Source organism: Streptomyces sp. NPDC057565, assembly GCF_042801455.1.
Lineage (GTDB): Bacteria > Actinomycetota > Actinomycetes > Streptomycetales > Streptomycetaceae > Streptomyces > Streptomyces yanii.
Window position 1 is genome coordinate 55,166 of the sequence record NZ_JBHVFU010000013.1, and the last position, 55,606, is coordinate 110,771.

The 55,606-nt window shown below is 70.6% G+C and carries 50 protein-coding genes and 3 pseudogenes (1 of these 53 only partly in view); 16 read left to right on the forward strand and 37 right to left on the reverse strand.

Annotation, left to right across the window (positions count from 1 at the left end; all coding sequences use genetic code 11):
- From ACFU8W_RS23510 to ACFU8W_RS23575, 14 genes are all read right to left on the reverse strand, one after another.
- Nucleotides 1–201, reverse strand: partial view of a 2-keto-4-pentenoate hydratase gene (locus ACFU8W_RS23510; RefSeq protein ID WP_384040416.1) — the 5' end (the start) only. 615 nt of this gene lie to the left of the window's left edge; the window shows 201 of its 816 coding nt (coding positions 1–201); the start codon lies at nucleotides 199–201; the stop codon falls past the left edge of the window.
- Complete coding sequence (locus ACFU8W_RS23515; protein WP_384040419.1) at nucleotides 194–1,048, reverse strand: MaoC/PaaZ C-terminal domain-containing protein; 855 nt, start codon at nucleotides 1,046–1,048, stop codon at nucleotides 194–196. The genes ACFU8W_RS23510 and ACFU8W_RS23515 overlap by 8 nt, the downstream gene beginning before the upstream one ends.
- Entirely contained in the window at nucleotides 1,045–2,226 is a 1,182-nt protein-coding gene (locus tag ACFU8W_RS23520) for a lipid-transfer protein (protein ID WP_384040422.1), read from the reverse strand. The genes ACFU8W_RS23515 and ACFU8W_RS23520 overlap by 4 nt, the downstream gene beginning before the upstream one ends.
- The gene (locus ACFU8W_RS23525; RefSeq protein WP_384040424.1) at nucleotides 2,223–2,669 is read right to left on the reverse strand and encodes a MaoC family dehydratase; all 447 of its coding nucleotides are present in this window, start codon (nucleotides 2,667–2,669) and stop codon (nucleotides 2,223–2,225) included. The genes ACFU8W_RS23520 and ACFU8W_RS23525 overlap by 4 nt, the downstream gene beginning before the upstream one ends.
- Nucleotides 2,666–3,784 carry an acyl-CoA dehydrogenase family protein gene (locus tag ACFU8W_RS23530; RefSeq protein WP_384040427.1) on the reverse strand — a complete coding sequence of 373 codons (1,119 nt, stop codon included), beginning with the start codon at nucleotides 3,782–3,784 and terminating at the stop codon, nucleotides 2,666–2,668. Before ACFU8W_RS23530 ends, ACFU8W_RS23525 begins: the two co-directional genes overlap by 4 nt.
- Nucleotides 3,784–4,794, reverse strand: coding sequence for a bifunctional MaoC family dehydratase N-terminal/OB-fold nucleic acid binding domain-containing protein (locus ACFU8W_RS23535; protein ID WP_384040430.1), 1,011 nt, complete (start codon nucleotides 4,792–4,794; stop codon nucleotides 3,784–3,786). Before ACFU8W_RS23535 ends, ACFU8W_RS23530 begins: the two co-directional genes overlap by 1 nt.
- Nucleotides 4,791–5,957, reverse strand: coding sequence for an acyl-CoA dehydrogenase family protein (locus ACFU8W_RS23540; RefSeq protein WP_384040433.1), 1,167 nt, complete (start codon nucleotides 5,955–5,957; stop codon nucleotides 4,791–4,793). The genes ACFU8W_RS23535 and ACFU8W_RS23540 overlap by 4 nt, the downstream gene beginning before the upstream one ends.
- Nucleotides 5,958–6,018: 61 nt before the next feature.
- Nucleotides 6,019–7,674, reverse strand: coding sequence for an AMP-binding protein (locus ACFU8W_RS23545; protein WP_384040435.1), 1,656 nt, complete (start codon nucleotides 7,672–7,674; stop codon nucleotides 6,019–6,021).
- Between the two features lie 271 nt (nucleotides 7,675–7,945).
- Entirely contained in the window at nucleotides 7,946–8,707 is a 762-nt protein-coding gene (locus ACFU8W_RS23550; RefSeq protein ID WP_384040438.1) for an SDR family NAD(P)-dependent oxidoreductase, read from the reverse strand.
- A 14-nt stretch (nucleotides 8,708–8,721) separates the two neighbouring features.
- A complete protein-coding gene (locus tag ACFU8W_RS23555) occupies nucleotides 8,722–9,369 on the reverse strand; it encodes a PaaI family thioesterase (protein ID WP_384040441.1) in 648 nt (215 codons plus the stop codon).
- The gene (locus ACFU8W_RS23560) at nucleotides 9,366–10,256 is read right to left on the reverse strand and encodes a MaoC/PaaZ C-terminal domain-containing protein (RefSeq protein WP_384040444.1); all 891 of its coding nucleotides are present in this window, start codon (nucleotides 10,254–10,256) and stop codon (nucleotides 9,366–9,368) included. The genes ACFU8W_RS23555 and ACFU8W_RS23560 overlap by 4 nt, the downstream gene beginning before the upstream one ends.
- A gap of 2 nt (nucleotides 10,257–10,258) precedes the next feature.
- Nucleotides 10,259–12,445, reverse strand: a complete 2,187-nt coding sequence (locus ACFU8W_RS23565; protein ID WP_384040447.1) for an acyl-CoA dehydrogenase — start codon at nucleotides 12,443–12,445, stop codon at nucleotides 10,259–10,261.
- 10 nt (nucleotides 12,446–12,455) lie between these two features.
- Nucleotides 12,456–13,616, reverse strand: coding sequence for a steroid 3-ketoacyl-CoA thiolase (locus ACFU8W_RS23570; protein ID WP_384040450.1), 1,161 nt, complete (start codon nucleotides 13,614–13,616; stop codon nucleotides 12,456–12,458).
- 188 nt (nucleotides 13,617–13,804) lie between these two features.
- Nucleotides 13,805–14,551: an SDR family NAD(P)-dependent oxidoreductase gene (locus ACFU8W_RS23575; RefSeq protein ID WP_384040453.1), complete on the reverse strand. Its 747-nt coding sequence runs from the start codon at nucleotides 14,549–14,551 to the stop codon at nucleotides 13,805–13,807.
- Nucleotides 14,552–14,767: 216 nt separating this feature from the next.
- On the opposite strand from ACFU8W_RS23575, the gene ACFU8W_RS23580 reads away from it, so the two are divergent.
- Together ACFU8W_RS23580 and ACFU8W_RS23585 are read left to right on the forward strand one after the other, a co-directional pair.
- On the forward strand, nucleotides 14,768–15,928 hold the full coding sequence (locus ACFU8W_RS23580; protein ID WP_384040456.1) for a Rieske 2Fe-2S domain-containing protein: 1,161 nt from the start codon (nucleotides 14,768–14,770) through the stop codon (nucleotides 15,926–15,928).
- Nucleotides 15,928–16,200, forward strand: coding sequence for a ferredoxin (locus ACFU8W_RS23585; protein ID WP_384040459.1), 273 nt, complete (start codon nucleotides 15,928–15,930; stop codon nucleotides 16,198–16,200). Before ACFU8W_RS23580 ends, ACFU8W_RS23585 begins: the two co-directional genes overlap by 1 nt.
- Nucleotides 16,201–16,365: 165 nt before the next feature.
- Here ACFU8W_RS23585 and ACFU8W_RS23590 read toward each other — a convergent pair whose 3' ends face one another.
- The 7 genes from ACFU8W_RS23590 to ACFU8W_RS23620 are packed head-to-tail and all read right to left on the reverse strand — an operon-like array spanning nucleotide 16,366 to nucleotide 24,175.
- Nucleotides 16,366–17,295: a VOC family protein gene (locus tag ACFU8W_RS23590; RefSeq protein ID WP_384040461.1), complete on the reverse strand. Its 930-nt coding sequence runs from the start codon at nucleotides 17,293–17,295 to the stop codon at nucleotides 16,366–16,368.
- Between the two features lie 39 nt (nucleotides 17,296–17,334).
- Nucleotides 17,335–18,519 (reverse strand): acyl-CoA dehydrogenase family protein, encoded by a 1,185-nt coding sequence (locus ACFU8W_RS23595; RefSeq protein WP_384040464.1) that lies wholly within the window; start codon nucleotides 18,517–18,519, stop codon nucleotides 17,335–17,337.
- Between the two features lie 8 nt (nucleotides 18,520–18,527).
- A complete protein-coding gene (gene dmpG, locus ACFU8W_RS23600; protein ID WP_384040467.1) occupies nucleotides 18,528–19,583 on the reverse strand; it encodes a 4-hydroxy-2-oxovalerate aldolase in 1,056 nt (351 codons plus the stop codon).
- Nucleotides 19,584–19,611: 28 nt separating this feature from the next.
- The gene (locus ACFU8W_RS23605) at nucleotides 19,612–20,520 is read right to left on the reverse strand and encodes an acetaldehyde dehydrogenase (acetylating) (protein WP_384040470.1); all 909 of its coding nucleotides are present in this window, start codon (nucleotides 20,518–20,520) and stop codon (nucleotides 19,612–19,614) included.
- Between the two features lie 57 nt (nucleotides 20,521–20,577).
- Nucleotides 20,578–21,615: a 2Fe-2S iron-sulfur cluster-binding protein gene (locus ACFU8W_RS23610; RefSeq protein ID WP_384040473.1), complete on the reverse strand. Its 1,038-nt coding sequence runs from the start codon at nucleotides 21,613–21,615 to the stop codon at nucleotides 20,578–20,580.
- Nucleotides 21,612–23,309 (reverse strand): FAD-binding protein, encoded by a 1,698-nt coding sequence (locus ACFU8W_RS23615; protein WP_384040476.1) that lies wholly within the window; start codon nucleotides 23,307–23,309, stop codon nucleotides 21,612–21,614. The genes ACFU8W_RS23610 and ACFU8W_RS23615 overlap by 4 nt, the downstream gene beginning before the upstream one ends.
- Nucleotides 23,306–24,175 carry an alpha/beta fold hydrolase gene (locus ACFU8W_RS23620; protein WP_384040479.1) on the reverse strand — a complete coding sequence of 290 codons (870 nt, stop codon included), beginning with the start codon at nucleotides 24,173–24,175 and terminating at the stop codon, nucleotides 23,306–23,308. The genes ACFU8W_RS23615 and ACFU8W_RS23620 overlap by 4 nt, the downstream gene beginning before the upstream one ends.
- A gap of 286 nt (nucleotides 24,176–24,461) precedes the next feature.
- Between ACFU8W_RS23620 and ACFU8W_RS23625 the strand changes: the two genes are divergently transcribed.
- The gene (locus tag ACFU8W_RS23625) at nucleotides 24,462–25,028 is read left to right on the forward strand and encodes a flavin reductase family protein (protein WP_384040482.1); all 567 of its coding nucleotides are present in this window, start codon (nucleotides 24,462–24,464) and stop codon (nucleotides 25,026–25,028) included.
- A gap of 66 nt (nucleotides 25,029–25,094) precedes the next feature.
- On the opposite strand, the gene ACFU8W_RS23630 is transcribed toward ACFU8W_RS23625, so the two are convergent.
- Nucleotides 25,095–25,925 (reverse strand): IclR family transcriptional regulator, encoded by an 831-nt coding sequence (locus tag ACFU8W_RS23630; protein ID WP_384040750.1) that lies wholly within the window; start codon nucleotides 25,923–25,925, stop codon nucleotides 25,095–25,097.
- Between the two features lie 294 nt (nucleotides 25,926–26,219).
- On the opposite strand from ACFU8W_RS23630, the pseudogene ACFU8W_RS23635 reads away from it, so the two are divergent.
- Nucleotides 26,220–26,468 (forward strand): annotated as a pseudogene (locus tag ACFU8W_RS23635) (integrase); the annotation flags it as partial.
- Between the two features lie 186 nt (nucleotides 26,469–26,654).
- Here the strand turns inward: ACFU8W_RS23635 and ACFU8W_RS23640 are convergent.
- From ACFU8W_RS23640 to ACFU8W_RS23665, 6 genes and pseudogenes are all read right to left on the reverse strand, one after another.
- Entirely contained in the window at nucleotides 26,655–27,068 is a 414-nt protein-coding gene (locus tag ACFU8W_RS23640) for a hypothetical protein (protein WP_384040485.1), read from the reverse strand.
- A 118-nt stretch (nucleotides 27,069–27,186) separates the two neighbouring features.
- Complete coding sequence (locus tag ACFU8W_RS23645; protein ID WP_384040488.1) at nucleotides 27,187–27,327, reverse strand: hypothetical protein; 141 nt, start codon at nucleotides 27,325–27,327, stop codon at nucleotides 27,187–27,189.
- 10 nt (nucleotides 27,328–27,337) lie between these two features.
- A pseudogene (locus ACFU8W_RS23650) lies at nucleotides 27,338–28,967 on the reverse strand (IS200/IS605 family accessory protein TnpB-related protein).
- A 4-nt stretch (nucleotides 28,968–28,971) separates the two neighbouring features.
- On the reverse strand, nucleotides 28,972–29,448 hold the full coding sequence (locus ACFU8W_RS23655; protein ID WP_384040491.1) for a hypothetical protein: 477 nt from the start codon (nucleotides 29,446–29,448) through the stop codon (nucleotides 28,972–28,974).
- On the reverse strand, nucleotides 29,442–30,260 hold the full coding sequence (locus tag ACFU8W_RS23660) for a helix-turn-helix domain-containing protein (protein ID WP_384040493.1): 819 nt from the start codon (nucleotides 30,258–30,260) through the stop codon (nucleotides 29,442–29,444). The genes ACFU8W_RS23655 and ACFU8W_RS23660 overlap by 7 nt, the downstream gene beginning before the upstream one ends.
- 235 nt (nucleotides 30,261–30,495) lie before the next feature.
- The gene (locus ACFU8W_RS23665; protein WP_384040496.1) at nucleotides 30,496–30,972 is read right to left on the reverse strand and encodes a hypothetical protein; all 477 of its coding nucleotides are present in this window, start codon (nucleotides 30,970–30,972) and stop codon (nucleotides 30,496–30,498) included.
- A gap of 372 nt (nucleotides 30,973–31,344) precedes the next feature.
- Between ACFU8W_RS23665 and ACFU8W_RS23670 the strand changes: the two genes are divergently transcribed.
- Nucleotides 31,345–31,983 (forward strand): MarC family protein, encoded by a 639-nt coding sequence (locus tag ACFU8W_RS23670; protein ID WP_384040499.1) that lies wholly within the window; start codon nucleotides 31,345–31,347, stop codon nucleotides 31,981–31,983.
- Between the two features lie 438 nt (nucleotides 31,984–32,421).
- Here ACFU8W_RS23670 and ACFU8W_RS23675 read toward each other — a convergent pair whose 3' ends face one another.
- The gene (locus ACFU8W_RS23675; protein WP_384040502.1) at nucleotides 32,422–32,934 is read right to left on the reverse strand and encodes a hypothetical protein; all 513 of its coding nucleotides are present in this window, start codon (nucleotides 32,932–32,934) and stop codon (nucleotides 32,422–32,424) included.
- A 425-nt stretch (nucleotides 32,935–33,359) separates the two neighbouring features.
- On the reverse strand, nucleotides 33,360–33,632 hold the full coding sequence (locus tag ACFU8W_RS23680; RefSeq protein WP_384040504.1) for a YrhB domain-containing protein: 273 nt from the start codon (nucleotides 33,630–33,632) through the stop codon (nucleotides 33,360–33,362).
- 58 nt (nucleotides 33,633–33,690) lie between these two features.
- Here ACFU8W_RS23680 and ACFU8W_RS23685 point away from each other — a divergent pair.
- A pseudogene (locus ACFU8W_RS23685) lies at nucleotides 33,691–34,263 on the forward strand (transposase family protein); the annotation flags it as partial.
- Nucleotides 34,264–34,365: 102 nt separating this feature from the next.
- Here ACFU8W_RS23685 and ACFU8W_RS23690 read toward each other — a convergent pair.
- From ACFU8W_RS23690 to ACFU8W_RS23700, 3 genes are all read right to left on the reverse strand, one after another.
- On the reverse strand, nucleotides 34,366–34,878 hold the full coding sequence (locus tag ACFU8W_RS23690; protein ID WP_384040753.1) for an SMI1/KNR4 family protein: 513 nt from the start codon (nucleotides 34,876–34,878) through the stop codon (nucleotides 34,366–34,368).
- 627 nt (nucleotides 34,879–35,505) lie between these two features.
- Entirely contained in the window at nucleotides 35,506–37,395 is a 1,890-nt protein-coding gene (locus ACFU8W_RS23695; protein WP_384040507.1) for a hypothetical protein, read from the reverse strand.
- Nucleotides 37,380–38,159 (reverse strand): ABC transporter ATP-binding protein, encoded by a 780-nt coding sequence (locus ACFU8W_RS23700; RefSeq protein ID WP_384040510.1) that lies wholly within the window; start codon nucleotides 38,157–38,159, stop codon nucleotides 37,380–37,382. The genes ACFU8W_RS23695 and ACFU8W_RS23700 overlap by 16 nt, the downstream gene beginning before the upstream one ends.
- Nucleotides 38,160–38,277: 118 nt before the next feature.
- On the opposite strand from ACFU8W_RS23700, the gene ACFU8W_RS23705 reads away from it, so the two are divergent.
- Entirely contained in the window at nucleotides 38,278–38,856 is a 579-nt protein-coding gene (locus tag ACFU8W_RS23705) for a TetR/AcrR family transcriptional regulator (RefSeq protein WP_384040513.1), read from the forward strand.
- A gap of 22 nt (nucleotides 38,857–38,878) precedes the next feature.
- On the opposite strand, the gene ACFU8W_RS23710 is transcribed toward ACFU8W_RS23705, so the two are convergent.
- Nucleotides 38,879–39,862 (reverse strand): helix-turn-helix transcriptional regulator, encoded by a 984-nt coding sequence (locus tag ACFU8W_RS23710; RefSeq protein ID WP_384040516.1) that lies wholly within the window; start codon nucleotides 39,860–39,862, stop codon nucleotides 38,879–38,881.
- A gap of 113 nt (nucleotides 39,863–39,975) precedes the next feature.
- On the opposite strand from ACFU8W_RS23710, the gene ACFU8W_RS23715 reads away from it, so the two are divergent.
- The 4 genes from ACFU8W_RS23715 to ACFU8W_RS23730 all read left to right on the forward strand — a co-directional run bounded on the left by ACFU8W_RS23715 (nucleotide 39,976) and on the right by ACFU8W_RS23730 (nucleotide 45,159).
- The gene (locus tag ACFU8W_RS23715) at nucleotides 39,976–40,788 is read left to right on the forward strand and encodes an ABC transporter ATP-binding protein (protein WP_358856774.1); all 813 of its coding nucleotides are present in this window, start codon (nucleotides 39,976–39,978) and stop codon (nucleotides 40,786–40,788) included.
- The gene (locus ACFU8W_RS23720) at nucleotides 40,788–43,313 is read left to right on the forward strand and encodes an FtsX-like permease family protein (protein ID WP_384040521.1); all 2,526 of its coding nucleotides are present in this window, start codon (nucleotides 40,788–40,790) and stop codon (nucleotides 43,311–43,313) included. Before ACFU8W_RS23715 ends, ACFU8W_RS23720 begins: the two co-directional genes overlap by 1 nt.
- A 264-nt stretch (nucleotides 43,314–43,577) precedes the next feature.
- A complete protein-coding gene (locus ACFU8W_RS23725; protein WP_384040524.1) occupies nucleotides 43,578–44,678 on the forward strand; it encodes an NADH:flavin oxidoreductase/NADH oxidase in 1,101 nt (366 codons plus the stop codon).
- 271 nt (nucleotides 44,679–44,949) lie between these two features.
- Complete coding sequence (locus ACFU8W_RS23730) at nucleotides 44,950–45,159, forward strand: hypothetical protein (RefSeq protein ID WP_384040527.1); 210 nt, start codon at nucleotides 44,950–44,952, stop codon at nucleotides 45,157–45,159.
- Between the two features lie 50 nt (nucleotides 45,160–45,209).
- Here the strand turns inward: ACFU8W_RS23730 and ACFU8W_RS23735 are convergent, their stop codons facing one another.
- From ACFU8W_RS23735 to ACFU8W_RS23745, 3 genes are read right to left on the reverse strand one after another with little or no spacing between them, the layout of a single operon-like run.
- Nucleotides 45,210–46,127, reverse strand: coding sequence for a MaoC/PaaZ C-terminal domain-containing protein (locus ACFU8W_RS23735; protein WP_384040530.1), 918 nt, complete (start codon nucleotides 46,125–46,127; stop codon nucleotides 45,210–45,212).
- Nucleotides 46,124–47,464, reverse strand: a complete 1,341-nt coding sequence (gene hisD / locus ACFU8W_RS23740; RefSeq protein WP_384040533.1) for a histidinol dehydrogenase — start codon at nucleotides 47,462–47,464, stop codon at nucleotides 46,124–46,126. Before hisD ends, ACFU8W_RS23735 begins: the two co-directional genes overlap by 4 nt.
- Before the next feature lie 11 nt (nucleotides 47,465–47,475).
- Nucleotides 47,476–49,626, reverse strand: a complete 2,151-nt coding sequence (locus ACFU8W_RS23745) for an acetate--CoA ligase family protein (RefSeq protein WP_384040536.1) — start codon at nucleotides 49,624–49,626, stop codon at nucleotides 47,476–47,478.
- Between the two features lie 204 nt (nucleotides 49,627–49,830).
- Between ACFU8W_RS23745 and ACFU8W_RS23750 the strand changes: the two genes are divergently transcribed.
- The 5 genes from ACFU8W_RS23750 (at nucleotide 49,831) to ACFU8W_RS23770 (ending at nucleotide 55,549) form a co-directional block, all read left to right on the forward strand.
- Nucleotides 49,831–50,343, forward strand: a complete 513-nt coding sequence (locus ACFU8W_RS23750) for a hypothetical protein (protein WP_384040538.1) — start codon at nucleotides 49,831–49,833, stop codon at nucleotides 50,341–50,343.
- Between the two features lie 2 nt (nucleotides 50,344–50,345).
- The gene (locus ACFU8W_RS23755) at nucleotides 50,346–52,115 is read left to right on the forward strand and encodes an ABC transporter permease subunit (protein ID WP_384040541.1); all 1,770 of its coding nucleotides are present in this window, start codon (nucleotides 50,346–50,348) and stop codon (nucleotides 52,113–52,115) included.
- A 20-nt stretch (nucleotides 52,116–52,135) separates the two neighbouring features.
- Entirely contained in the window at nucleotides 52,136–53,317 is a 1,182-nt protein-coding gene (locus ACFU8W_RS23760) for an ABC transporter ATP-binding protein (protein WP_384040543.1), read from the forward strand.
- The gene (locus ACFU8W_RS23765) at nucleotides 53,314–54,441 is read left to right on the forward strand and encodes an extracellular solute-binding protein (RefSeq protein WP_384040546.1); all 1,128 of its coding nucleotides are present in this window, start codon (nucleotides 53,314–53,316) and stop codon (nucleotides 54,439–54,441) included. The genes ACFU8W_RS23760 and ACFU8W_RS23765 overlap by 4 nt, the downstream gene beginning before the upstream one ends.
- A 94-nt stretch (nucleotides 54,442–54,535) precedes the next feature.
- Nucleotides 54,536–55,549, forward strand: a complete 1,014-nt coding sequence (locus ACFU8W_RS23770) for a LacI family DNA-binding transcriptional regulator (protein WP_384040549.1) — start codon at nucleotides 54,536–54,538, stop codon at nucleotides 55,547–55,549.
- Nucleotides 55,550–55,606: the final 57 nt, after the last annotated feature.

Here is a 55,606-nt window from a genome sequence, read left to right on the forward strand (position 1 = left end):
CTTCGAGGACAGGCCGACCTTGTGCCCGCGAACGGTGCGGCCCTCGGCCAGTTGCCGGCGGATGTTGATCAGCTGGATCTCGTAGGCGTCGGCCGCGTCGATGCCCGGGCAGGTGGTGGTGGGCGGCTCCACGGGGCTGCGGTCGCACTGGGCGGCCCACAGCACCGCGGCGGCCTCGGCGCGCTGCGCGGGATCAAGCATCGGGGTTCTCCGTCCGGTCGGGGGTGGTGCGGAAGCGGGCCCGGCCACCGGTGAGCACCGCACGGCCGTCGCCGGCCGTGGCCTCGAAGCGCACGGCCCGGTCACCGGTCCCTTCCGGGCCCGGGGTGTCGGCCCAGCCGGTCAGGTCGAGCCGGTCGCCGGGGAACGCCGGGGCGGCGAACCGGGCGTCCAGTTCGGCCAGTTCGGCCGGGTGCACGGCCAGGGCGTCGGCCAGCGGAAGCAGGCTCGTGGCGAGCGTGCACAGCCCGTGCAGGAACGGCCGGTCCATCCCGGCCGCCTTCGCCGCCTCCGGGTCGATATGCATGGCGTGCCGGTCGCCGAGCAGCCTGTAGAAGGCCGCCTGCCGGGCGTGCGTGGCCACGGTCAGGGCGTGTTCGGCCGGCCGGTCCGGGCGGCGAGGGGCGGACGGGCCGCGTTCGCCTCCGAAGCCTCCGCAGCCAGGCGCGAAGATCGACCAGGTGGCTGTGAAGACGTCGCAGGACACCTCGACGTCGAATACGGCGGCGGTGCCCTTGTCCCGGACGGCGGAGACACGCGCCGTGGTGGTCAGCTCACCCGAGGGCGCCAACCCACCGTGCACAACGAGCTGTTGGCTGCCGTGCACGGCAGTGGTGATGTCGAAGGCGCCGAGTGCGCCGAGCGCGTCGGGCGCCCACTGAGCCAGGGTCAGCGCAAAGGTGGGCAGTACCCGCAGCCGCTCTTCGTACACGAGGTCGAGCCGGTCGGCCGGGGCGCCGACCGCGAGCGCGTACAGGATCGCGTCACGCGCGGTCCAGGAGACGGTACGGGTGCCGAGTTCGCGGCCCTGCCACGGGGATACGGTCATCGGTCGGCTCCCAGGATCAGACCGCTGGTGGGCACTCCGGTGCCGGCGGTGACCATGACGTGGTCGGCCTTCTCCGGCTGGTTCACCGAGGTGCCGCGGACCAGCCGGACACCCTCGGCGATGCCGTTCATGCCGTGGAGATACGCTTCGCCGAGCTGCCCGCCGTGCGTGTTGAAGGGCAGCCGGCCGCCGAGCTCCAGGTGGCCGTCGGCGATGAAGTCCTTCGCCTCGCCGGGCTTGCAGAAGCCCAGTTCCTCCAGCTGCGGAAGGACCAGCGGGGTGAAGTGGTCGTAGAGGACGGCCGCGTCGATGTCGTCGGGGCCGAGGCCGCTCTGTCCGTACAACTGCCTTCCGACCAGGCCCATTTCGGGAATTCCGGTGATCGTCGGCCGGTAGTAGCTGGTCATCATGTGCTGGTCGGCTCCGAGCCCCTGGGCCGCCGAGCGGATCACCGCCGGCGGGTGCGACAGATCGCGTGCGCGTTCGGCGGACACGATCACCAGGGCCTGGCCGCCGTCGGTCTCCTGGCAGCAGTCCAGCAGGCGCAGCGGTTCGGCGATCCAGCGGGATTCGCGGTGGTCCTGGAGGGTGATGGGGCGGCCGTGGAACCATGCGGCCGGGTTGTTCGCGGCGTGCTTGCGGTCGACGACGGCGACCCGGCCGAAGTCGTCGGTGGTGGCGCCGTATTCGTGCAGGTAGCGGCGGGCGAACATGGCCACCCACTGGGCGGGTGTGCTCAGCCCGAAGGGGGTCATCCAGGCGTATGCCGCGCGGTCGGCGGTGGTGTCCATGGGGCGGGCGGCCTGCCCGAGCCCGTAGCGCTCGCCGGAGCGCTCGTTGAACGCCCGATAGCAGACGACCACGTCGGCGACCCCGGTGGCCACGGCCATGGCCGCCTGCTGCACGGTGGCACAGCCGGCTCCGCCGCCGTACCCGATACGGGAGAAGAACGTGAGGTCGCCCATTCCGGTGTTGCGTGCCACGTGGATCTCGGCGTTGGTCTCCGCGGTGAAGGTGACCAGCCCGTCGACGTCGCGGGGGGCCAGGCCCGCGTCCGCGAGCGCGGCGAGCACGGCCTCGCAGGCGAGCTGGAGTTCGCTGCGCCCGGAGTTCTTGGAGAACTCGGTGGCGCCGATACCGGCCACGGCCGCGGCCCCGGACAGCGGGACGGCGCTCATCGGTCCTCCCCCGGCAGCTGCACCGAGACTTTCCCGGTGACGTGGGCACCGAGGCTGTTGGTGCCCTTGACCGCGATCTCGACGTGGCGGTCCGCGTCGGACTTCCCCGTGACCGTGCCGGAGAGCACCATCGTGTCGCCCGGATGGTTGGGGGCGCCGAGCCGGATCCGGATGGCCTTGACGACGGACGCGGGCCCGGCCCAGCCGGTGACGTACCGGTCGACGAGCCCGTTGCTGGTCAGGATGTTCATGAAGATGTCCTTGGCGCCGCGTTCCCGGGCCAGTTCGGGGTCGTGGTGGACGTCCTGGTAGTCGCGGCTCGCAAGTGCGGTGGCGACGATCAGGGTGCGGGTGACCGGGATCGGCAGCTCGGGCAGTACGTCGCCCACGGCCACCGAGTCGTAGGTGCGGGACGGCGGGAGCATGCCCCGGTGCGGGGTCATGAGGTCACCGCCGCACCGGTCAGCAGGGCTCCGAGGCGTTCGAGGTCGGCGCCCGCGCCGCCCAGGGTGGTGGAGATCTGCTTGCCCCACAGGAAGTGCCGGTGCACGGGGTAGTCGGTGTCGACGCCGATGCCGCCGTGCACGTGCTGAACCCGGTGCACGGTGTTCAGGCCTCCTTCGGTGGCCCACCACTTGGCGACCAGCGCGGCCCGGTCGGCGTTCTCCTCGTCGAAGGGTTCCGCCAGTGCGTCCACGGCCTGCCAGAGGGTGACGCGCATCGCCTCGATGTCGATGTAGCAGTCGGCCAACTGGTGCTGGACGGCCTGGAACGTGGCGAGCGGGAGGCCGAACTGCTCCCGCTCGCGCAGATGTCCGGCCGCGTGGGCCAGCGCCCCGTCGGCCACCCCGGCCTGGACGGCGGCCAGAGCGACGAAGGCGTTCCGCACGAGGTGCGCGACGGCCCCGCCGCCCGGTGTGCCGACGGGCTCGGCCGGGGCGTCGTGAAGGGTGAGGTGGGCGCTCATGTCGTGGCTGGTGGTCTCGGCGTACTCCCAGCTCACCCCCGTGGCGTCCGGGGCGACGAGGAAGAGGCCCGGCCCGGTGCCGGTGGCGGCGGCCACCAGGACGTGGCGGGTACCGGCGGGCGCGGGCACCACGGCCTTGACCCCGTTGAGGCGCCATCCAGGTCCGTCGGCGACCGCGGTCGTGCGGGGCGCCAGAGGGCCGACGGGGCCGAACTCCTCCAGCGCGACGGTCAGTCGGCTCGTCCCGTCCATGAGATCCGGCAGCAGGTGTGCCCGCTGCGCTCCGGTGCCGTACGCCCCTACGGTGAGCGCACCGGCCAGCGCGGGCCACAGCGGCACCGGGGCCACGCACCGCCCCTGTTCCTCCAGGAGGACGCAGAGCCCGGCCATGCCGAGTCCCGCTCCGCCGTCCTGTTCGGGCAGGACGGCCGCGAGCAGCCCGGCCGTGGCGAGGTCCGCCCACAGCTGTTCGTCGACGCGGCCCGCCGAGGTCTCCACCTCACGCAGCCGCTCGGGCGTGACACGGTCGGTGAGGATCTCGCGCGCCAGGTCACGGACCGCTTCGAGCTCTTCTCCCAGGGAGAAATCCATCAGGGTGCCTCCGTCGGGGCGGGCCGGAACACCGGCAGGGTCGGATCGGGGTCGGCGTCGAGCCATTCGAGAACCACGGGCATGCCGATGGTGACCTCGTCGGGGGCGACGCCGGTCAGATTGGTGATGAGCCGGGTGCCTTCGGCGAGTTCGACGACGGCGACGAGGTAGGGCGAGTCGAAGGCCGGGTGCCGTGGATGGTGGTTCACGACGAAGCTGTAGACGTGGCCGTGGCCGGCGGCCTCGACGGTGTCCCACTCCAGTGAGCCGCACTCGGGGCAGCACGGGCCCGGGGGGTGGCGCAGTACGGAGCAGGCGGCACAGCGCTGGATGAGCAGCCGGTGTTGTTGCGCGCCCTCGAAGAAGAAGGCGTTGTCACGGTTGACCGCGGGGCGCGGTCGCAGGGCGGGGGCGGGAGCCGGGGCCTTTGCGGGAGCCGGTACCTCAGCGGGTGCCGGTGCCTCTTCGGGCGCGGGCCGGAACCTCAGTGTCCGCCACCGCTGGGTTGCGACCGTCTCACCGTCCCGGTCGGTGTACGTCTTGAGAGTGGTGACGAACCGTCCGGTGCCGAGTCCGGTCTTCTTCTCCGCCGAAATCGACTCGACAGTCTCGCGGACGGAGACGTGGTCCCCCGGCACCAGCTCCCGCAGGAAGGTGCAGTCGGAGTCGGTGGCCACCACGGAGGTGTAGCCGCCTTCGGCGAGCAGGACGACGAGTTCGTCGAAGCCGCTCGCCCCGTCGGCCGGCGGGGCGACAGTGGCCGCGTACCCGCGCATCGTCCACGCCTGGACCATCGACGCGGGCGCCACCACTCCCTCGCGGCCGGTGGCACGGGCCGCTTCGGTGTCGGTGTACACCGGGTTGGTGTCGCCCATCGCCTCGGCCCAGTGCCGGATCATCGGCTGGTTGACGGGGTCCTGCGCCGCTGTGGTGGCACGCAGTTCGCGCCCGGTGAAGGCCTGCAGCCGCTCCTCGTACCCCGGCTGCGGCTGCTCGCCGTGCCCGGTCATGCGCCACGCCCCTTGCGCGGCAGCCCGAGGCCCTGGGTGGCGACCATGTCGCGCAGGATCTCGTTGACGCCGCCGCCGAAGGTGTTCACGATGCCCTGCCGGGAGAGCTGTTCGACCTGTCCGGCGAGAGCGGCTCCCGGCGACTCGGGCCGGATGCGGCCTGCGGCACCGAGGATCTGGGTCAGCCCGCGCTGGACGGCGATGTGGGTCTCGGTTCCGTACGCCTTGGCGGCGCCCGCGTCGGCACCGGTCAGCGCGGACCGGGCGACGGCGGAGGTCATCTTCCAGTTCATCAGCCGCATCGCCTCCAGCCGGGCGTACGTACGCGCGAACTCCTGTCGGACCCAGGGGATGTCGGCCGTGCCGTTCTCCCGGGCCCAGTCCAGTACCCGTTCCCACAGCTGGATCATCCGGCCGCCGAGAGCGGCGAGGCCGATGCGTTCGTGGTTCAGCTGGGCGGTGATCAGCCGCCAGCCGCCGTCCACGTCGCCGACCACGTCGGCGGCGGGGACGCGCACCCCGCTGTAGTACGTCGCGGTGACGACCATGCCGCCGACAGTGCGGATGGGGCTCCAGGAGAAGCCGTCGTCGGCGGTGGGCACGATCAGGATGGAGATGCCCTTGTGCTTGGGGGCGTCCGGATCGGTGCGGGCGGCGAGCCATACGTAGTCGGCGGTGTTGGCGCCGCTGGTGAAGATCTTGCTGCCGTCGACGACGTACGAGTCGCCGTCCCGGACCGCGCGGGTGGTCAGCGAGGCGAGGTCGGTGCCGGCCCCGGGCTCGGTGTAGCCGATCGCGAACACGATGTCGCCGGAGAGGATGCCGGGCAGGAACCGCCTGCGGTGCTCCTGGGACCCGTGGGCCATGAGGGTCGGACCGACAGTGTTGACGGTGACGAACGGGAAGGGCAGACCCGCGCGTTGGACCTCGTCGAAGAAGACGTACTGGTCCTCCACCGAACGGCCCTGGCCGCCGTACTCGGTGGGCCAGCCAATGCCGAGCCAGCCGTCCGAGCCGAGCCGCTTGACGACCTCGCGGAAGCGGTCGCCGCCCACGCCCTCCTCGCCGACGCGACGGCGTTCATCCTCGGGCATCAGGCCCGCGAAGTAGGCCCGCAGTTCCCGCCGCAGCTCCTGGTGCGCGGCGCTCTCGCGCAGTTGCATGTGTGGTTCTCCTTGGATTTCGCCGCGGTGGCCCGTCACGGGCCGGAGCATTGATGAGCCGTCAGGGAAGGAAGCGCCCGCGCCCGTTGGCCAGGAACTCGCCGCGCAGGGCGGCCTTGTCCTCGTCGGTCATCGGCGTGTACGCGGGCCGGCCCCGCCCGGCCCAGCGGTACACCGGGTCGTCGGTGCGCCAGCCGTCGAGCTGCATCTCCTTCTTGCGCAGCTTGTTGGACCCGGTGGTCGGCAGCGCGTGCGAGACACGGACGAAGCGGGGGGCTCCCTTGGTGCCCAGGTCCTCCTGGCGGTCCAGGAAACCGGGCAGGTCCAGGTCCTCGAAGCGGGTGCCGTCGGCGATCTCGACGGCGGCCATGACCTGGTCGCCGGAGCGCGGGTCGGGTACCCCGAAGACTCCGGCGGCGACGATCCCGGGGTGCCTGCGCAGGATGCGTTCGGTGAGCAGGGCGGAGATGTTCTCGCCGTCGACGCGGATCCAGTCGCCGGAGCGGCCCGCGAAGTAGAAGTAGCCTGCCTCGTCGACGTATCCGAGGTCGCCGGTCCAGTACCAGCCGTGCCGGACCCGTTCGGCGTTCGCCGCCTCGTTGTTGTAATAGCCCTCGAAGCGGGCGGCGCCCTCGGTGTCGACGATCTCCCCGATGGCGTCCTCCGGGTTGCGCACCCGGCCGTAGGAGTCGAGCAGGGCGGGCGGGCAGGTGGTCCGGTTCGTGGGGTGCACGATGCGGACGCCGTCCCGGGCCGGCCTGCCGAGCGCGCCCGTGGGTGCGTCAGGGACGCGCTTGAGCATGCCGGCGCCCTCGCTGGAGCCGTAGCCCTCGACGAGGCGGCAGCCGAAGCGCTCCAGGAAGCGGGTGGCGTCCTCGGGCGATGCCTCGGTGCCGAAGGCGTGGGTGAGCCGGTTGTCGGAGTCGCCGGGGGTCTCGGGGCGGGCCAGGATGTAGCCGATCGCCTTGCCGACGTACGTGAAGTAGGTGGCGCCGAAGTGAGTCACGTCGGGGAGGAACCCTGAGGCGGAGAACTTACGGGTGAGGGCGATCGTGGCGCCCGCGGAGAGGGCGGGGGCCCAGAGCGCCATCAGTGCGTTGCCGTGGAACAGCGGCATCGGGCAGTAGCAGGTGTCCTCGCGGGTGATGTCGTACTTGGCGCTGTTGGAGGCACCCAGCGCGGCGAGTCGGCCCTGCGAGCAGATCGCCGCCTTCGACGTGCCGGTGGTGCCGGACGTCAGGAGCAGCAGCATCCGGGTAGTGGCCGTGACGTCGGGGTCGGGGACGGGCAGCCGGGCGTGCGGGGCGAGGCGGTCCTCGTACTCCGGTGCGTCGACGACGAGGAAGCGGTCCCGGTCCACGCCGATGTCCAGTCCGTCGAGCAGGGCGGCGCCCGCCCGGTCGGTGACGATCACCTGGCAGTCGGTGTGCCGTACCTCCCGCTCCAGTTCGGCGCCGCGGCGGGTGGGGTTGATGCCGACGACCGCCGCGCCCGCGAGGGCCGCGGCACCCAGCCAGAAGACGTACTCGGGTTCGTTGTCCAGGAGTACGCCGATGTGGAAGGGCCCGTCAGTCCGCAGTTTCCGGGCCCAGGCGGCGCGGGCCGCGCTCTCCTCGACCACCTCTTCCCAGGTCCAGGACCTCTCACGGGTCAGCAGGCCCGGGTGGTCGTCCCCGGCCCGGGCGAGCAGCTGGTCGGCAATCGTCTCGTGTGGCAACGTCGGTCCCTCTCACCCGGTGGCCGGGTCTGCCGGTGTCGGTACGGGGCGGATCGCGCTGCGCGTCCCGTGGTGGTCGCGGCGCGTCCTGCGGTGGTCGCGGCCGCGCTTCATGGCGGATGTGACGCCCGGAGGGGCGTGGGGAGCGGCGGCTCGCCGGCCGGATCCGGTCCGCGCCGCGCCGGTGGCGACGCTAGCCGCGGGCGGGACGGCCCGGACCGGGCCGTCCCGCTGACCGGGAGGGGCTGCCGGGCTTGCCCTCCCCACCCGGTCAGCCGAAGTTGGCCTGGCCGCCGTCGAGGGGCACCGTGGCGCCCGTCAGGTAGCGGGCGTCCGGGCCGCACAGCATCGCCACGGCCCGCCCGATGTCCTGCTCGCAGTCGCCGACGTACCCGAGCGGAATGGACGCGCAGAATTCGGCGGCCTCCTCCGGATGGGCGGCCTGCCAGCCCGCGTAGGCGGGCGACACGGCGTGCGGGGCGATCGCGTTGACCCGAATGCCGTCGCGGCCCCATTCGTTGGCGGCGGCCCTGGTCAGGGAGCGCAGGGCGGACTTCGCCGCCGCGTAAGCCCCGTACGTACTCAGGTCCCAGCGGACCATGGCGGACGTGACGAGGTTGATGACGGAACCGCCGCCGTTGCGCTTCAGGTACGGATGCGCGGCCTTCATCAAGGCGAACGCCGCGAACGGGCCGCTGTCGAAGCCCTTCTGGAACTGCTCGTCGGTCAGTGAGAGGAGCGGTCCGTAGCATCCCGTGTAGGCGTTGTTGACCAGGATGTCGACGCCGCCGAAGCGCTCGGCGACGTCCCCCACAACGGAGGGGATCCGGTCCGTGTCGCGTACGTCCAGGACGAACGGCTCAGCCTTCACCCCCCGCTCGCACAGCAGCTCACAGGTCGCTTCCAGCTTCGCCGCGGTCCGCCCCAGTACAGCCACCGAGGCTCCTTCGGAGGCAAGGGCCAGAGCGATGCCCTGGCCGACCCCCTGTCCGGCGCCAGTGATGACCGCGACCTTGCCGTCAAGGTTTCCCATCGCTTCGGACTCCATCAACTCGGCCTGGGAAGCTGCTTGTTGATGAACAACCCCTCCGCGGTCACACAGGTGCGGCCGCCGGCCCGTATCTCGCCGACCGTGCGGATCCGCGAACCGTCCACCGAGACCTGGCGCCCGGTGACCGTCAGCGGCTCGAACAGCGGGGTGGGCCGCAGATAGCGCAGGGTCAGCTCCGCGGTCATTCCGGAGGGGCCGCCCCAGTGGTTGGCCACACCCAGCGTGTGGTCGAGGAGCAGCGCCGAAATCCCGCCGTGCACATGGCCGGGCGGGCCCTGGTAGGGCAGGTCGAGCGTGACGACGCCTTCGACGGAGCCGTCCTCCTTGCCGTGCAGCTGCAGCGGTGGCGCGACGGCGTTCTCCGGGCCGGTGACGGGATCGTGCCGGGTGACGCCCTCGCCTCGCCACATTTCCGCGAGGCGCATCTCCATGGAGGGCGCCCTTTCGGTGAGCCCGTCGGCGACGGCGTCGAGCCGGGCGGCGATCTCGTTCATGTCGGCGCCGGTACCGTCGCCGGCGCGCAGCAGGGCGGTGACCACCCGGCGGGCCGCGGCGACCGCCGCGTCGACACCGTCCTTGTGCGGTTCCGCGACCAGGCGGGGGCCGGTGACAGCCGCGGTGTTCTCGTCGCAGGGGGTGCTCATGCCGTCACCGTCGCCGTCGCATGGGTGAGCACGGGCGCACCCTCGCGCTCGGGGCAGGCCGCGTGGAGGACGAGCTGCTCCACGCCGTCGTCGGCGGGTTCTTCGCGCCATACGGAGGTGGCAAGGGACTCGCCGGGGACAAGGGGGCCGGCGAAGCGCACGGTGAGGCCGGTGAGGCGGGTGACATCGCCGTCGAGGACTCCGTCGACGAGGGTCTTGCAGACGAGGCCGTACGAAGCGAGCCCGTGCAGGATCGGCCGGTCGAATCCCGCCGCCCGCGCGAAGGCCGGATCGGCGTGGAGCGGGTTGAGGTCACCGTTGAGCCGGTACCACAGTGCCTGCTGGGGTGTGGTGGCCGAGGTGAGCACGGTGTCGGCGGGACGGTCGGGTGCCGTCCATCGCTCCTCGGGGCCCGGCTCCCCTCCGAAGCCGCCCTCCCCGCGCGCCCAGATGCGGGTGGTGGACGTCCACAGCTGCTCGCCCTCGGGACCCGTGGCCACGGACTCCAGGACGACGAGTGCGGCCTTGCCCTTGTCCCACACCTCGGCGACGCGCGATCGGAGCGTGGCGTTGCCCGATGCCGGCAGGGGGCGATGGACCTGCAGGCCCTGGCCTGCGTGGAGCACGGCTCGCAGGTCGATGTCGATGCCGGGCAGGTGGAAGCCCGGTGGGGGCGCCTCGCCCGCGGAGATGCCGGAGCCGGCCACCATGGCGAAGGTCGGCAGCACGCCGAGGCCGTGCTCGTAGGTCAGGTGCAGCTCGGGGCCGATGGCCGCGTCGGCACCGGCGCCCAGGCTGAGGTGGTAGAGCAGCACATCGCGGGTGGTCCAGTGGATCTCACGGACGGACGGTTCCGCGGTCAGCGCTTTATCACGGTCGATGGGCATGGTCAGCCTTTCTCGGTGGGCTCGGGATCGCGGGGCAGGCCGAGCATGCGCTCGCCGATGATGTTCAGCTGGACCTCCGTCGTACCGCCCGCGATGGACAGGCAGCGGGCGTTGAGGAACTGCCAGGTGGCGTCCAGGCGTTCGCCCTCGCCGGTGAGCGCGGCGAAGCCCTGCCAGTCCATGCAGGTCTCCCAGACCCGCTGCTGGTGTTCGACGCCGAGCAGTTTGGCGACGGACGCCTCGGCGCCGGGCTGCTGCCCGGAGACGGTGCGCAGGGTGGTGCGCAGGGCGAGGACGGCACCGGTCTGGGCGTCGCAGAGGTGGGAGCCGAGCGTGGTGAGCTGTTCGTCGTCGAGACCGTCGGACCCGGCGGCGATCTCCAGCAGGACCTCGGCACCGGAGCCGACCGAGTCGTGGGAGAGGGCGACGCGTTCGTTGGCGAGGGTGGTCCGGGCGAGCTTCCAACCGGCGCCCGGGGAGCCGACGAGCAACTCGTCGGGGATGAACACCTCGTCGAGGAAGACCTCGTTGAACTCGGCGTCCCCCGTGATCTGCCGCAGCGGCCGGATGTCGATTCCGGGGCTCGTCATGTCGAGGAGGAAGTAGGAGATGCCCTTGTGCTTGGGCACGCCGGCGTCGGTACGGGCGAGCAGGACACCCCAGTGGGCGTCGCGGGCCATGGACGTCCACACCTTCTGCCCGGTGATCCGCCAACCGCCGTCCACCTTCTCGGCGCGGGTCGTGAGCCCGGCGAGGTCGGATCCCGCCCCCGGTTCGCTGAACAGCTGGCACCAGACGATGTCGCCGCGCAGACTCGGCGCGAGGAAGCGTTCCTGCTGGGCCGGGTCGCCGTGCGCGATGAGCGTGGGCACCACCCAGCCGCCGATGATCATGTCAACGGGGGTGAGGCCGGCTGCCTGGAGCTCCTCTGCGATGACGAGCTGGTCGACCGGGCCGGCGCCCTTGCCCCAGGGGGCCGGCAGGTGCGGTGCGGTGTAGCCGTGGTCGGCGAGGTGGGTGAGACGGGCTTTGCCGTCCAGGGCTGCGGCCGGCCGCAGTTCGGCGCGAATGTCCTTGCGTACGGCTTCGGCCTCGGCGGGCAGTTCCACGCTCAGGGTGCGGCGGGTGCCGTCCAGGGTGAGGCGGGCGACGCGGCGGCGCCAGGCGGCGGCCGGGCCCAGCGCGATCCGGAGGGTCTGGGCGCGCCGCAGCGCGAGGTGTGCGTCGTGCTCCCAGGTGAAGCCGATGCCGCCGAGCACCTGGATGCAGTCCTTGGCGACGGCGAACGCGGCGTCGACGCCGACCGCTCCGGCGACCGCGGCGGCCAGCGACGCCTCCGCCCGGTCCACGATGTCGTGCGCGCGGGCGGCGTCCCAGGCACAGGCGCGGGCCTGTTCGGCCCGGGCGAGCATGCGGGCGCAGCGGTGCTTGACGCCCTGGAACTGGCCGATGCGGCGGCCGAACTGCTCCCGTACGCGGGCGTACTGCGCTGCGGTGGTCACACAGCGGTCGGCGAGGCCGGCGGCTTCGGCGGCGAACAGCGTCGCGGCGAGGTCCGGGGGCGTCCGCGGGTCGAGGTCCAGCAGATCGGCGGCGGGGACCGGCACCGACCGTACGGTCACCCGGGACGAGCGTCGGGTCAGGTCGTGGCTGCGGACGTCGGTGGTGTCCACGGCGGCGCGGGGCAGCACCAGCCAGGTGGTCCGGCCGCCGTCGGAGGCGGGCAGCACGAACACGTCGGCGAGGTGTCCGCCGATCACGAGTTCCGAGGTGCCGGTGACCGTGACCGTGCCGTCTGCGGCGCGGGCCAGGACGAGGGTGCCGGGGGCGAGCCCCACGGCCCCGAGGGTGGTGCCCGCGGCGAGCGCGGCGAGGTACGTCCGGTGTCCGGCGGAGTGCAGGACGGCCGAGGCGAGCGTCGTCGGCAGGAAGGGGCCGGGGGCTGTGGCGCGGCCCAGTTCCTCGGTGACGACGGCGAGTTCGACGAGTCCGTACCCGGCGCCGCCGTCCTCCTCGGGCAGGTGCAGCCCGAGGAGGCCCTGTCCGGCGAGGCCGCTCCAGTGGGCGGGGAGGGTCTCCTTGTCGGCGTCGGCCGCCGCGCGGAGGGTGTCCTCGGTGATGTGCCGGCCGGCGAAGGCGCGTACGGCGTCGCGCAGGTCCAGGTGCTCCTGGGTGAGTCCGATGGTCATGGCGCGCCCCTCAGATGCGTTCGATGACGGTGGCGGTCGCGTGCGCTCCGCCGGCGCACATGGTGATCAGCGCGGTGGACTTGCCGGTGCGCTCCAGTTCGTACAGGGCCTGGGTGAGGAGCCGGGCACCGGTGGAACCGACGGCGTGGCCGAGCGCGATGGCACCTCCGTTGACGTTGACCTTGTCCATGTCCGCCTTGTGGACCTGGGCCCAGGACAGGACGACGGAGGCGAAGGCCTCGTTGATCTCGACGAGGTCGATGTCGGCGAGGGTCATCCCGGCGGTGCGCAGGACCCTTTCGGTCGCGGCGACGGGTCCGTCGAGGTGGTAGTACGGGTCGGATCCGACCATGGCGGAGGCCACGATCCGGGCGCGGGGGCGCAGCCCCTCGCGGGCGGCCCGCTCCCCGCTCATGAGCAGGACGGCGGCGGCGCCATCGCTGATCTGGGAGGAGTTGCCCGCGGTGTGGATGCCGTCGGGGAGTACGGGCCGCAGGGCGGCCAGCGCCTCGGGGGTGGTGTCGCGAAGGCCCTGGTCGCGGCTGACGAGGGCGGTTTCGCCGGTCGGCCCCTCGGGGCCGAGGACGGGTGCCTGGACGTCGATGATCTGCCCGTCGAAGCGGCCTTCCGCCCAGGCGCGGGCGGCCTTCTGCTGGGAGGCGAGGCCGAGGGCGTCCGCGTCGGCCCTGGTGATGCCCCGGTTGTGCGCGATGCGTTCGGCGGCGGTGAACTGGTCGGGCATGTCCAGGCCCCAGCTGTCCGGCGCCGGGGAGCCGTTGCCGGGGGTGAGCGCGGCGCCGAGAAAGACGCGGCTCATGGACTCGACCCCGCAGCCGATTCCGGTCTCGATGGCGCCGGAGGCGATCAGCCCCGCGATCAGGTGCACGGCCTGCTGGGACGATCCGCAGGCGCAGTCGATCGAGGTGCACGCGGTGGTGTAGGGCAGTCCGGCGTGCAGCCAGGCGTTGCGGGTGACGTTGTTGGACTGCTCTCCGGCCTGGGTGACGCAGCCCCCGATGACCTGCTCCACGGTGTCGGGGGCGACGCCGGCCCGCGCCAGCAGGCCCTTCTGGGCGAGCCCGAGGAGTTCTGCCGAGTGGAGTCCCGACAGGACACCGCGGCGCCGGCCGACCGGTGTCCGTGCGGCTTCGACGATGACGGCCTCGGTCATGGCTCTCCATAAGGTGTGAGGGGCCCGTGGGGTCCGGGACGCTGTGAGACGAAAACTAGAATTCGTTCTCGAAACAAGCAAGGGCCAGTCCCGCTCAGTGGCTCGGCACGTCCCATCCCCGCTCAGTGACACGGCACGCCCCATTCCCGCTCAGCAGCCCGGCGCGCGCGACCGGGCGTGCCGCGGTGTCAGATGTGGGATCCGCCGTCCGCCCGGAGCTCCGCACCGGTGAGGTAGCCCGCATCCCGCGACGCCGCGAAGGCGATCACCCCGGCGATCTGCTCGGGCTGCCCGGCGCCGAATGGTGAGCGGATCCGTGCGTAGTACGAGGCGTCGAGGTCCGGCAGCAGCACGTGCGGCCCGGCCAGGGGCGTGGCGACGGAGCCGGGCGACACCGGCACGACCCGGATGCCGCGGTGCGCGACCTCGGCGGCCAGGGACAGCGAGAAGCCGAGGACCGCCCCCTTGGAGGCGGCGTACGCGGTCATGTACGGATTCCCGTGCGCCGCCGCCGACGACGCCACGTTGACGATGACCCCGGAGCCGTCCGGCAGATGGGGCAGCGCCTCCCGGCAGAACAGGGCCGTGCCCACCGCATTGACGGCGAAGAGCCGCTCCATGTCGGCCACGGTCAGCCGGTCGATCGGTGTCGTCCGGTGGATTCCCGCCACGTTGACCAGGACGTCGATACCACCGAGCCCGTCGGCCGCGGCCCGTACGCTCTCGACCACCGCATCCTCGTCGGCGACGTCGGCGACCCGGGTCACGATCCGCCCGGGGCCGTCCGCTGCCGCAGCAGTGTCCGTCAGCCCCTCGCGCGACAGGTCGACGGCGAACACGGCCGCCCCCTCGGACACCAGGCGCAGGGCGGCCGCCCGCCCGATCCCCGATCCTGCCCCGGTGAGCAGGACTTTCACGCCGTCGAATCGGTTCATCACGGGCTCCTTCGCTGTGGCTGCCGGTGGACAGGGCGGGGGACGGTACCCGCGGCCGACGGCACCGCGGAGCACCGGTCCCACCGACCGGGACCGGCCCTCGACCGGCCCCTGAGGACCGGTTCCGGTCAGTGGGACTCCCCCGGCCGGGCACCGGTGCGCGGGCCTACCGTCCGGAAACCTGGAAACCATGCGTCCTTAAGGGGATGAGAGAACGTGAGCGCAGTCGAGTCAGCACCCGACGACGTCAGGGCCATCGAAGCCGCAGCGGTACCCACGCGTTTCGCGCGCGGCTGGCACTGCCTGGGCCTCGCGGAGAAGTACAGGGATGGCAAGCCGCACTCGGTCCGAGCGTTCGGCCAGAAGCTCGTGGTGTTCCAGGCGGGCGACGGCACGCTCAGCGTCCTGGACGCCTACTGCCGCCACATGGGCGGGGACCTCTCGCAGGGCACCGTCAAGGGGGACCACGTCGCCTGCCCGTTCCACGACTGGCGCTGGGGCGGTAACGGCCGCTGCAAGCAGATCCCGTACTCCAAGCGGGTGCCGCTGCGGGCCCGCACGGCATCCTGGCCCACGCTGGACCAGGACGGCATGCTCTTCGTCTGGAACGACCCCGAGGGCAATCCCCCGCCCGCCGACGTGACCATCCCCCGGATCGAGGGCGCGACGAGCGACGAGTGGACCGACTGGCTCTGGTACGAGACCACCATCGACGCCAACTGCCGCGAAGTCGTCGACAACGTGGTGGACATGGCCCACTTCTTCTACGTCCACTACTCCTTCCCGACCTTCTTCAAGAACGTCTTCGAGGGCCACACCGCCACTCAGCACATGCGCGCGACCGGCCGCCCGGACGCCCGGCCCCAGGAGCAGGGCGACAAGCCGAAGACCACCGGCAGCAACTCGCTGGCCTCGTACCACGGCCCGTCGTTCATGATCGACGACCTCACCTATCACTTCGACACCGGCGACCAGCAGTCGGTCCTGATTAACTGTCACTATCCGGTCGATGCCAACCAGTTCGTGCTCCAGTACGGCATCATCGTCAAGCGCTCGTCGTCGATGTCGAGCGATGCGGCCGCCGAACTCGCTGCGGGTATGTCGCAGTTCATCAAACTCGGCTTCGAGCAGGACATCCTGATCTGGCAGAACAAGGCCCGGATCGACAACCCCCTGCTCTGCGAGGAGGACGGACCGGTCTACCAACTGCGTCGCTGGTACGAGCAGTTCTACGTGGACGTGGCCGACGTGAAGCCGGAGATGACGGACCGTTTCGAGTTCGAGCTGGACACCACCCGGCCCGTCGAGGCGTGGCAGAGGGAAGTCGAGGCGAATCTCGCCCGCAAGGCCGCCGCCTCCGAGGGCCGGCCGGTCTGATGCGGGTCGACAACCGGCTCACCGACGGAGCACCGATGCGGCCCCTGGCGTGTGAGCGGTGCGCCGCGCAGGTGCTCGTACGCAAGAGCAGCTGGCAGCAGACGAGTGTGCAGTGGAACGGCCGGGCGGTGGCCCTGTGCGCGGAGCGCGAGCGTGCGGGCGCGGCCTTCCAGGGATGCGGAGCCCTGCGTGACACGATCCGCGAGGCCGCGCGGCGGGGCACAATCGGACTCGTGGACGAGGACGGGGCCGGACCGGCACCCGGAGCCTGACCACAGAACGCACCGAGAGAGGCCGGGTACGCGCTGTTCGCGCGTACCCGGCCTCTCTCGGTCGGCGGGCTCAGGCGCCGCCCGCCGCGGCGACACCCACATCGGTCTCCCCGTCGTAGTGGTCGACGGTCCCGGCAGGGACCGGTGTCACCGGCCGGGTGGTGCTCATGTGGCCGTCCCGGGCGGGGTGAAGGCTGCGAGGGGTTCGGATCCGGACCAGTCGTGGCCCCAGTAGCTGTCGGCGGTGATCTCCTCGGCGGTGTAGTGCGTTTCGTCGACGCGCATCCCGTCGTAGCCGTACTCGAGGTCCCAGCCGCCGGGTGCGCGCACGTAGAACGACACCATCTTGTCGTTGGTGTGCCGGCCCAGGGTGGAGGAGAGCGAGAAGCCGTGCTCGGCCACGTTGTCGAGGGCGCGGCCGACCGCGTCCAGGCTGTCCACCTCGACCATCAGGTGCACGAGGCCGGGCGCCTCGCCATGCGGGGCACCGCAGACGGCGAGGCTGTGGTGGCGCTCGTTGATGCCCATGAAGCGCACGCGGCGGGGCGGAGCGTCGGACGACCGGTCGCCGACCCGCATCGCGCCGCGCGGCAGGAAGCCGAGCACCTCGGTGTAGAAGGCGACGGTGTCCTCGGGGCAGGTGGTGGGCAGCACGATGTGCCCCATCCCCTGGCTGTCGGTGACGAACCGCTGGCCGAAGCCTGTCCGTACGGGGCTGTGGTCGAGGATCGGGGCGAAGAACACCTCGACAGGCACTCCGGCCGGGTCCTCGAAGGTGATGCCCTCCTCGACTCCCCGGTCGTCGGCCTCCTCACGGCCGAGCGGCTTCACCGCCGTACCGGACGCCTCGACGGCGCGGCCGACGGCCGCGAGCGCGAACTGGTCCCGCACCTCCCAGCCGACCGAGAGCACCCGGTCGCTGTCGCCGGACAGGACGACGAGCCGGGCGCGGCGCTCGTCCATGCGCAGGTACAGGCCGTCCGGGTCCGGCCCGGAGCCTTCGGCGAAGCCGAGGGCGTCCACGGTGAGTTCGCGCCAGCGGTCGATGTCCCGGGTCTGGACCCGGAGATATCCGAGCCCGCGGATCTGTGTCATGGGTATTCCTTTCTGAACCGGCCTGCTTCGGACGGAGCCTCAGATCATCGAACGCATGGGGCCGGGCGGCGGCTCGACGCCGATCTGCGTCAGGGCCGAGGCGTGGAAGACGGATCCCGGCACATGGATGGCGTGCGTGAGACCCACGTGCGCGTCGCGCCAGAAGCGCTGGATCGGATTGTCCAGCCGCATCGCGTTGCCGCCGGAACGGGCGACGATCTCGTCGACAGCGCGGACCGCCCGCCAGGCGGCGGCAGCCTGGGTGCGTCGGCCGACGGCCCGCCGCTCGAAGGAGATCTCCTGGCCGGCCGCGACCGCGTCGTACATCTGGCAGACGTTGTCCAGCAGCGCCGAGCGGGAGGCCGCGATCTCGGCCGCCGCATCGCTGACGGCGTAGAGGACGTACGGGTCGTCCTTCACGGCCTGGCCGGTGATCTGCACCCGGGTGCGCTGGTGGTCGAGGTGGTGGGCGAGGGCGCCCTCGCAGATGCCGATCACGGCGGCGGTGATGCCGAGCGGGAAGGCGGCCGAGAACGGCAGCCGGTAGGCCGGGTTGGTCAGCCCGGACTCTGCGGCCAGGGAGCCGTCCACGACCTTGTTGTACTCGATGACGCGGTAGCCGGGTACGAAAGCGTCCTTGACGATGACGTCCTTGCTGCCGGTGCCGCGCAGCCCGACCACGTCCCAGGAGTCCTCGACGATCTCGTAGTCGGCGCGCGGCAGGATCACGTGCACGGACTGCGGGCGGTTCAGCCGGTTGCCGTCGGCGTCGGCGAGGAAGCCGCCCAGGAAGATCCACCGGCAGTGGTCGGTGCCGGAGGAGAACTGCCAGCGGCCGTTGAAGACGTAGCCGCCCTCGACGGGCCGCAGCAGGCCCATGGGCGCGTACGGGGAGGCGATCCAGGTGTCGGGGTCCTCGCCCCAGATCTCCTCCTGGACCCGGGGGTCGGCCATCGCCATCTCCCACGGGTGGACCCCGACGACCCCCGCGACCCAGCCGGTGGCCCCGTCCAGGGAGGCGATCCTCATGACGGTCTCGGCGAACTCGCGCGGATGCAGTTCGAGGCCGCCGTACGTCTTCGGCTGGAGCATGCGGATCGCGCCGACGTCCCGCAGGATCTTCGCCGCCTGGTCGTCGAGCCGGCCGAGCGCCTCGTTGGCGGGGCCGAGCGCGCGGAGTTCGCCGGCGCGTGCCTCGACGGCTTCGAGTACGGGATTGGACATGGCTGTTCTCACTTCCCCGAAGAGTGCTGGGCGTTATCGGAGCGGTTCCTCGCCGCGAGGGCGACCGCGATCTCGATGAGCTGGTCCTCCTGGCCGCCGACGAGCTTGCGGCGGCCCGCCTCCATGAGGATCTCGGCCCCGGACACCTGGTAGGTGTCGGCCTGGCGGGCGGCGTGCTTCAGGAAACTGGAGTAGACACCGGCGTAGCCCATCGTCAGGGAGAGCCGGTCGAGCAGGCACTCGCCGTCCATGACGGGCCGCACCACGTCCTCGGCCGCGTCGATGATCTTCAGTACGTCGATGCCGGTACGGATGCCCAGCTTCTCGGCCACCGCGGCAAATCCCTCGACGGGCGTGTTGCCGGCTCCCGCGCCGAAGCGGCGGGTGGATCCGTCGATCTGGGTCGCTCCGGCGCGTACCGCGAGGACCGAGTTGGCGACGCCGAGACCGAGGTTCTCGTGGCCGTGGAAGCCGACCTGGGCGTCGTCGCCGAGCTCGGTGACCAGGGCGGCGATCCGGTCGCCGGTCTGTTCCATGATGAGGGCGCCGGCGGAGTCCACGACGTACACGCACTGGCAGCCGGCGTCGGCCATGATGCGGGCCTGCCGGGCCAGCACCTCGGGCGGCCGGCTGTGCGACATCATCAGGAACCCGACTGTCTCCAGGCCCAGTTCGCGGGCCAGGCCGAAGTGCTGGACGGAGATGTCGGCCTCGGTGCAGTGGGTGGCGATCCGGCAGATCGCGGCGCCGTTGTCGGCGGCCTCGCGGATGTCGTCCTGGAGGCCGAGGCCGGGCAGCATCAGGAAGGCGATCTTCGCCCGGCGGGCGGTCTTCACCGCGGCCTTGATGAGCTCCTGCTCGGGTGTGTGGCTGAAGCCGTAGTTGAAGGAGGACCCGCCGAGGCCGTCGCCGTGGGTGACCTCGATGACGGGGACGCCCGCGTCGTCGAGGGCGGCGACGACGGAGGTGACGTGGTCGACGGTGAACTGGTGCTGCTTGGCGTGCGATCCGTCCCGCAGGGACGAGTCGGTGACCCGGATGTCCAGGTCGGAGCTGAAGGACATGGCTCGTGTACTCCTCGGTGAGCGGCGGTCAGGCGCCGGCGCGGCGGGCGGTGATCCGCTGGGCGAAGCCTTCGCCGACCCTGGCGGCGGCGGCGGTCATGATGTCGAGGTTTCCGGAGTACGGCGGCAGGAAGTCGCCCGCGCCCTCCACCTCGATGAAGACCGCGACGCGGGCGAGCCCGCCGCTGACCGCGGTCGGCCGGTCGAACTGCGGCTCGGCGCGCAGCCGATAGCCGGGCACGTACGCGGCGACCCGGGCCACGGTCTCGTGGACCGACGCGGTGACGGCGTCCCGGTCGGCATCAGCGGGGATCGCGCAGAAGACAGTGTCCTGCATCAGCATCGGCGGCTCGGCCGGGTTGAGGATGATGATGGCCTTGCCCTTGGCGGCGCCGCCGATCGTCTCGATGCCCCGACCGGTCGTGAGCGTGAACTCGTCGATGTTGGCGCGGGTGCCGGGCCCGGCGGACGGCGAGGCGACGCTGGCGACGATCTCCGCGTACGCGACCTCGGTGACCCGGGAGACGGCGTGCACGATCGGGATGGTGGCCTGCCCCCCGCAGGTGATGAGGGAGACGTTCGGTGCGTCGAGGTGGTCGCCGAGGTTGACGGCGGGCACGACCGCCGGACCGATCGCGGCGGGGGTCAGGTCGATGGCCTGGATGCCGAGTTCGGCGTACTTGGGGGCGTTGGCCCGGTGGACGTACGCGGAGGTGGCCTCGAAGACCAGGTCCGGCCGTTCCTGGCCGGCCAGCAGCGCGTCGACACCGTCGGCGCTCGCGTGCAGGCCGTGGTCGGCTGCGCGCTTGAGGCCGGGGCTCTGCTCGTCGATGCCGATCATCCAGCGCGGCTCGATGTCCGGCGAGCGCAGGAGCTTGTACATCAGGTCGGTGCCGATATTGCCGGATCCGACGATCGCGGCGGTCGCCTTGGTCACGGTTCGAACCTCATCCGGGTCGAGTGGGAACGGAGAACGGGTACGGGAGGGGGCGGGTCAGCCGTCGTAGGTGGCCTTCAGCCGGTCGCTGAGCGGGCGCGCCTGGCAGGCGAGGATCAGGCCGTCGGCGAGGTCGGTCGCGTCGAGGACCTCGTTGTGTTCCATGGCCACCTCGCCCTCGGTGAGGACACAGGCGCAGGCACTGCAACTGCCCTCCCGGCAGGAGTACGGCGCGTCGAGTCCGGCGGCGAGCAGCACGTCGAGCAGGGGTGTGTTCCGGGGCCAGTCGACGGTGTGGCGCACCCCGTCAAGTTCCACCTCGGCCTTGCTGACGGGCCCGGCGGTGTCCGCTTCCGGCGCGGGCTCGCGTTCCGCGAACGGGTCGCCGGTCAGTGAGGTGAAGCGCTCCACCGTGATCCGGTCCGGCGGCACCCCCAGGTCGGTGAGCGTGCCGGCCGCCAGGTCCATGAAGGGCCCGGGCCCGCAGACGAAGGCGGGACGGCCTGCGTAAGGGCGGGCGAGGGCGCGCAGTCCGGACGCGGTGGGCCGGCCCTGGACGGACTCCAGCCAGTGCAGGACGGTGAGCCGGTCTCTGTACTCCCGCGCCAGGGCCGCGAGTTCGTCACGGAAGATGACGGACTGCTCGTCGCGGTTGGCGTAGAGAAGGGTGACTGAGCCGGTCCCCGCGTGCAGGGCGGAGGTGAGGATCGACATCACCGGGGTGATGCCGCTGCCCGCGGCGAGGAGAAGGAAGTCGCCGTCGAGCGTATCCGGGGTGAAGGTGCCCGCGGGCCGCAGCACCTCCAGGGTGTCGCCCTCGGTGACGTGGTCGCAGATCCAGTGGGAGGCGTACCCCCCGGCCGTGCGCTTGACGGTCACCTTCAGCTGCTCGTCACGCACCGGGGAGCTGCACAGCGAGTAGCAGCGGGCAGCGCCGCCAGGGCGCTCGGAGGGCACCCGGACGGTGAGGAACTGGCCGGGCCGGTAGGTGAACCGGGCCCGTTCCCCGTCCGCCGGTTCCAGGACCAGCGAGTGCGCGTCGGCCGTCTCCCGGATCACCTTGACGACGCGTACGGTCAGCGGCGCCGGGCTCATGGTGTGCCTCCGGCTGCCCCGGTCCCCGCACGGGTGGCGGCGGCAGCGTGCCGGGCCGCGATGTAGCCGAACACGATGGACGGGCCGATGGTGGCGCCCGGTCCCGCGTACTCGTTGGCCATCACGGACGCGGAGGTGTTGCCGGTGGCGTACAGCCCGGCGACGGCCGAGCCGTCCTCGCGCAGCACCCGGCTGTGCTCGTCGCAGACGAGGCCGCCCTTGGTGCCGAGGTCGCCGACCTCGATGCGGACGGCGTAGTAGGGCGCCTTGTCGAGCTCGTCGAGGTTGGGATTCTTCATCGTGGGGTCGCCGTAGTAGCGGTCGTACGCGCTGTCGCCCCGGCCGAAGTCGGTGTCCCGGCCGGTCCGGGCGAAGCCGTTGAACCGCTCGACGGTCTCGGTGAGGGCGTCCGCCGGAACGCCGATGCTCCGGGCGAGCCCGGCGATGCTGTCCGCGCGGTGCACGGTTCCGTTCTCGTAGAACGCCTTGGGGAAGGGCATTCCCGGGAGGATCTGCGCGAACGGATAGCGGGCGCGGGCCTTGGCATCCATGACGAACCAGGCGGTGGTGTGCCCGCCTTCGAGCTGGTCGTGGACGAAGTTGACGTAGGGGGACGACTCGTTGGTGAAGCGCTTGCCGGCGGCGGAGACGATCACCGACGGCGGGATGCACCGCTCGGAGACCAACGGGATCGTGGCTCCGGACGGATGGTGCACGGACGGCATCCACCAGGCGTCGTCCATGAAGTCGAGGGCGGCGCCGAGTGCCTGGCCGGCGACGATGCCGTCACCGACGTTCTCGACGGCTCCAGCGCTGTGGTTGTCCCGTCCGCCCTCCGGCAGGTACTTCTCGCGCATCTCCTGGTTGTGGTCGAAGCCGCCCGTGGCGAGGAGCACCCCGTGCCGGGCGCCGATCCGCACGGCCGCGCCGTCCCGTTCGACGAGGACGCCGGTAACCTTGCCGGCCGCGTCGGTGACGAGCTCCGTCATCGGGCTGCGCAGCCACACGGGGACGCCGGCCTCCTTCAGCGCCATGCGCAGCCGCGCGACCAGGGCCCGCCCTCCGGTGGCCATGTGACGGCGGCGGACCGTGTTGGACGAGACCCGCCAGGCGGCGATCACCGAGGCCCAGCGGCCGCGCCAGGTCCGCTTGACCATGGCGAGGTCCCGGTAGTCCTTCGCGGTGATCCACAGTCCGAGAGGGCCTTTGAGGCTGTTGGGCCGCTGGTGCTTCTCGTCCTCGCCGAGCTTGCGGGTGTCGAAGGGCAACGCCTCGACGGACCGGCCGAGCGGACGGCCGCCCTCGTACTCGGGGTGGTAGTCGGCGTAGCCCTTGACCCAGAAGAAGCGCATCCAGCGGCTCTTGCCGAGCAGTTCCATCGCGGCCGGTCCCTGGTCGACGTAGGCGTCGAGGCGGGCGCCCGGCACCCGGTCCCCGGTGAGCCGGTCGAGGTACTGGCGTACGGAGGCCCGGCTGTCGTCGTGGCCCCTGGCACGCAGTGTGGGGTTGTTGGGGATCCAGATGCCACCGCCGGAGATTCCGGTCGTGCCGCCGTACATCGCGCCCTTCTCGACGACGACGGTGCTCAGGCCGCTGTCGGCCGCGGTCAGTGCGGCGGCCATGCCGCCTCCGCCGCTGCCGACGACGACGAAGTCGAACTCCTCGTCCCAGGCCCCCCGGGCCCCGGCGCTCACGCGGCGTCCTTGCGAGTGAGGAAGGCGAGGACCGCGCTCTCCCAGGCGGCCTTCTGTTCGATCATCACCCAGTGTCCGCAGTCCGGGAAGACGTGCAGTTCGGCGTCCGGAATGGTCCGCATCGGCAGCAGAGCCATGTCGACCGGGCTGACCCGGTCGTCGCGGCCCCAGGTGAGGAGGGTCTTCGCCCGGAGCCGGTGCAGCAGGGCCCAGTACGGTGCGTCGTCGGACGCGGCGGCCTCGGCGGCCCGTGCGGCGAACGCCTCGCTGCCGTACATCCGGCGGGCGCTCGCGAGCGTCTCCGGATCGGTGGCCTGCGCCCACCGTTCCTCGATGAGCTCCTCGGTCACCAGGGACCGGTCGTGCACCATGGAGTTCAGCCAGCGGACCAGGCCCTCGCGGGACGGTGCGTCTGTGAACTCGGTGAGCAGCCTGATGCCTTCGCCGGGCCCCGGACTGAACAGGTTCCGGCCGATGCCGCCGATCGTCACGAGCCGGCGCACCCGGGCGGGGTGGGCGAGGGCGAACCGGGTGCCGACGATGCCGCCCATGGAGTTGCCGATGATGTCGGCCTGCTGGAGGCCGAGCCCGTCCAAAAACCGGGTCACGGAGGAGGCGGCCGTCGCCATCGGGTGGCCGTCGGCCGGATCGCTGACCCCGAACCCGGGGAACTCCAGGACGAGACAGCGGAAGTGCTCGGCGAACGCGGCCAGGTTGTGCCGGTAGTTGCGCCAGCCCGTGACGCCGGGCCCGGATCCGTGCAACAGGAGCAGGGGCGGGCCGTCACCGGCCTCGTGGTAGCGCAGCACGCCCTGATCGGTCGGGAGTTCGCGCAATGTGGAGTCGTGACTCAGCTCCGTCATCATCCTGCCTCGTTTGACCTCGGTGTTCGGCGGGCCTGGTGCCCCGGTGGGCGGCCGTGGGTGCCGCGGATACGGCTCCCGGACGGTAGCCACGCTCCGCGGGGCCGCGCGGCGGACGTCTCGGTCAGCGGGATGCGTGCGGTCAGAGGCCGATGGGCGGCCTCCGGAGGCCCGCGGCCGGCGGCGTTCCACTGATCGGGAACGCGTTCCCGGCGGGCGGGGCCGGTGTCCTAGGTTCGGCTCCCTGCCCGGTCCCGGGCACACCGCCGTCCCCTTCGAGGTGAATCCGATGACCGCAGAGTCCCTGTCCGCGCCCGAGACATGTGAGGAGACCGAGCCGACGCCCCTGCGGATGCGGCGCACCATGGGGACCTTCGCGTCCGGGGTCACGGTGGTGACGGGCATCGGCCGGGACGCTGTCCCGGCCGGCTTCGCCTGTCAGTCGTTCGCGTCCGTCTCGCTCGAACCGGCCCTGGTGCTGTTCTGCGCCGACCACCGGGGGCGCGCGTGGCCCAGGATCAGGGAGTCGGGGCGGTTCGCAGTGAACATCCTGGCGGAGGAACAGACCGACCTCTGCGGCCGGTTCGGGTCGGCCAGGGGCCGCAAGTTCGAGGGGCTGGACTGGGAGGTGTCCCGCTGGGGGACGCCGTCGCTGCGCGGCGTCCTGACCCGGGTGCACGCCGATGTGTACGACGTGCGCGGTGCGGGCGACCACGATGTGGTGGTGGGCCGGGTCCTCGCCCTGGAGACCGTCACCGACGGGCAGCCGATGCTCTTCTTCCGCGGCGGCTTCGGCGTCGGGAGCCCGGCCGCGACGCCCCCCGATCCGTGGGGCCGGGGCGACCACTGGGGGTGAGGGAGCGGCGGATGCCGGTGGGCGGGGGCCCGGCGCCGTTCCGTATACGCGCTCCCCGGCCGCCGTCTACTGCCAGTCGCCGTACTGTCCGGCGGCGAGCAGGCGGTCCATGGCCTGCGGGGACCAGGTCTCCTCCGGTTCGGCCGCCGCGCGGCGCGCCCCCCTGACCGGCGTCTCCCGCTCGGGGAACAGTTCGCGGGAGACCTGCCGGGCCGCGTCCACGACCAGCGGTGCGACCTTCTCCAGCGGTGACCAGGCGTCCCCCACCAGGGAGATCGCGGCGACCGGCCCCTCGGGGCCGCGCACGGCGGTGGCCACACAGGCGATGTCGGGGAAGCATTCGCCGCGCTCGAAGGCGAGGCCGTGCCGGCTCCGGATGCGGTTGAGTTCCTGGTGCAGAGTGCCGAGGTCACAGATGGTGCGCTGGGTCAGCCGGCCGATGGCACCGGCCGCCCTGGCCTCGACGTCCTCCGGTTCGAGCCAGGCCAGCATGGCCTTGCCGAGCGCGGTCGAATGGGCGGGTGCCCGGCCGCCGACGCGGGAGGGGACCGTCGCGGCGAAGCGGCCGCCGGCCTTGTCCAGGTAGTGCACCTCCGCCCCGTCCAGGACGGCCAGATGGACGACCAGGCCGGTCCTGATCTGCAGATGGTGCAGCCGGGCCGCGGCGGCCTCACGGATCCTGCTGTGCGCGCCGTCCCCTCCGCCGAGGCCGAGGGCGCGGCGCCCGAGCCCGTAGCCGAGGCCGGTGTGTTCGAGCCAGCGCAGCCGCACCAACTGATCGAGGATGCGGTGCGCCGTCGACCTGGGCAGATGCGTGGACCGGGCCACTTCCTCCAGGGAAAGCCGGGCCGACCGGCCCTCGAAGACGTCCATGATCAGCGTCACCCGCTCGACCATCGACGGTGGAAGCTCTCGACGGTCCGGCACATGCACGTCGCGAGCCTCATGGACAGCCGTCATGGGAGCCTCCAGCCACAGACTGAAATGAATTCTTGTTTTCCGGAATGTAACAGCGCCCCCGAGCTCAGTGAAGACATGCGCACCTGCTGATTTCGCCGACCGGAGTACCGTCGCCCTGCGGACCGTCGCCGCCGCGTGCCCACGCGCCCCGGGGTGTGCCGTTCGGAAACTCATCGCTGCTGCTCGGAGTGGGTCTGGCGCGCCACGACGGCTTACTGGAACCCTGTCCGGGTGGTTGTCTCACTGGTGTACCAGGTGGCACGGAAGCAGGTCGCGGTCCCGGCGGCGCTGCTGCTTCGGGACGCGGCCAAAGACGCCGAACTGCTGGTGCTGCGGCATGAGAACGCGGTGCTGCGCAGGCAGCTCACGGGCCCGGTGCGGTACGAGCCTGCGGACCGACTGTGGTTCGCGGCGCTGCCCTCGCTGATCCCCCGACGTCGGTGGGCGCAGGTGTTCCCGGTGACGCCCGGGACTCTCCTTGTTCAGGAGCATCCGGCGCCCGTGACCGGCCTGACCGCTCACCGACTCCGACGCACCCGAGTGCTCGGCAGCGTCATCAACGAGTACCGACATGCAGCATGACCAGCAGCGACGAGCTTCCGAACGGCACAGGTTCCTCGCATGTGCTCGCCCGACTGCGCCGTGACGTCGGCCCGGCACAGGTGATCAGCTGCGGTCTTCGGCGCTGCGGTCTTCGGCGCTGCTGTCGGTGATCGCTCGGAACAGCTCGCGAGCCTGCTCGCAGAACTGCTCGACATCCGTGATGTCCGGCTCGTCACCGTCCGCCAGCATCCGGGCCTGGAGCTGCTCGGAGCGCAGCCCGCCGTAGCGGGCCCGCACCTCCGCGGTCACCGGCTGGACCGCAATGTGCAGGTGCTTGCGCGCGTCGCGGCCGTGTGACCACATGCAGACGTAGGTCTGCTCGGGCCGCCACAACGTCTCCACAACACGAGCGGTATCGCGCAGCAAAGGGCCGAGTTCCGCCGCTGCCGTGTCGTCGAGCTCCGCGATGGCCACGACGTGCTCCCGCGGACCGACGATCAAGGTGCCGAGATTCATCGGACCGACGACGTGGTTCACCACCCAAGCAGCGGTCTCGTGCAGGACACCCCCGGGCAGCTCCCGGCGCCCGGTCAGAAGGTCACACCCAAGACACCCCGTAGAACCAGCGCAACCGGTATGACCGTCAGCAACCGATCTACATAGAGCTACGGATCAGAAGGTCGGTGAAGAGCTCCTGTGCGGCCTCCCCCACCGCCTCGTCCGTGCCTACGGGAGTCAGCGTCGCGGCCACCGGCTGGATGCGGCGCGGGCGGCGCGCGTAATCGGGAATGCTCATGAAACCGTTCCTAGCCAGTGTGCGTGAGTGAGTCCTGGACCCACTGTTGCGTACTGGGCGCATCCCGAACGGTGTGGGATGCGCTGGGTTCCCGCTTTCGCGTCCCGTTCGGTGACGGCCCTGCGGGGGGCCGGTCCGTGGCGGGTGGGCGGGTTCCCTCACGCCCCTGGTCACCTGACCCGGCCTGGGCGGTCCGATGCCCCGCACGATCGCTCCGGTCGTGCGGGGGCGGTGCCGTCCGACGCCGGACCGGGTGCCCGAGGGCGCGTCGCCCGATCGCGATACCCGCGGCATCGTGACGGGACATCGTTCGGTGCGGGGTGACCAGCGGCTTCTGCCAGTGCTGGGCACCCCACCGGGAGGTGTAGGCGGGATCCACCGCGACAATGCTCAGGCCCTGTTCGGCGGCCATCGACACCAGCCGGGCCTTGAGCCTGCCGGTCGGGATGCCGGAGATGAGCTGCCGGAACCGCTTGCGGCGGCCGTGTTTCTCCCGGGTCTTCTCGGTGGTGAAGTCGAGGTCTTCGATGCCGATCGCGGCGACACCGACACGCACCGCCCAGTGGATCAGGCGGGTCAGCGCGTGGCGGATCTGGGCGTCGCGGTGACCGGCCGAACCGGACAGGTCGAAGCCGAAGCGGTGCGGGTCGCCCATGGGGTTGCCGTGCCGGTCCAGGCGGTAGGCGGCGAAGTGGTCGGCGTTGGTGTCGACACCGATCATGCCCCGGGCGCGGGCGGCCTCCAGCGGGATGGTCTGCACGACGGGACGCTGCCAGGACGCGGTGAGATACCAGCGGCCACGCTGGATGTCGAGGTGGATGCGGTAGGCCACGGCCCGGTTCGCTTCGATTCGGTCGGCCCACTCCGCACCCCGGTGCGCAAACGCGATCCGGGAGGCGAGGACGTACCGGCCGTGCCCGGCGTTGGCCAGGTGCGCAAGCGGGGCAGGCAGCCTGATGGACACTTCGCCGTCCGGGATGACGCGGATCGTCTCGTTCCCGAACCGCTTCCCCGACTCCCCATCGGCCGCAAGAAACCAGCGCTCCGCATCCCACCGTTGCCGCCACTGCTCCTCGGTGAGCCCCGGCCTGGGCGAGGTGGTGGCGGGTGTTGAGCAGACGTCTGCCGCCCCGCACCACCCGCACCCGCCCGGCCTGCCACTCGGCGACAGCAGCGGCGTGCCGGTCCTCCAGGGCCGCGAGGCGGCGAGATTTGCGGAACCACTCACTCCGGGAGCGGTAGCCTCCTGCGGCCCGCTTCGTTCCGGGTTCACCGACCGGGAGGGACAGGCGGTGCCGCAGCGTCCTGATCCCGGCTGCCAGCGTCTGGATGTGCGCTGCCTGGCAGCGGCGCGCCAGCGCCCACTGGTCGTGTGTGGCCTTGGTGATCGCACCGGCGATCCGCGACGACGACTCCTTCGTCAGGTCCCGCTTGCGCGACGCCCACGTCTGAGCACTGTGCTCCAGACCATCCGCACAGCGGGCCTTGAGATCACGGGAAGCGAGCGCACCCTGATGCTCACCGACCGCACGCAGCACCATCTCGTCCCGGGAGGTGAGGTGCCCCAGCCGGTCCCGGACCGCCACCCCGCAAGGCCCCGGCACCACGAAGGGCCCGGCCAACTCCCTCACACCACCCACCACATCACCCCCTCCCACCAGGCCGGGCACCTGCCATCCAGCCCAACGAGCAGCAGCCGCCAAGGTCACCCATTCGACCCCAGAACCCCCGTTCCCACCCCCACAAACCCACCGACAGGACTCGCTCCCGCACACCACCACTCACTTCAGTGCAGCAAACCGACAGCAGCTCACAACCCCCGTACTCGGAGACGACCACTGCCAGCGAAGCTGCCGGTGCGGCGGCAGCGATGGCAGCGGTCAGATACAGAGCGCTGTCCACCCGGAGCCGGCGCGCCAGCTCGACGGCGACGGCAGCAAGATCCCGGCAGCATTCCCCTACGAAATCCTGGTGCAGGAGAAGGGCTTCTTCAGGCGCCTCACCCAGGAGTCCTTCCCGTATGGCCTTCCAGGACAGGTTGACCGCCAGCACGACACTGCCGTCGTGGTGGAGCTCCGCATAGATCTCCCGCCCGCCGCCCAAGGTGAGCGTGTTCAGCACCCAACGGCGCAGCCCGGGCGCGGATTACTCGAGACGATCTCCAGGCCTGCCAAGGGGCCGACGGCTGGACGGTTCCCGGTCTGGGTGCGGGCGCGGGCGGCGTGCAGGGCGTTGGTGGCGTCCTCGCGGGCGAGGCGGGGTGCTGTGCGCGGCAGCGGGCGGTCGGGGCGGGCGACGGCGAAGAGCCAGGCCGCCGGTTCCTTCTGCTGGGCGAAGACGGTCTCCTGGGCGTGGTCGAGGAGGCGCTGGACTTCTTCTTCGGCTCGCTGGGCGTGGGTGAATCGGTCGCGGTAGGCGCGTTCGATCTGGTGCTCGGCCATCCAGGCGGTGTGGTCCTTGTCCTGGTAGGGGACGACGGCGGCCTGCTGCTCCTTGTCCTTCTGTGAGGTCCCGTACACGTGGTGCGGGGCCATGGCTCCGGCCGGTGCGTCGACGACGAGGACGCTGGCAGTGCCATCGGGCGCGGTCAGCATGCTGAAGGTGAGGTCAGGCAGGTAGGGCTGCACGTGATTGCGGATCCACTGGGCGTACTGCTGGACGTTGACCTCGCCGGGATCGATTCCCACCAGCTCGGTGGTCTTGTCCCGCACGCCGAAGACAAGCAGTCCGCCACGGGTGTTGGCCATCGCGGCGACGTCCTTGGCCAGTTCGTTCCACCGGCCGTCCCTCGGCGGCTGCGGCAGCTTCTCCTTCCAGTCCAGATCGTCCGACTCCGCAAGGTTGTCGGCAGCGGCCTGCCGGACCATGTCGAAGGAGAGCGGGCCGGGAACAGCACCGAGGTGTTCGTGCAGTCGAGTCCAGGAACGGGCCATGCCCGGCAGCCTAGGGGGCGGCACCGACGTTGCCGGCCGGACGCTGAGGTCTCACGCCGGCCCGCAGCTGCCCGGACGGGCAGCTGCGCCGCCGCCAGCTCCCGCGGCGGGCAACTGCCTCAAACAGTGGCGCGGCCTGGCCACACGAACCGACAAACTCGCCATCGTCTACCAGGTCGCACTCCACCTCGCCGCCATCCTCGTCCGGGCACGGCGCTCGCCAAAGAGACAGAACCTAGGTCGGCCAGCTGACCTGCCCGTTCTCGACCTCAAGCACATGCGGCATCAGGGATTCATGAAATCTGAGGTGGCCGATCCAGACCGCGTCGTTCACGAGCAGGTGGGTGTCTTGAACTCGTGCAGCCAGCCAGCAGAGCAGCTCGCCGACCTTTTCGAAGTCGTCTGGGTGGATTTCCTGCCGGGAGGTCAGTGACCAGCCCTTTTGCGGCAGGTCCGCGCGATTGGCCAATGCCGAGCAGAGCACGCCACCCACCCGCGCGGCCGCGCCGTTCTGGACCAGCAGTGGGTAAGGCTCGTTCTTGACCACCGGGTGCCCCGATTCGTCGATCACCACGGACGGGAACTCGGTCACAATGGCCAGATGCTCGGGCTGCGGCCCGATTCCCAGATGCCAGCGCAGGTCGGCGAGCTCCTGCTCGGAGAGCTCGTCCCGCAGATCGACCGTGACCACCAACTCATACACGTCACTCACGCGACGCACCCTACAGAGAGTGCTCGGCAAGGAAATTCGGCCCCGGGGCTGGCTCTGGAACCTCGTCTGAGCCCGACGGTCGTGCCGTTCGCACCGGTGGAAGCGTGGCAGGTCCTTGAATACGGAGGATCTCCTCCACACCGGGCCTGCCGTCCGGGTGTGCGCGCGGAGTCAAGGTCGGCGAGGTGGACGTCAACCCGCGCTACGGCAGCTGGGACGTCCACTCCGGGACCTTGGCGCGCTCAACGAGCCGTGGCTGGCCAAGCAGTCCGCGGTGTGGAGCCCCGCCGTCCCCGTGACATCGCGGCCCGGCTGACGCCTGGGACCGTGTGGGAACCCCGCGGCACAACGTCACCCGGGCACCCTGGGGCCATGCAGCCGTTCGACCTGACCACCGTGTTCGTGACGTTCTTCGCCGTCTTCGGGCCGCCCAAGGTGCTGCTCTCCTTCGCCCGGGTGGCCCGCACCCGCAGTGAGGCCGAACTGCGCCGGCTCGCCTGGGTCAGTTCTCTCATCGCCGCAGTGATCGGTGTGGTGATGGCCTACACGGCCGACTTCGTCACCACGTTCTTCCACGTCACGGACCAGTCGCTGCAGCTCGCCGGCGGCGTGATCTTCTTCGTCTACTCCCTCACTCTGGTGCTCGGCATGCATCTGGGCGGCGGAACCGACGACAGTGTGGGCCACAGGGAGGGCCGGCTGGCCGAGGGCCTGCGCGAGCTCATGCTGCCTTACGTGGCGAGTCCCCTGGCGGTGACGGCGGTACTGGTCGGGGCGCTGACCAAGGATTCCTGGGGCTGGCGCACCACCATGGCCGGCGCCTACGCGGCGGTGGCGGCGATCGACTGCCTGTGCGTGCTATTGCTCGCCCGGGTGCTCAAGAGCACCCATCAGACGTCGCTGGAGGTCCTGTCCCGGCTGCTGGGGCTGATCCTCGCGGCGGTCGGTGTCGAGCTGTTCCTGGGCGGCCTCCACGCGCTGGGCGTCCACCTCGCGCCGGCAGCGCACTGAGCCCGGCACCGGGTGCGGTCTCGGGGAGGCGTGCGGGGTGCCCGCCCGGGCGTACGGGCCGGTCCCGCGGCCCAGCCTGCCCCCGTCCGGGGCAGGCGAGCCTGCGCGGTGACCTTCGGGCTTCTCAGGTGCGCAGGCGCGCCCGAGAAGCCCCTGGCTGGCTCCGACCGACGCCACCCATGCACGAGACAGTCGTGCTCAGGAGGCGTCCAGATCCACGCCGGCGAGCTCAGGCATCGCCCGCAGAAAATCAGAGACACTGCGGAGTTCATCCAGCCGCTGCAGGTCGACGCGTCCGCAGCGGGCTGCCACCGCCCGATGCTGCTTCAGCCCCACCGGCTGCCAATTGCCGGTCGGTCTGAGACGGCGCCCACCCGCGGCAACAAGCGAAGAGAGCCGCAAGTGCGGCTCTCTTCGATGTTGCGTTGAAGGACAGGATCACGGGTCAAGGTTGCCGAACTCGTGCGTCAGGACTTCAGTCGCATTCGGCGGCGTCCCCGGGGCCTGTTGGACGTGCAGCACAACGTTCACGAAGTTCAGCCCGGTCTGGCGCACCGTCCAGTTGCCATTGGGGCATGCGGTGCGCGGGTTCGGAGGGGGCGGCGGAGGGAGCGCCACGCTGAAGGTGATCTGGCCGTTGCGAGGGTTGGGGAACCTGCTGATCGGGCCAACCACTTCGTTCTCAACCACCGGCTGACCAGGCGCGACGTTGCCACCCTTGTTGACGCACTCGAAGGTGGCCGTCACTGAGTCCGCCGTCAGGAAGACAAAGGTGGTGGTGCTGCCCAGTCCGGCCACCTTGCCGCTGCAAATCACGCCAACGTTGTTTTTGTTGCTGGTGTCGCACCCAAGACTGCCGACAAAGTGCGCGCTATCGGCGATGGCTGACGGGATGCCGACCCCGAGGGCCAGCATCGTCGCGAGCGCGGTGAAAGTACGCCGCATTCGCATGTACGCCTCCTTGACAAGGGGGGTGAGGTAGACGAGCGGCGTGTGCGCGCTCCGCCACGAACGATCTCCCTCCGGGGGCGGTCGTACCAGCGACGCGGTCGTAGCATCCATCCAAATGGCTGCTACACGTGACTGAAACGGTCTACGACGGTGCTAGGGCGCGTCTCAAAACTCACGAATCCTCGCCCCGCTAACGCCGCCCGTCCGTACGGTCCGCCTCTATTCATCTCCCGAACGAGTCGCGGGTTCAAAGAAGATGCTGCTGGAAATAGGCGGCGGCCTCCCTGCCCACACGGACGCAGACTGCGCTACCGGCCGACGCACCGTGTCGGGATCGCGTGCGCAGCTCCAACGCCCGCGTAGCGAATATCCCCGACGGCTAAGGGCTGTCCCGTAACTGTGGTTGCGGACGGCCCACGGCCTCGTCAGGTGCTCGGGTTCTTCCACAGATGTCGCTCGTCCAGGGTTCCGAACCGCACGTCTCCGCGTTCAAGGCCTACGAGGATGGGCCAGCAGTCCAACAGCTGCTGTCTCACGTCCCGCGAGGCCAAGTACTGCACGGAGTTATAGGGCACGATCAGGAGCCCGTTGCTCTCACGGACCCGCTCTGCGTCGATGGCAAGTGGCGGTTCGTCATCGCGCTGGCTGCGCGCGAGAAACGCCACCGCGAGCTGCAGAGCTTCGTCCTGCTCCATCATCCGTCTCCAGTCCGTCGGCTCGACGAAGGCACCCTGACCGGCCTGAGGTGATCTCCGCGTGGCTGGTGTGGTCACGACGTCGGAGCCGTCATGGACAGCCCCGTTCACCGGGCTGAGCCCGCGTGCCTTCAGGAAGCTGGTGACGGTTCTGCGGCGCGAGGGTGCGGACGCGGTCCGCAAGGGCCGACCGTGGAGCCTTCCTCTGGAGGACCGGGCACTGCTGGTCGCGGCGTACTGGCGCACGAACCTGACCATGCGACAGCTTGCCCCGCTGTTCGGGGTCTCGAAGTCGGCGGCGGACCGCGTCATCGACCACCTTGGGCCGATGCTCGCGCTCCAGCCCCGTAAGCGGTTCGCCAAGGACACCGTGCTCATCGTGGACGGCACCTTGGTCCCCACCCGGGATCACGCCATCGCCGAGCGGTCGAAGAACTACCAGTACTCCACCAATCACCAGGTCGTCATCGACGCCGACACCCGCCTGGTCGTCTTGGTCGGCCGGCGGCTCGCCGGGAACCGCAACGACTACAAGGCATGGGAGGAGTCCGGAGCCAAGGCCGCCGTCGGCAAGACCCTCACGATCGCCGACGGTGGCTACCCCGGCACCGGACTCGTCATCCCGCACCGCCGCTGCACCCCATCCCCCCCAGCAACAGCAGCACCAGTCCCAAGCGGTACAAGTATCCAGCCGGCGACTCTCAGTCCGCGACCCACGCTTTGCTGCTGCAGCAGCTCACGTCCCTTCGACCGAGCGGGCCGGCAGGAATGTCGGATCAAGGCCGTACTGCGCGATCCCGAAAGGTTTGAAATTCCCATCCGAAAGAACCCGGTAGAGGAATTCGGACGTCGACATTTCGAACTTGCACCACTCGCCGCCGTCATCTCGCGCAAGGATGGGATATTCACCGGGTCGCCGCGCGTCAATAAGCCAGCAGTATTCATCGGCCCATTCCGTCGACGCCCACGTGACAACACCAATGCCGCCCGGCGCATATACCGGGTACGAGCCACCGGCTCCTTCTACCGACATAGCCAACCGCCATTGGTCGAGAAAATCGAATGAGACCCCCTCCGTGTCCCCGAGAAAGGATACGGAGTCACAGAACGTACCTCCACCGAAAACTTCACACAGCTCTTTGAAGTCCGCCGGCAGAGGAGCCTGCAACTCCCCCTCGACCCTCGCCCAATCGACGGAGTGAACCGACGACTCCCAGCCAGTGAACTCGACTAGGTGCTGCACCCGCATAGAGAAACCTTCCAAGAGGAAGGGTGCGGGCAAATCTCGCAAGTGAAATTTGCCCGCACCCTATGACAACCTGCTGGCTACACCGGGTCACGGCTCGAGGCCAGACGGGGTGCCGCGAGAGCCGCGCGCCCGTCGAGCGGGGGCGGACGCTGGCTGCTCCTGGACAACCACCTTGCCCCGACCCCGTCGCGTACTTCCAGCCCCTCGTTGGACATCGTGGCTGCGACCGTCGTCCGGGGCCGTCAACCGGAACGATGGGCGTCGTTGGCGCGCGAGCGGTGTCATGGACTCCATCGGCGGGGGCTCATCTGACCATCAGATGTGGCCGCACACACAAGGCCGCGCCGCCAGCCGGAGGAGGCCGAGCCGCGTCCACCTCCGACGGCTCCTCCAAGTGCCCATTCCAGCGCCCGCGCCTCGTCGGCGAGACGCCGGGCGAGAGGCTCGTTGCGGAGTCCGTGGCCGGTGACGACGGCGATGATCATGTATCGCAGGGACTGACCCGCGGGCCCCTCCGCTCCAGCTCGGGTCCCGCCTGTCTCGCACCCGACCGCGGGCCGGTGGGAACTGCTCCAGAAGCCCTACCAGCGCGTAGAGAAGACGAGGACGGGCGTACCGGTGGATCGTTCAGCGCCGGTGCCGTGATCGCGCCAGGTGGTACAGGCCGGTGCCGAGGCTGGTGATCAGGAGGGCGAGGCCGAGGGCGATCATGGCGGTGATCGCCGGCCGGCGCAGGGCCGGCGGCAGGTACAGGGCCAGGAACCAGGAGCGGTGGGCATGCCCCGTGGCCAGCATGACCGCGGGCACGACGCCCTGGGCGACCAGAGGGACCCAGCACAGCGTCATGCCGACGACGACGTAGATCCGCTGCCCGACGGGCGCCGTGTCGAGGCCGAGCCGGGCCAGGACCGGGGCGGGCCGGCGCAGGGCAGGCAGGCCCGCGGGCACGAGGGGCGGCGGCGCGGCCCGGACGCGCCGCCGGCGAGCCGGAGGCGTACCCGTGCGGAAGTGCTGGAGCAGCTCCGGAGCCGTGCGCCGGAGCCGGATGACGGCGACGCGTCCCAGCAGCCACGTCAGCAGGGCGCCGCTCACCGGCCCGGCCACCGGTCCGGCCCAGGCCGGGCCGAACCGTACGGCGAGCAGGGCGGGGGCCGCGGTCGCCGCGGTCAGGAGCAGCATCAGCAGGACCTGCGTGAAGTCGGTGCCGTTCTCCAGCAGGCCGCCGGTCCGGCGGTGCGGGTCGCGTAGCGGGACGGGGCGCAGCACCGACACCAGTACGGTCACGCCCGCCGCGCCGCCGAGCAGCGCGGGGACGAAGGTGACGAGCCACAGCCACGGCGCGGACCCCCCGGACAGCGCGGCCGGAACGAGCGTGAGGAGGACCGTCGGGGGCGCGGTGACCAGGAGCCAGCCGAGCTGACGGCCCCGTACGTCGTGCCGGGCGGCGCCCGGGATCATGATCTTGCCCCAGAGTTCGGTGCCGTCCTCGCCGTAGAGGTTCGCGGAGACGGCCGACATCCACAGTGCGAAGACCAGGCCGGTCCACGGTAGGAAGTCCGTACTGCCCGCGGCCAGCGGGAGCAGGCAGAACACGAGGGCGTATCCGAGGGCGAAGCAGACGAAGTGGAAGCGCTGCAGATCGCGGGTGCAGGTGCGCAGTTCACGGGCGGCGACGGCGGTGACGGGGCCGCGGGCCCACCGGCCGAGGGTCGCGGTCGCAGCACGTCCGCCCGAGGGGCGCGTGGTGACCTGGCGCTGTGTCAGGTGGGCCCAGCCGTACGCGCAGGCCGCGGTGAGCAGGGCCAGGCCGGCCAGGGCCGCGAGCATGCCGGGCCGGTCGCCGCGTCCGGCGGCCTCGACGGCGGACAGCCCCCAGCCGGAGGGCAGGCCGCGCAGCCATGCGGCGGCGGGGCGGGGCAGGCCGTCGTCCAGGGCCGCGCGCACGAGGGGGTCGAGGATCCAGCCCGAGTGCAGCGCGGCCAGGATCGCCGAGCTGGTGAAGGCGGCGAGCGCGGCGCCCGTACGGGACCGCGCGACCTTCCCGAGCACCGCGGTGACCAGGCGTGAGCACAGGACGGTGAAGGCGAGTTGGAGCACCGTGGCCGGGGCGGCGACGGCGACGGCGGCCGGGCCGAGGTGTACGGCGACGACCACGAGGCCGCTCAGCGCGATCAGGGTCACGGCCGGTGCGACGCCGACGAAGGCGGCCGCCGCCAGACCGGTCGCCAGGGCGCGCGGGCGCAGCGCGTGGAGTGCGAAGTGCTCGGGGCGCAGGGTCGTGTCGCCGCCGCCGAAGAGGACGGGGCCGAGCAGCCAGCCCGCCGTCCACACGGCCAGCGCGGCGCCGAGCAGGTCGACCCGCTGCGCGGCGTGCGGGTAGCCGCGGCCGGCGAGGAACAGTACGGCGGCGGCGAGCGCGAGACCGGCCGCGCCGCCGACGATCATCCGGGCGGCCGTGGCGCGGGTGAGGGAGTTGCGCTGGACGGCCAGTTTCATCCGGATCAGGACGCCAACCATGCCAGCCCCTCCACACCCCGAGCCCCGGGCGAGCGGCCGGCGACCAGGCTTGCGAACCGCTCCTCCAGGCTCAGTCCGGCCCGAACCTCGTCCAGCGGCCCGGCCGCCACGACCCGTCCGGCGTCGACCACGGCGAGGTGGTCGCACAACTGCTCCACCACGGCCATCACATGGCTGGACAGGACCACGCTGCCGCCGGCGCGGACGAACCGCCGGAGGATCTCCTTCACGGTCGCCGCGGCGACCGGATCGACCGCCTCCAGCGGCTCGTCGAGAACCAGCAGACGCGGCGCGTGCAGCAGCGCGGCGGCAAGGCCGATCTTCTTGCGCATGCCGGTGGAGTACTCCGCCACCAGGGTGCGCCCGGCCGCGTCGAGGCCCAGGGTCCGCAGCAGTTCGTCCGCGCGGCGGTCGGCCTCAGCGCGGGCCATGCCGCGCAACAGCCCGGTGAAACACAGCACTTCACGCCCGGTCAGCCGCTCCGGCAGGGCCAGGCCGTCGGGCAGGACACCGACGAGCCCCTTCGCCCTGGAGGCGTCCGCCCACACGTCCGTACCGAAGATCTCGGCCCGGCCCGCGTCGGGGCGCAGCAGGCCCACCGCCATGGACAGGATCGTGGTCTTGCCCGCGCCGTTGGGGCCGACCAGGCCGAAGAACGACCCGCTCGGCACGGTCAGGTCGATGCCGTCGACGGCGCGGTGGGTGCCGAACTTCTTGGCCAGGCCGGTGAGCTGCAGCGCCGGAGCGGCTGTGCGCGGTCCCATGTTCCCCCTCGGGCACGTACTGAACGGCACGTGCCGTGCCGTTAGTGAGATGGGGGGATCATGCTGAAGGCGGGGGCAGCTGTCAATACGGCACGTGCCGTACCGATATCGTGAGGCGATGACCGACAGACGCAGCAGCCGCGGAGCGGGCCGCACCGAGGAGATCATGCGGGCCACGCTCGAACTGGGCGAGGAACTCGGCTACGCCCGGCTCAGCATCGAGGCGGTCGCCGCCCGCGCCGGCGCCGGCAAGCACACCATCTACCGCCGCTGGACCTCCAAGGGCGCGCTGTTCCTGGACTCCCTGCTGTCGCTGAACGAACCCGGCCTCGACTACCCGGACACCGGTGACGTCATCGCCGATCTGCGCCGCCAGATCCACACGGCCGTCGACCTCCTGAGCCGCCCGCCGATGGGCCCCCTGTACGTGGCCCTGCTGGTGGAGGCGCAGCACGACCCCCAGGTCGCCGACGCGCTCGACGAGCGTTTCATCGCCCCCCAGGCCGAGAAGACGATCGCGCGGCTGGAACGCGCCCGGGAGCAGGGCCAGTTGGCGCCGGACTTCGACCTGGACCTCGCCATGGCGATCCTGTCCGGCCCGCTGTACTTCCAGCACCTGATAGCCCGGCGGCCCCTGACCCACGACTGGGTCGACCGGCTCATCGACACCCTCTTCGCGGGAATGGGACCGCGCTAGGCCCTGTCCGGCAGTTCCCTTCTCAGATCCAGCCCCGCTCCTTGGCGAGAAGCCCCGCCTGGAAGCGGTTGGCCGCGCCGAGCCGCAGCATGATGTCGGCCACGTAGCGGCGGAACGTCCTCAGGGAGACGCCCAGTTCGCGGGCCGCCGCCTCGTCCTTGTCCGCGTGGGTCAGCGCGTCCAGGACACGGTGCTCCAGAGCGGACAGGACCGGCGCCCGTACCGCGAGGTCGTCCTCAGCGGGAAGCTTGTGGCTGGTGTCCCAGACCTGCTCGAACCAGGCCACGGTGTTGGCCACCACGCCCGGCTGGCGGACGACGAGCGTCGACTCGTAGTGGTCGTCCGGGTCGACGGGGACCATCGCGACGCCGCGGTCCCAGATCGCCAGCCGCCGGATCGCCTGCTCGGTGCGGCGCACCTCCCCGCCCAGCGTCTCCAGTTCCCGCAGATAGGCCAGGGTCGCGGGGTCGGCGAGCGCCTTCGGCGTGGCGACCGTACGCCAGTGGATGCCTCGGCGGAGCATCCTCAGGTCCGAGGCGCGGGCCTCGTCGATGCTGTGGGGGCGCCAGGGCGACGGGAGCAGCGACATGTGCTCGCGGAAGGTGAAGAAGGCCAGGTCGGTGAGGCGTTCGCGGATCGCCTCGGGTCCGTCAACCCGTTCGATGTCGTCGCTCGGGGAGCGGGCCGCGCCCTGCTTGTGGTCGTCGATGAGCGTGGCGATCACGGCCCGGGTGGCGAGCACCTCGCCGGTGGCGGACTTGAGTTCCCCCAGGCGCTGTTCCACCAGCCACTCCACGGCGACCGCCGGATCGGAGACCAGCACTGTGTGCCGCTCGGAGAGCCGGATCAGGCTCCGCTCCTGTAACGCGTCCAGCCCCTCGTCGACGGTGTCGCGGTCCCAGCCGAGGGCGCCTCCGGCGGACTCGGCCCCGCGCTCGGGATGGCGCAGGAAGTAGCGGTAGAGCCGCAGGTGTTCGTCGGACACCCCGACCGATGTCAGGCTCATGTTCTGTTTTCCCCCCGGAGCCGGTCCCCCTGGCCTGCCCGTTGGCAGCATGGTGACAGTGGCCGCCCTTTCTGACCGTAGCGCAGTGATCAGCGGCACAACAGGCTGAACGCATGCCCTGGATCTTCTCTTCGGCGGGCCGCACGACGGCGCCCGCATCCTCAGCCCTTTCGGACGGCTCCCGCTCCGGGGAGCCCGCCCCCGCGGTCCGGCTCGACGCCGTGAGCAAGGTGTACGGACGCGGCGAGAGCGCGGTGCACGCGCTGCGCGGCCTCGATCTCGCCATCCCCCGGGGGAGTTTCACCGCCGTGATGGGGCCCTCCGGCTCCGGCAAGTCGACCTTCCTGCACTGCGCCGCCGGCCTCGACCGGCCCAGCGGGGGCACCGTCTCCCTCGGCGGCCAGGAGCTGACGGCCCTCGACGAGACCGCGCTGACCCGGATGCGCCGGGACCGCGTCGGCTTCGTCTTCCAGGCCTACAACCTGATGCCGTCGCTGACGGTCGAACAGAACATCACCCTCCCGCTGCGCCTCGCCGGGCGCCGGGCCGACCCGGACTGGCTGGCACGGATCACCGACCAGGTGGGGCTCACCGGACGCGGCGGGCGCAGGCCCGCCGAACTCTCCGGCGGCCAGCAGCAGCGGGTGGCCCTCGCCCGCGCGCTGGTCACCCGGCCCGAGGTCGTCTTCGGCGACGAGCCGACCGGTGCGCTGGACACCATGACCGCCAAGGAGGTGCTCGGGCTGCTGCGCCGGACCGTGGACGACCTCGGCCAGACCGTCGTGATGGTCACGCACGACCCGATGGCCGCGTCGTACGCGGACGCGGTGCTGTTCCTCGCGGACGGGCGGATCGTCGACCGGATGGCCGCGCCGACCGCGGAGCGGGTCGCCGACCGCATGAGCCGCCTCGGAGCGTGGGCGTGATGCTGACTCTCGCGCTGAGTACGCTGCGGGCCCGCAAGGGCGCCTTCGCCGGCGCCTTCGTGGCCCTGCTGTTCGCCGCCGCCCTCGTCACCGCGTGCGGGACCCTGCTGGACACGGGGCTGCGCGGGACGATCCCCACGGAGCGGTACGCGGGAACTCCCGTGCTGGTCACGGCCGATCAGGAACTGCACTGGACGAAGGTCAAGAAGGGCAAGTCCAAGGAGAAGTCCAAGCCGCTGACCGAGCGGGCCTGGGCGAAGGCGGACCCCGCCCTGGTCAAGAGGCTCGCGGCCGTGCCCGGTGTGCGCGCGGTCGTCCCTGAACTCACCTTTCCCGCCTATGTGTTGACGGACAAGGGCCCGCTCGCCGAGGGGGCGTCGTGGGGCCACGCCTGGGAGTCGGCGCGGCTCACGCCGTTCGCGTTGCGCGACGGTCGGGCGCCGACCGGGGCGGACGAGATCGTGGCTGACGCCGGCAGTGGGCTGCGCACCGGTGCGAAGGTGACCGTGCAGTCGACCGGCGCACCCGCCGTGTACGAGGTCGTCGGCATCGCCGCACCGGCCGGCCGTGACGCCCTGGCCCGCCAGTCGACGCTGTTCTTCAGCACGGAGCAGGCGCGGCGCCTGGCCGGACACCCGGGGCAGGTCTCCGCGCTCGGCCTGCTCACGGTCCCCGGCGCCACGGTGAGCGACGTACGCGCCCGGGCTCTCGAGGCGGTGTCCGGCACGCCCTCGCTGGAGGTGCGGTCGGGGGACGACCGCGGGCCCGTCGAGTTCATCGACGCCGGCAAGGCGCGGGTCAGCCTGATCAGTCTGGGCGGTGCGATGGGCGGTACGTCGCTGCTCGTCGCCCTGCTGGTGGTGGCCGGGACCTTCGCACTGTCGATCCAGCAGCGGGCCCGGGAACTGGCCCTGCTGCGTGCGGTCGGCGCGACGCCGCGCCAGCTGCGGCGCATGGTGGGGCGCGAGGCACTGGTCGTGGGGCTGCTGGCCGGGCCGCCCGGGGCGGTCGCGGGGCTGTTCCTGGCCCGCTGGATGCACGGGCGGTTCGTGGCCGTGGGGGCGCTGCCGGACACCCTGGAGCTCACCGTGAGCGCGTTCCCGCCCGTCGCCGCGGTCCTCGCGACGCTGCTCGCCGCGTGGGGTGCGGCGCGGGTGTCCGCCCGCGGGCCGGCCCGGATGCGCCCTACGGAGGGGCTCGCCGCGGCGGCGCTCGGCTCGGAGCGGCCGCACGCCGGCCGGGTCGTCGCGGGTGTCCTGGCCGCCGTCGGGTACGTCGTCCTGGTCGTGGTCCTGTCCGGGCTGAAGACCGACGCGGCGGCCACCCCGGTCACGTTCCTGTCGGTGATCGTCGCGGCCACGGCGATCGCGCTGCTCGGCCCGTCGCTCGCCCGGTCCGCGACCTGGGTGACGGGCGGGATCGCACAGCGGATCTCCCCGGCCTCCGGATTCCTCGCCGCACGGAACACCCGTGCCGGCGCCCGGCGTGTCGCGGCCGTGGTCACCCCGTTGAGCCTGGCCGTGGCGATGGCCTCGACGATCCTGTTCGCGCAGACGACGTCGAGTCACTCGGCGGGCGAGCAGGCCGCGTCCGGCACGCGCGCCCCCTACATCCTCACCGCCTCGGAGCCCGGTGTCCCGACCGTGGCCGCACAGGCCGTGCGCAAGCGGGTGCCGGGAACGACGGTGACGGAGGTCGTCCGCACCACGGTGCGGATCGGGCAGGACAAGTTCCACGCCCAGGGCGTGAGTTCACCGGGTCTGGCCCGGACCCTCGACCCGGAGGTCACCGCGGGCACGCTCGCCGCAATGGGCGACGGAACGGTGGCGCTCAGCGACTTGGCGGCCCGTACCCGGCACGCGCAGGTCGGCGACCACATCACCCTCACACTCGGCGACGGAGTCAAGAAGGACCTCGAGGTGTCCGCCGTCTACGAACGCGGGCTGGGCTTCGGCGATCTGCTGCTCCCGCACCGGTTGGTGGCGGCGCATGTCGACCAGCCGCTCTCCTCGTCGGTCCTGGTGGCCGGGGCGCCGAGCCGGTCGGCGCTCACCACCGCGCTGCGCCCCTTCCCCACGGTCCACGTCCTGGACCGCACCGCCGTGGCAGCGGCACGCCGCACCCAGGAAGGCGCGCAGGCCCAGGTCAACTACATCGCGATGGGACTCGTGATCGCCTTCACAGCGATCGCCGTGGTCAACACCCTCGTGATGTCGACGTCCGCCCGGCGCCGCGAGCTCGCTCTCCTGCGCATGATCGGCACGACCGGCCGCCAACTGCGCGCGATGCTCCGCTGGGAGACGCTCACGGTCACCCTGCTCGCGATCGCTCTGGGAGCGGCGGTGGCCTGCGCGACCCTGACCGCGTACAGCCTGGCCATGACCGGCGCCGCGACACCGTACGCACCACTCGTGCCGTGTCTTGCCGTCATCGCGACAGCCGTGCTCCTGGCCTTCGTCTCGACGGCCCTGCCGGCCCGTGCCGCGCAACGAAGCGGGGCGGGGACGCCGACCGAGGTGGAGTGAGCGCGCGATCGGCGGCGGACCGGCCGTCCGCGCACCAGGTTCGGCTCCGGGTCGGGAGCGTTATGACGGAAGGCGTCGCGGCCCTCGGCGGCCAGGCGCTCACGTCGCGCTCCACCGCCTGGCCGCCGATCCATGCCGTGCGCCACTATCCCGCTGGAACAAATAATGAGCGCGTGCAATTATTAAGAGTGCGTCGCACAGCCGACGCCGGTTGATCACAGCCCTCCACAGGCCCGTCCCCGGCCACGCACAAGGAGTTCCGCCTTGACCTCTCTCTTCACCCCCTTCACTCTCAGGTCGGTGACCACCCCGAACCGCATCTGGATGGCAGCGATGTGCCAGTACAGCGCGGCACCGGAGGGTGACGCAGTCGGCGCCCCGACGGACTGGCATTTCGCGCACCTGGCTACCCGAGCCGCCGGCGGTACCGGTCTGATCATCACCGAGGCCACGGCCGTCAGCCCCGAGGGACGGATCAGCCCCTACGACCTCGGCATCTGGAACGACACACAGGTCGCCGCCTTCCAGCGCATCACCGCGTTCCTCAAGACGCAGGGCACCGTCCCCGGCATCCAGCTCTCCCACGCCGGACGCAAGGCCTCCACCGAGCGCACCTGGGTCGACCGCGGACGCCAGATCACCCCCGGCGAGCCGTACGGCTGGACGCCGGCCGGCCCCAGCGCGGTCTCCTTCGACGAGTCCTCGACCGTCCCCAGGGAACTGACCACCTCCGACATCCGAGAGATCATCCAGCAGTTCGCCGACGCCGCCGAACGCGCCCTGGCCGCCGGATTCGAGGTCGCCGAGATCCACGGCGCCCACGGCTACCTGATCCACCAGTTCCTCTCCCCCCACAGCAACCACCGCACCGACGAATACGGCGGCTCCTTCGAAGGCCGGACCCGGTTCGCCCTCGAGGTCGTCGAGGCGGTCCGCACCGTGTGGCCCGAGAACCTGCCGGTCTTCTTCCGCATCTCCGCCACCGACTGGCTCACCGAGAACCCCGAAGACGACCGCGAAGGCTGGACCGCCGACGACACCGTCCGCTTCGCCAAGGAACTCCAGGCCCGGGGCGTCGACCTCATGGACATCTCCACCGGCGGCAACGCCCCCGACGCGAAGATCGAGACCGGCCCCCACTACCAGGTGCCCTTCGCCGAGCGGGTCCGCAACGAGACCGGCATGCCCGTGGCAGCCGTCGGCATGATCACCGACCCGGCGCAGGCCCAGGACGTCATCGCCTCCGGCCAGGCGGACGCCGTCCTCCTCGGACGTGAGCTCCTGCGCAACCCGTACTGGGCACGCCACGCCGCCGCCGAGCTCGACGGCGAGGTCCCCTCCCCTGTCCAGTACCACCGCGCATGACGTCAGGTTGCCTCTCTGACGATGCCGCGCTCATCCCAGCCAAATCGCTGATGCGGAATCGGCGGTCCACCGTTGACGGTCCCGGGTGAACTCCTGAAGACAAAGTCATCATTTGAACTCATACAACGCCCCGGCCGCCCCTGACTGACGACGAGACCGGGGCGCTGCCTTTTCAGAGGCGGCACAGAGAACGAAGTGGTGCGATCGAGATGGTTCTGGCCGTCATCTTCGCCATCCTGGCTGCGGGCAGCAATGCCCTGCGCGTCGGCGCATGAACGGATACGACCTTCCACCCAAGGTCCTGGCCGCCATCGAGAGTGGCGGCTGGCGTCGGTTCCAGGTCGAGACCGACCATGGCGTCGTCCTGATGTCGACCGGTGGGGCCGTGCGTTCGAGGTGGCCGACGGAGACGAGGGTCTTCGTGACTTTCGACGACGGCGCGCTGATGCTCTTCGATCCGGAGCTCGGGTCCCGGATCTGATCCGGCGCTTCGGGTGGCGGCACGGACAGCCCACCCGAAGCGCCTCGGTCTCAGGACACCACGACGACGGTCTCAGCGACGCAGACCGGCTTGCCGCCGGCATCCGACTCCACGGTGATCCGGGTGCGGATCCGGCTGCCGCGCGGGGTGTGCTCCACGCCGATCAGCTCGACGGTTCCACGGACGCGTCCTCCCACCCGGAGCGGGGCCGGGAAGCGCACCTTCTCGGTGCCGTAGTTGATGGTGACCTTCACGTCCTCGACGACATAGGCCTCCCACAGCATGGCCGAGACCAGCGACAGGGTGAGGAAGCCGTGCGCGATGGTCGAGCCGTAGGGCCCGGACGCCGCGCGGGCCGGGTCGACGTGGATCCACTGCTCGTCCTCAGTCGCCGCGGCAAACTGGTTGACCCGTTCCTGGTCGATCGTGTGCCACGCGCTCACTCCGATCACCTCGCCCTTGGCCGCCTCGAGATCGGCCACCGTCGCGAAGGCGCGAGGAGCGTGAGCCGCGACGGCCTCGTCCTGCGGGGTGGCGGGCCCGAGCCGATCGCGCACGGCGGCGGCGATAGTAGGGGGCACGGCCACGGGCCGGCGACTGTGGCGGTCCGCGTACACGTGGACGAAGCGGCCCTCGCCGGCGAGCTCGTCGCCGACGAAGAGCGCGAACTCGTAGGGCACGCTGGAGTTGCCGGGACCGGCGCTGCGGATGCCGACGGTCACGACCTCGGGAAAGCGGATCTCGCGGTGGAACCTGCACGACGACTCCACCACCATGCCGATGGCGTCGAGCAGCCGCACGTCGGTCTCCGCGACCTCGAGCAGCCAGCCTCCGATCGCGGTGTCGACGAAGGCATAGTAGAGCGCGTTGTTGGTGTGGTCGTAGGTGTCGTGGTCGTCCCAGCGGGTGGGGACGTTGCGGCGCACGGGGTAGTCCGCCAGGGTCGGCGGGACGCGTGTGCTGCTCATGCTCGAACTCCGTTTCCGAGAGCGGATACGTCGAAGATTCCCGCTGCCCAGGGCAGGTCCGCGCCGCCGTAGCGGGCGGCCCTCAGGTCACCCGATCGGGCGTGGCCCTCGAAGCGCTCGACCCGCGCGGCCCGGCCGCACAGCTCGCCGAGCTTCGCGCTCGAGGACAGGTCCCTGATCTCCTGGTAGGTGACGGTCTTGATGAACTTCCCGACCCACAGGCCGCCGGTGTAGCGAGCCGCGCCGCGGGTCGGCAGCGTGTGGTTGGTGCCGATCACCTTGTCGCCGTACGAGACGCAGGTCTCCTCGCCGAGGAAGAGGGCGCCGTAGTCACGCATGGCCTCGAGGGCCCGGCGTGGCTCGCGGGTGAAGATCTGCACGTGCTCGGAGGCGAACTCGTCGGCCAGCCGGTAGGCCTCGTCCAGGTCGTCGACCAGGATCACCTGTCCGTGGTCGGCCCAGGCCGGAGCGGCGAAGTCGCGCGTCGGCAGATCCACCAGGATCGCCTCCACCAGCCGGATCGCCTCACGGCCGATCTCCTCGTCGGTCGTGATCAGAATGGCCGGCGAGTCCGGGCCGTGCTCGGCCTGTGACACCAGGTCGACCGCGATGGTGGCCGGCGTCGCGGTCTCGTCGGCCACGATGAGCACCTCGGTGGGGCCGGCGAAGAGATCGATGCCGACCTCGCCGAAGAGCTGACGCTTCGCCTCGGCGACGTAGGCGTTGCCGGGGCCGGCGATCAGATCCACCTTGGGGATCGACTCGGTGCCGACAGCCATCGCCGCGATCGCCTGAACACCCCCGACGATGTGGATCTCGTCGGCGCCGGCCAGATGCATGGCGGCCACGGTAGCCGCCGGGATCTGCCCGTCGATCGGAGGAGTGCAGGCGATGACGCGTTCGACGCCCGCGACCTTGGCGGTCAGCGTCGTCATGTGCGCCGAGGCGAGCAGCGGGTAGCGACCGCCCGGGATGTAGGTGCCGACCGCCCGGATCGGGAGGTTCTTCTGGCCGAGGAAGACGCCCGGCATGGTCTCGACCTCGAACTCGCGCAGCGATTCCAGCTGCAGCTCGGCGAAGTTGCGGACACTGGCCTGCACTTGGGCGATGTCGTCCAGCACCTGCTGAGGGAGCGACGAGACGATGCTCTCGATCTCGTCGACGGACAGGCGATAGGACGGACGGTCCCACTTGTCGAAGAGCGCCGAGTAACGCCGCACGGCGTCATCGCCGTTGGTGCGCACGTCCTCGATGATCTCCTCGACCTTGGTGCGCACCTCGGCCGGTGGCTTCCGGTCTCCTGGGGCGTTCGCGGGTGCCTTCAGCTGCTTCTGCACGTGCCTTCCTTTCAGTCGTCCGCCGCCGCCGTCGGAGCACCGGCAGCGATGATGAGCGAGTCGACGATCGACGTGCGACCCGAGGTGGTCTCCACCAGAACGGGGTTCAGATCCATCGCGGCGAGCCGGGCATGGTGGTCGTGCACCAGCCACGAGACATTCACGAGAAGCTCGGCCAGCGCGTCGAGATCGGTCGCGGGCTGCAGTCGGCGGTAGCCGGCCAGCAGCTTGCCGCCGATGGTCGAGGCGATCAGGCTCTTCGCCTGGTCGGCGTCGATGGGCGCGGCGGCGGTCGCGACGTCGTCGTAGAGCTCGACCAGCGCGCCGCCGCTGCCGACCGTGACGATCCCGCCGAGGGCGCGATCGCCGATCGCGCCGACCGCGATCTCGGTGGCCTCGGTGACCTGTGGCTGCACCTCGAAGCCGTCGATGACGGCCGCGGGGATCGCGGCGGCCACGTTGGCACGGATCTGCTCGATCGCGGCACGCACGCCGTCCTCGTCGTCGACACCGACAACGACCGCGCCGGCGTCGGCCCGGTGCGGAACGTCGCGCGAGAGCACCTTCACGACCACGGGGTACCGCATCCCGTGAAGGGCGCCGACGTCGTCGTGGTCACGCAGGATCGCGGACCGGATGCCCTTCAGCCCGTAGGCGGACAGGAGTCCGGCGGCCGCGTCCGCGGAGATCGGACCGGGGGCGTCGAAGAGCTTGGCCAACCGCTCGAGTTCGTCCGGTGCCGGCAGATGGGCGGGCCGCTCGGGCTCGGTCGGCCAGGGCGCGTGGTTCATGGTCAGCGCCTCGACGGCGATGGCCGTGTTCCGGTAGCCGCGCATCAGCGGGATGCCCGGCCCGAGATCCGCTCGGAACGCCTCCGAGGTGGAGACCGTCGAGCTGGTTGTCCCGAACACCGGGAAGCCGGTCGCGGCGAGCTCCTTCATCGCCTCGCGTGGCGGGCTCGAGTACTCGAACTCGATCGGTTCGACCTGCGCCTGGCCCTCGATGACGACGGCGACCGCACCCACGAACGGGTCCTGGCTGAGTATCTGCAGCGCCTGCGCATAGTGGTCGTCGGGAGCGGAGGGGCTGCCGCCGGCGTCGAGGGGATTGTTGACGTCCAGGCCGGGGAAGACCGCTTCGAGCTTCGCGCGCGTCTCGGCGCTGTAGGTCGCGAGCGGTATCTCCTGGCGCTGCGCGATGTCGGCGATGAGCGCCGCCTGGCCGCCGGAGTCGGTCACGAAGACGAGATCCTTGCGCTTCGGCCGGGGCACCGACCTGCGGGTCAGCACCGAAAGCGCCGAAGCGAGTTCGTCGTAGTCGCGCGCCATCGGCACGTCGTACTTGCTGAACAGGTTGGCGTAGAACTCGTCACGGCTCACGATCGCCTCGGTGTGCGCCGCCGCGAGCCTCGACCCCGAGGCCGTGCGCCCGACCTTCATCACGACGACCGGCTTGTCGGCCTCGCGAAGGCGCTTCAGTGCGGCGATGAACATCGGCACGTCGCGGATCGACTCGAGTACGAGACCGACGGCGTTCGTGTCGGGATCGCCGGCGAGCCAGTCCATGTAGTCCGGAGTGGTCAGCCCGTACTCGTTGCCGGTCGTGATCACCTTCGAGTAGCCGGTGCCCTCGGCGGCGCGCATCGAGAACGATGCCGACCCCGACTGCGTGATCAGCGCCGCGGTGCCCGCCGGGTCCTCGGTCAGCATCCCGTCGTAGAACCAGAGCGGAAGGTCGGCCGTGAGGTTCAGGACGCCCATGTTGTTCGGGCCGTGGAAGACTATGTCGGCCTCACGCAGGAAGGCGCGGAGCTCGGCCTTCTGGGTCGTCGAGAAGCCCGCCGAGGGGACCACGGCGACCGGGCAGCCGATCGCGTCCAGCTCGAGCAGCGCATCGAGAACTCCCGACGCCGGGATCGACACGAGTGCGACGTCCGGACGCTCCGGAAGCTCCGCCGCGCTGCGGTAGGTGGGCACCCCCTGGATCGGCGCGGTCGCCTTCGGATGGACGATCGACAGCTTGTCCTTGTGCCCGTGCCGGACGAGGTTCGTGACCGCGTTGTTGCCGTCTGACACGCGGGTGGCCGACGCTCCGAGCACGACGATGCGCTTCGGGTCGAACAAGGCCGAGATCTGTGACCGGTAGCGGTCGGGTCCGGACAACGGCTCCTCCTGAGGTCGAAACCGCCGGGCGAGTGCCGGCTCGGATGGGCCCTAAGAATACGTATGTATCTGCGACTTGCAAGGTTACTTGCGCGGTCACTTGCAAGGTTTTCAGGAGGCTCTGACCATTGACAGCATACGTATGCAGTCCTAGCGTCAGGACTCGCTCAAGGACATCAATTCGCGATGAATTGGAGGAGAGTCATGACTACGGCACGCCTGGTTCCGCTCGAGGAGCTCCCGTCACTGGTGGGGGAGGTCTTCACCATCGACTCGTTCCGGATCACCGAGGACGAGGTCAACACCTTCGAGGACGTGACCGGGGTTTCGTACTCGTACCGGATCCACGCCAACGACTACCCGGACGGCATGATCGAGGGCTTCCACTCGCTTGCCCTGGTCGACCACCTCAGCGTGAGCCTGGTCCGTCCGGATCCGAAGACCACCTTCGTCTTCAACTACGGCGCCAACCGGCTACGTTTCCCCAGCGGCCTGACAACCAAGGACAAGCTCAGCTACCGGCTCGAGGTGCTCGACGTCGTTCCCAGGGGCGACGGCTACCTGCTCACCTATGACAGCTCCATCACCGCCCACGGCGCCGACCGGCCCGGCATGCGGGTTGAGTGGCTCACCGCCGCGTATCCGCTGACCGCCGGCACCGAGCTTCGGTCCGAGGAGACGGTGCGCCCGACGCCGTTCCAGCCGAAGGTGCGCTGACCGTGACCGCGGAACCCCTGCCCACGCTGCCGGCCCGCCGGCAGGTGGTGGCACGCCCGCCGGCAGGCGTCGCCGTCGTCGCTACGCTGCGCCGGCACCTCGGCCTCACCATCACGCTGGTGATGCTGGCCGTGTTCTTCGGGTGGCCGCTGGTCGACATCGCCCTGCGCAGTGTCACCACGACCGGCATGCCGACCTTCGACCCCAGCAAGTTCACCTGGCAGAACTACCAGGTCGTTTTCACCAGCAGCGGGCTCCGCAAGGTCATGCTCAACACGGTGATCGTGGCCGGCGCCTCGGCGTTGGTGGTCCTGGTGCTCGCCTTCCCGGCCGCCTACCTGATCTCGAGAGTGAGCAAGCGGACGGCGGCCCTGTTGTACGCGCTCTTCTTCGTCCCGTTCTTCATCTCGATCCTGATCCGGCTGTTCGCTTTCACGCAGATCCTCAGCACGAACGGTCCGATCAACCAGGCCTTCGGCGCGATCGGCCTTGGCCCGTACCACTTGCTCTTCAACAGGTTCGCGACCACGCTCGGCATGGTCTCCTACCTCCTGCCCTATGCCGTGCTCGTGATGTACGCCGGCATGGCCTCGGTCGACCCCTCACTCACCACCGCGGCGAAAGTGTCCGGTGCCTCCAACTGGCAGGCTTTCAGGCGCGTTTACCTGCCGCAGGTGCGCTCGTCGGTCATCGGTGCGGTACTGCTGACCTTCGTCATGGGGCTCGGCTTCTTCCTCACCCCGGCCATCCTCGGCGGCGTCGACAGCACCACCGTCTCCAGCTACATCTCCGCCCAGGTGCAGAACTTCCAGTGGGGAGTGGCGAGTGCGGTCGGGATCGTGCTCCTCGTGGCCACGGTCGTGCTCTTCGTCGCCGCCATCCGGATCTCGGGTCTGACCACTCTGGTCGCCGGATTCGGCACGGGCAAGGGCACCAGCCGACAGGAGCGACTGCGCTTCTCCCCGCTGAGCGTCGGCCTGTGGATCGTCACCGTGATCGGGCTGATCGTCCTGATCGTCCCGGCGCTCTTCGTCTTCCCGATCGCCGTACAGCAGAGCAACTTCATCGTCTGGCCGCCGAGCGGGTTCAGTTTCCACTGGTACGCCCAGGCGCTCGAGGACCCGCAGTGGAGCAGCGCGATCTTCAAGAGCTTCCGGGTCGGCCTGGTGTCGATGGCCCTGGCGGTCGTCCTCGGATTCCTCGCCGCCCGCGCGCTGCTGAAGATGCGGAGGCAGTCGGCTCGCAGTGCCTTCTCCGCGCTCGTCTACGCGCCGATGGTGGTGCCGATCATCCTGCTGGCCGTCGGATCGTACGGGCCGATGCAGCGTACGGGTCTGCTCGGCACCGACTTCGGGCTCGCCGCCTCACAGGCCATGCTGGCGCTGCCGTTCACGGCCACCACCTTCCTGGCCTCCCTCGGGGGACTCGACCGCCGGGTCGAGCAGGCCTCCTGGACTCTCGGCGCCTCGGCGGCCATCACCACGCGCCGGGTGATCGTGCCGCTGATCCTGCCGAGCGTGATCGGTGCGGCCCTGCTCGGCTTCGTCAACTCCTGGGACGAGCCGGTGATCGCTCTCTTCCAGTCACAGGGACCGGACTCGACCTTGCCCGTGCTGATCTTCTCCTTCGTCAAGTCCGGACCCGAACCGACCATCGCGGCGGTCGGTTCCGTCCTGATCGTGCTCGTCGTGCTCGCGTACATCGGTCCCGCGCTGCTGCGCCGCCGCGGAAAGAGACCGAACCGCCCAGCCGGACTGAGAGGTGCGCAGTGATGACCCCATCGGAGGCTCCCGTGAAGACAGAGATGCCGGCGCCGAACCCGGGGCCCACTCGCTCAGGCCGGCTCGAACTGTCCGGACTCGCCCACGACTACGGCCTCGGAGTCCGCGCGGTCGACGACGTCGACATCACCATCGAGCCGGGAGAGTTCTTCACCCTGCTCGGCGCGAGCGGCTCGGGGAAGAGCACCATCCTCCAGTTGGTGGCGGGCCTGCTGGACCCCAGCGGCGGCCGGATCCTGCTCGACGGCAAGGACATCACGGGCGTCTCGCCACAACGGCGCGATGTCGGCATGGTCTTCCAGAGCTATGCGCTCTTCCCGCACATGACGGTCAGGCAGAACATCGCCTTTCCCCTCGAGGTGCGCAAGGCCGGGAAGCAGGTCATCGAGGAGCGCGTCGAGGAGATGCTCCGGCTCGTGGAGCTCACCGACCACCGCGACAAGAACGTGGCCCAGCTCAGTGGTGGTCAGCAGCAGCGGGTCGCCATCGCCCGCTCACTCGCCGCGGTTCCGCGTGTGCTGCTTCTCGACGAGCCGCTCGGTGCGCTGGACAAGCGCCTCCGCGAGCAGCTGTCGGCCCAGTTGCGCGAAGTGCAGGAGCGCGCCGGCGTGACGGCCATCTATGTCACCCACGACCAGGTCGAGGCCTTCACGATGAGCGACCGGGTCGCGGTACTCGATCGTGGCAAGCTCATCCAGGTCGGTACCCCCGAGGAGCTGTACCACCAGCCACGCAACAGGTTCGTGGCCGAATTCGTGGGCGACGCGAATGTCGTCGCCGGACGCGTCCGCGCGCTCGGCTCCCAGGTCGCCCATGTGGAGACCGGCGACGGCAGGACACTCGAGGTGCCGACCGATCGCACGTGGGCGAAGGACACGGCCGTCGCGCTGATCGTCCGGCCGGAGAACGTGGTGGTGAGGGCGCCCGGCGACGACAATGCCGGCCGGTTCGTCCGTGGCCGGGTCAGGCGCAATGTCTTCGTCGGCGACTCGACCCGCACGATCGTCGACGCCGATGGCGCGACCTACACCGCCAGGGTTCCCGGGCACGCCGCCCTGAGCCACGTCGGCGACGAGGTCGATCTGTGCTGGCGCGAACACGGCGCCCTTCTCGTCTCGGACGACTCGGCGGACGACCGAGTCTCCCCAGCCCTCTCGCAGGAGCTCGCACAGCCCGAAATGGAGAGACCATGAAGATGAAGCTCAAGCTCGCCGCCGCCGGGCTTGCCGCGGTCGCCTTGGCGCTGACCTCCGCCTGTGGGGGTGGCGGAGGAGGAGGCAAGTTCGCCGGAGACTCGGCGCAGTTCCCGGCCGCCCAGTACCCGAAGAGCGTCTTCGGCAACCTCCACGGTCAGCTGCTCTGGTACGACACCTCGGGCGGCACCATCGGACAGGCCCGAGCAGACTCCTATTTCAAGGACTTCACCGCCCTGACCGGCGTCAAGTCCTCACGCGAGTTCACCGATGGCGAGACGACCAAACTGTTCAACGCGGTGCAGCAGGGTGGCCCGGTTCCGTGGAACATGGGGCAGATCACCAACAGCGACTTCTACATCGCCAAGGCCAAGGGGTGGCTCGAGCCGCTCGACCCCAAGGTGATCCCGATGGGTGACCTCAACCCGGGCCAGGCCGACAAGTACGGCGTCCGCCACGACATCTACGGCACCGTGATGTTCTGGAACACCAAGGCCTTCCCGAAGAACAAGCAACCCAAGGACATCTCGGCCCTGTTGGACACCAAGAACTATCCCGGCAAGCGGTGCTTCCCGCAGACCTTCGAGGGCCTCGCCGAAATCATGCTCCAGGCCGACGGGGTCAAGCCCGCGGATGTCTATCCGCTCGACACCGCGCGCGTCTTCAAGACCCTCGACAAGATCAAGCGCGACACCGTGTGGTGGAACCAGGCGGACGTCGCGACCGCGAACATGCTCAATGGTGAGTGCACCATCGGGATCACCTACGCCGGCCGGGTCTACGGCGCGGTCACGAAGAACCACTACCCCTTGAACGCGAGCTGGAGCGGCTCCTACATCTCGGCGTCGTGGTACGTCGTGCCCAAGGGCGCAACGGATCCCAAGGTCGGGCAGGCGGCCATCTCGATGGTGGTGCGGGACAAGCCGGCCAACCTCAAGTATGTGACGGACACCACCTACCCGGTGGACCTCAAGAAGTTGCCGCTGAGCTCGTATCCGGCGAGCGTGCAGCGATGGCTGGCGATCGGCAAGAATGCGGCGCAGGGCGTCCAGACCGACGGTAACTGGTACGCCCAGCACCCAAGCATCCAGGTGCAGTTCCAGAACTGGCTCGTGAAAGGCTAGACAGCAGCGAATGCTTGGGGCGAGGTCAGAGCTTCCTCACCTCGCCTCCAAGCATGTCAAGACCCACCTCCGCCGGTAGGAGCGAAGTAATTCGATGAACCGTAGACGGCGATCGGCCACCAGCATCGATGTCGCACGGGCCGCGGGCGTCTCACAGTCGACCGTGTCACGTGCCCTTCGTGGCGACCCGAGCGTGTCGGCAGCGACCCGCGAGCGCGTCGAGGAGGCCGCCGCGTCGCTCGGGTATGTGCCGATGGAGAGCGGCCGCAATCTCTCGACCCGGGCGACCAAGCGCGTCGGGATAGTCGCCCCCGACCTGACCAACCAGTTCTATCCGGAGCTGATCGAGCCGATGCGGCGCGCTCTCGACCGCGGCGGATTCCGGACGATCCTGATCCCGGCGACGGACCAGGACGAGCAGGGGCTGCGCAGCCTCGCGAACGGGTCGGTCGACGGCGTGATCTTCATGAACGCCCTGCTCGGCGACCGGCTCCCGAACCTGGTCGCCGCACGCGGCGTTCCCACGGTCCTCGTGAACCGCGAGCTGGACCAGACCTCGCTGGACACTTCCGTCGTCGACAACTACGGCGGTGCGCAGTTGGTCGCTGACCTGATCGTGTCTCTGGGGCACGAGCGCATCGCCGCCATCCTCGGCCCGTCCTCGACGAGTACCTCGCGTGATCGCGAGGCGGGCTTTCGGATGCAGCTCGCCGACCACGGGATCCCGCTGCCGAGCGAGCTCATGTTCCGGGGGTCCTTCTCGCACGAGACCGGAAGTCAGGGGATCGACGCGCTGTTGGCCCTACGGAAGCCGCCGACCGCGATCTTCTGCCTGAACGACGTGGTGGCCATCGGCGCGCTCAGTGCGCTGCACCGACACGGCTACACCCCCGGCAAGGACGTCACGGTGGTGGGCTTCGACGACATCTCGATGGCCTCCTGGGATGTCTTCTCGCTGACTACCGTGCGCTGCGGCCTGGTCACCTTGGCCGAGTCCGCGGTCGAACTACTGGTCCAGCGGATCGCCGACCCGTCGCGCGAGCACACTCGCGTCGTGACGGCGCCCGAGCTCGTCCTCCGCTCGTCCCACGGGCCGCACCATCGCTAGGACCGCCGTCGGACGGCCGTGCTGCCGGGTGTCGGATGCCCGGCAGCACGCGCCGTT

Coding starts and splice junctions, on each gene's coding strand:
- ACFU8W_RS23575 (WP_384040453.1), bottom strand. CDS start 14,551: ATGAACCGATTCGACGGCGTGAAAGTCCTGCTCACCGGGGCAGGATCG.
- ACFU8W_RS23680 (WP_384040504.1), bottom strand. CDS start 33,632: ATGATGGAGCAGGACGAAGCTCTGCAGCTCGCGGTGGCGTTTCTCGCG.
- ACFU8W_RS23715 (WP_358856774.1), top strand. CDS start 39,976: ATGCCCTGGATCTTCTCTTCGGCGGGCCGCACGACGGCGCCCGCATCC.
- ACFU8W_RS23700 (WP_384040510.1), bottom strand. CDS start 38,159: ATGGGACCGCGCACAGCCGCTCCGGCGCTGCAGCTCACCGGCCTGGCC.
- ACFU8W_RS23675 (WP_384040502.1), bottom strand. CDS start 32,934: ATGCGAATGCGGCGTACTTTCACCGCGCTCGCGACGATGCTGGCCCTC.
- ACFU8W_RS23620 (WP_384040479.1), bottom strand. CDS start 24,175: ATGATGACGGAGCTGAGTCACGACTCCACATTGCGCGAACTCCCGACC.
- ACFU8W_RS23730 (WP_384040527.1), top strand. CDS start 44,950: ATGAACGGATACGACCTTCCACCCAAGGTCCTGGCCGCCATCGAGAGT.
- ACFU8W_RS23630 (WP_384040750.1), bottom strand. CDS start 25,925: ATGGTCGAGCGGGTGACGCTGATCATGGACGTCTTCGAGGGCCGGTCG.
- ACFU8W_RS23695 (WP_384040507.1), bottom strand. CDS start 37,395: ATGGTTGGCGTCCTGATCCGGATGAAACTGGCCGTCCAGCGCAACTCC.
- ACFU8W_RS23625 (WP_384040482.1), top strand. CDS start 24,462: ATGACCGCAGAGTCCCTGTCCGCGCCCGAGACATGTGAGGAGACCGAG.
- ACFU8W_RS23525 (WP_384040424.1), bottom strand. CDS start 2,669: ATGACCCCGCACCGGGGCATGCTCCCGCCGTCCCGCACCTACGACTCG.
- ACFU8W_RS23765 (WP_384040546.1), top strand. CDS start 53,314: ATGAAGATGAAGCTCAAGCTCGCCGCCGCCGGGCTTGCCGCGGTCGCC.
- ACFU8W_RS23570 (WP_384040450.1), bottom strand. CDS start 13,616: ATGACCGAGGCCGTCATCGTCGAAGCCGCACGGACACCGGTCGGCCGG.
- ACFU8W_RS23750 (WP_384040538.1), top strand. CDS start 49,831: ATGACTACGGCACGCCTGGTTCCGCTCGAGGAGCTCCCGTCACTGGTG.
- ACFU8W_RS23565 (WP_384040447.1), bottom strand. CDS start 12,445: ATGACCATCGGACTCACCCAGGAGCACCTGGACCTGCGCGACGCCGTA.
- ACFU8W_RS23530 (WP_384040427.1), bottom strand. CDS start 3,784: ATGGATTTCTCCCTGGGAGAAGAGCTCGAAGCGGTCCGTGACCTGGCG.
- ACFU8W_RS23770 (WP_384040549.1), top strand. CDS start 54,536: ATGAACCGTAGACGGCGATCGGCCACCAGCATCGATGTCGCACGGGCC.
- dmpG (WP_384040467.1), bottom strand. CDS start 19,583: ATGTCCTTCAGCTCCGACCTGGACATCCGGGTCACCGACTCGTCCCTG.
- ACFU8W_RS23645 (WP_384040488.1), bottom strand. CDS start 27,327: ATGAGCATTCCCGATTACGCGCGCCGCCCGCGCCGCATCCAGCCGGTG.
- ACFU8W_RS23555 (WP_384040441.1), bottom strand. CDS start 9,369: ATGAGCACCCCCTGCGACGAGAACACCGCGGCTGTCACCGGCCCCCGC.
- ACFU8W_RS23735 (WP_384040530.1), bottom strand. CDS start 46,127: ATGAGCAGCACACGCGTCCCGCCGACCCTGGCGGACTACCCCGTGCGC.
- ACFU8W_RS23670 (WP_384040499.1), top strand. CDS start 31,345: ATGCAGCCGTTCGACCTGACCACCGTGTTCGTGACGTTCTTCGCCGTC.
- ACFU8W_RS23550 (WP_384040438.1), bottom strand. CDS start 8,707: ATGGGAAACCTTGACGGCAAGGTCGCGGTCATCACTGGCGCCGGACAG.
- ACFU8W_RS23690 (WP_384040753.1), bottom strand. CDS start 34,878: ATGCGGGTGCAGCACCTAGTCGAGTTCACTGGCTGGGAGTCGTCGGTT.
- ACFU8W_RS23515 (WP_384040419.1), bottom strand. CDS start 1,048: ATGACCGTATCCCCGTGGCAGGGCCGCGAACTCGGCACCCGTACCGTC.
- ACFU8W_RS23660 (WP_384040493.1), bottom strand. CDS start 30,260: ATGGCCCGTTCCTGGACTCGACTGCACGAACACCTCGGTGCTGTTCCC.
- ACFU8W_RS23610 (WP_384040473.1), bottom strand. CDS start 21,615: ATGAGCCCGGCGCCGCTGACCGTACGCGTCGTCAAGGTGATCCGGGAG.
- ACFU8W_RS23720 (WP_384040521.1), top strand. CDS start 40,788: ATGCTGACTCTCGCGCTGAGTACGCTGCGGGCCCGCAAGGGCGCCTTC.
- ACFU8W_RS23560 (WP_384040444.1), bottom strand. CDS start 10,256: ATGCCCATCGACCGTGATAAAGCGCTGACCGCGGAACCGTCCGTCCGT.
- ACFU8W_RS23590 (WP_384040461.1), bottom strand. CDS start 17,295: ATGACACAGATCCGCGGGCTCGGATATCTCCGGGTCCAGACCCGGGAC.
- ACFU8W_RS23540 (WP_384040433.1), bottom strand. CDS start 5,957: ATGCAACTGCGCGAGAGCGCCGCGCACCAGGAGCTGCGGCGGGAACTG.
- ACFU8W_RS23595 (WP_384040464.1), bottom strand. CDS start 18,519: ATGTCCAATCCCGTACTCGAAGCCGTCGAGGCACGCGCCGGCGAACTC.
- ACFU8W_RS23710 (WP_384040516.1), bottom strand. CDS start 39,862: ATGAGCCTGACATCGGTCGGGGTGTCCGACGAACACCTGCGGCTCTAC.
- ACFU8W_RS23520 (WP_384040422.1), bottom strand. CDS start 2,226: ATGAGCGCCGTCCCGCTGTCCGGGGCCGCGGCCGTGGCCGGTATCGGC.
- ACFU8W_RS23535 (WP_384040430.1), bottom strand. CDS start 4,794: ATGACCGGGCACGGCGAGCAGCCGCAGCCGGGGTACGAGGAGCGGCTG.
- ACFU8W_RS23705 (WP_384040513.1), top strand. CDS start 38,278: ATGACCGACAGACGCAGCAGCCGCGGAGCGGGCCGCACCGAGGAGATC.
- ACFU8W_RS23585 (WP_384040459.1), top strand. CDS start 15,928: ATGCGGGTCGACAACCGGCTCACCGACGGAGCACCGATGCGGCCCCTG.